Source organism: Sphaerospermopsis sp. LEGE 08334, assembly GCF_015207205.1.
GTDB lineage: Bacteria > Cyanobacteriota > Cyanobacteriia > Cyanobacteriales > Nostocaceae > Sphaerospermopsis.
The window spans coordinates 57,672-115,342 of sequence record NZ_JADEXH010000011.1 but is presented as its reverse complement, the minus strand read 5'-3'; the positions used below and the strand labels follow the sequence as shown (position 1 = coordinate 115,342).

54 protein-coding genes and 2 pseudogenes (2 of these 56 cut by a window edge) are annotated in these 57,671 nt (G+C 37.1%); 36 read left to right on the top strand and 20 right to left on the bottom strand.

All coding sequences use genetic code 11. The annotated features are described in order from the left end of the window. The 4 genes from IQ237_RS08565 to hisF all read right to left on the bottom strand — a co-directional run. Positions 1-625: the 5' portion of a phosphate ABC transporter permease gene (locus tag IQ237_RS08565; RefSeq protein ID WP_194054114.1), read on the bottom strand. The gene continues 80 nt to the left of window position 1, outside the view; 625 of the gene's 705 nt are visible here — the first part of the coding sequence; its start codon is at positions 623-625; the stop codon falls past the left edge of the window. A 221-nt stretch (positions 626-846) separates the two neighbouring features. Next, on the bottom strand, positions 847-1,683 hold the full coding sequence (gene dapB / locus IQ237_RS08560; RefSeq protein ID WP_194054112.1) for a 4-hydroxy-tetrahydrodipicolinate reductase: 837 nt from the start codon (positions 1,681-1,683) through the stop codon (positions 847-849). A gap of 197 nt (positions 1,684-1,880) precedes the next feature. Continuing rightward, positions 1,881-2,072 (bottom strand): hypothetical protein, encoded by a 192-nt coding sequence (locus tag IQ237_RS08555; RefSeq protein WP_194054110.1) that lies wholly within the window; start codon positions 2,070-2,072, stop codon positions 1,881-1,883. Positions 2,073-2,172: 100 nt separating this feature from the next. After that, positions 2,173-2,946: an imidazole glycerol phosphate synthase subunit HisF gene (gene hisF, locus IQ237_RS08550; RefSeq protein ID WP_194054108.1), complete on the bottom strand. Its 774-nt coding sequence runs from the start codon at positions 2,944-2,946 to the stop codon at positions 2,173-2,175. A 223-nt stretch (positions 2,947-3,169) separates the two neighbouring features. Here hisF and ruvB point away from each other — a divergent pair, with 223 nt between their 5' ends. The 4 genes from ruvB to IQ237_RS08530 all read left to right on the top strand — a co-directional run bounded on the left by ruvB (position 3,170) and on the right by IQ237_RS08530 (position 6,765). Next, entirely contained in the window at positions 3,170-4,288 is a 1,119-nt protein-coding gene (ruvB, locus tag IQ237_RS08545) for a Holliday junction branch migration DNA helicase RuvB (protein ID WP_194054106.1), read from the top strand. Positions 4,289-4,479: 191 nt separating this feature from the next. Continuing rightward, positions 4,480-5,133 (top strand): MotA/TolQ/ExbB proton channel family protein, encoded by a 654-nt coding sequence (locus IQ237_RS08540; RefSeq protein WP_194054104.1) that lies wholly within the window; start codon positions 4,480-4,482, stop codon positions 5,131-5,133. Beyond that, positions 5,117-5,515, top strand: a complete 399-nt coding sequence (locus IQ237_RS08535; RefSeq protein ID WP_194054102.1) for a biopolymer transporter ExbD — start codon at positions 5,117-5,119, stop codon at positions 5,513-5,515. The genes IQ237_RS08540 and IQ237_RS08535 overlap by 17 nt, the downstream gene beginning before the upstream one ends. Positions 5,516-5,964: 449 nt before the next feature. Continuing rightward, positions 5,965-6,765, top strand: coding sequence for a tetratricopeptide repeat protein (locus IQ237_RS08530; protein ID WP_194054100.1), 801 nt, complete (start codon positions 5,965-5,967; stop codon positions 6,763-6,765). Positions 6,766-6,818: 53 nt separating this feature from the next. Here IQ237_RS08530 and IQ237_RS08525 read toward each other — a convergent pair whose 3' ends face one another. Next, positions 6,819-7,319: a dihydrofolate reductase gene (locus IQ237_RS08525; RefSeq protein WP_194054098.1), complete on the bottom strand. Its 501-nt coding sequence runs from the start codon at positions 7,317-7,319 to the stop codon at positions 6,819-6,821. Positions 7,320-7,508: 189 nt separating this feature from the next. On the opposite strand from IQ237_RS08525, the gene IQ237_RS08520 reads away from it, so the two are divergent. From IQ237_RS08520 to IQ237_RS08510, 3 genes are all read left to right on the top strand, one after another. Further along, positions 7,509-8,780, top strand: a complete 1,272-nt coding sequence (locus tag IQ237_RS08520) for a glycosyltransferase (RefSeq protein ID WP_194054096.1) — start codon at positions 7,509-7,511, stop codon at positions 8,778-8,780. 57 nt (positions 8,781-8,837) lie between these two features. Beyond that, a complete protein-coding gene (locus tag IQ237_RS08515) occupies positions 8,838-10,148 on the top strand; it encodes a condensation domain-containing protein (RefSeq protein ID WP_194054094.1) in 1,311 nt (436 codons plus the stop codon). A gap of 121 nt (positions 10,149-10,269) precedes the next feature. Further along, positions 10,270-11,367 (top strand): glycosyltransferase family 4 protein, encoded by a 1,098-nt coding sequence (locus IQ237_RS08510; protein WP_194054093.1) that lies wholly within the window; start codon positions 10,270-10,272, stop codon positions 11,365-11,367. 258 nt (positions 11,368-11,625) lie between these two features. On the opposite strand, the gene IQ237_RS08505 is transcribed toward IQ237_RS08510, so the two are convergent. Next, a complete protein-coding gene (locus tag IQ237_RS08505; RefSeq protein WP_194054092.1) occupies positions 11,626-12,423 on the bottom strand; it encodes a TIGR01548 family HAD-type hydrolase in 798 nt (265 codons plus the stop codon). Positions 12,424-12,795: 372 nt separating this feature from the next. On the opposite strand from IQ237_RS08505, the gene IQ237_RS08500 reads away from it, so the two are divergent. Beyond that, a complete protein-coding gene (locus IQ237_RS08500; protein ID WP_228019890.1) occupies positions 12,796-13,407 on the top strand; it encodes a hypothetical protein in 612 nt (203 codons plus the stop codon). Positions 13,408-13,975: 568 nt separating this feature from the next. Here the strand turns inward: IQ237_RS08500 and IQ237_RS08495 are convergent. After that, positions 13,976-14,788 carry a nuclear transport factor 2 family protein gene (locus IQ237_RS08495; RefSeq protein ID WP_194054091.1) on the bottom strand — a complete coding sequence of 271 codons (813 nt, stop codon included), beginning with the start codon at positions 14,786-14,788 and terminating at the stop codon, positions 13,976-13,978. Between the two features lie 492 nt (positions 14,789-15,280). Here IQ237_RS08495 and murG point away from each other — a divergent pair, with 492 nt between their 5' ends. Beyond that, positions 15,281-16,357, top strand: a complete 1,077-nt coding sequence (gene murG / locus IQ237_RS08490) for an undecaprenyldiphospho-muramoylpentapeptide beta-N-acetylglucosaminyltransferase (RefSeq protein WP_194054090.1) — start codon at positions 15,281-15,283, stop codon at positions 16,355-16,357. A gap of 190 nt (positions 16,358-16,547) precedes the next feature. On the opposite strand, the pseudogene IQ237_RS08485 reads toward murG, so the two are convergent. Further along, positions 16,548-16,922, bottom strand: a pseudogene (locus IQ237_RS08485) (phytoene/squalene synthase family protein); the annotation flags it as partial. A gap of 259 nt (positions 16,923-17,181) precedes the next feature. On the opposite strand from IQ237_RS08485, the gene modA reads away from it, so the two are divergent. Continuing rightward, positions 17,182-17,787, top strand: coding sequence for a molybdate ABC transporter substrate-binding protein (modA, locus tag IQ237_RS08480; RefSeq protein WP_194054152.1), 606 nt, complete (start codon positions 17,182-17,184; stop codon positions 17,785-17,787). Positions 17,788-18,044: 257 nt separating this feature from the next. Here modA and IQ237_RS08475 read toward each other — a convergent pair whose 3' ends face one another. Further along, positions 18,045-18,494, bottom strand: coding sequence for a phosphate-starvation-inducible PsiE family protein (locus IQ237_RS08475; protein WP_194054089.1), 450 nt, complete (start codon positions 18,492-18,494; stop codon positions 18,045-18,047). A gap of 274 nt (positions 18,495-18,768) precedes the next feature. On the opposite strand from IQ237_RS08475, the gene IQ237_RS26805 reads away from it, so the two are divergent. Next, positions 18,769-18,885, top strand: coding sequence for a DUF2283 domain-containing protein (locus tag IQ237_RS26805; RefSeq protein WP_309225742.1), 117 nt, complete (start codon positions 18,769-18,771; stop codon positions 18,883-18,885). A 35-nt stretch (positions 18,886-18,920) separates the two neighbouring features. Further along, positions 18,921-20,411, top strand: a complete 1,491-nt coding sequence (locus IQ237_RS08465; protein ID WP_194054088.1) for an RDD family protein — start codon at positions 18,921-18,923, stop codon at positions 20,409-20,411. Between the two features lie 86 nt (positions 20,412-20,497). Here IQ237_RS08465 and IQ237_RS08460 read toward each other — a convergent pair whose 3' ends face one another. The 4 genes from IQ237_RS08460 to IQ237_RS08445 form a co-directional block, all read right to left on the bottom strand. Beyond that, entirely contained in the window at positions 20,498-21,022 is a 525-nt protein-coding gene (locus tag IQ237_RS08460; RefSeq protein ID WP_194054087.1) for a GNAT family N-acetyltransferase, read from the bottom strand. Between the two features lie 265 nt (positions 21,023-21,287). Beyond that, on the bottom strand, positions 21,288-21,701 hold the full coding sequence (gene aroH, locus IQ237_RS08455; protein ID WP_096567822.1) for a chorismate mutase: 414 nt from the start codon (positions 21,699-21,701) through the stop codon (positions 21,288-21,290). 94 nt (positions 21,702-21,795) lie between these two features. Next, positions 21,796-22,617: a signal peptide peptidase SppA gene (gene sppA / locus IQ237_RS08450; protein WP_194054085.1), complete on the bottom strand. Its 822-nt coding sequence runs from the start codon at positions 22,615-22,617 to the stop codon at positions 21,796-21,798. A 576-nt stretch (positions 22,618-23,193) separates the two neighbouring features. Next, positions 23,194-23,490: a hypothetical protein gene (locus tag IQ237_RS08445; RefSeq protein WP_194054083.1), complete on the bottom strand. Its 297-nt coding sequence runs from the start codon at positions 23,488-23,490 to the stop codon at positions 23,194-23,196. 485 nt (positions 23,491-23,975) lie between these two features. On the opposite strand from IQ237_RS08445, the gene IQ237_RS08440 reads away from it, so the two are divergent. The 10 genes from IQ237_RS08440 to IQ237_RS08395 all read left to right on the top strand — a co-directional run bounded on the left by IQ237_RS08440 (position 23,976) and on the right by IQ237_RS08395 (position 33,534). Next, positions 23,976-24,773, top strand: a complete 798-nt coding sequence (locus IQ237_RS08440) for an MlaE family lipid ABC transporter permease subunit (RefSeq protein ID WP_194054081.1) — start codon at positions 23,976-23,978, stop codon at positions 24,771-24,773. A gap of 117 nt (positions 24,774-24,890) precedes the next feature. Then, positions 24,891-25,277, top strand: a complete 387-nt coding sequence (locus tag IQ237_RS08435; protein WP_194054079.1) for a DUF3119 family protein — start codon at positions 24,891-24,893, stop codon at positions 25,275-25,277. A gap of 208 nt (positions 25,278-25,485) precedes the next feature. Then, on the top strand, positions 25,486-26,772 hold the full coding sequence (locus IQ237_RS08430; RefSeq protein WP_194054077.1) for a DUF3086 domain-containing protein: 1,287 nt from the start codon (positions 25,486-25,488) through the stop codon (positions 26,770-26,772). Between the two features lie 186 nt (positions 26,773-26,958). Beyond that, the gene (plsY, locus tag IQ237_RS08425) at positions 26,959-27,639 is read left to right on the top strand and encodes a glycerol-3-phosphate 1-O-acyltransferase PlsY (protein ID WP_194054075.1); all 681 of its coding nucleotides are present in this window, start codon (positions 26,959-26,961) and stop codon (positions 27,637-27,639) included. Between the two features lie 625 nt (positions 27,640-28,264). Continuing rightward, a complete protein-coding gene (locus IQ237_RS08420) occupies positions 28,265-28,453 on the top strand; it encodes a hypothetical protein (RefSeq protein ID WP_096567837.1) in 189 nt (62 codons plus the stop codon). After that, a complete protein-coding gene (locus IQ237_RS08415; protein WP_194054073.1) occupies positions 28,450-30,516 on the top strand; it encodes an AAA family ATPase in 2,067 nt (688 codons plus the stop codon). Before IQ237_RS08420 ends, IQ237_RS08415 begins: the two co-directional genes overlap by 4 nt. Positions 30,517-30,638: 122 nt before the next feature. Continuing rightward, entirely contained in the window at positions 30,639-31,277 is a 639-nt protein-coding gene (locus IQ237_RS08410) for a Uma2 family endonuclease (RefSeq protein ID WP_194054071.1), read from the top strand. 78 nt (positions 31,278-31,355) lie between these two features. Next, a complete protein-coding gene (locus IQ237_RS08405; RefSeq protein ID WP_194054069.1) occupies positions 31,356-31,922 on the top strand; it encodes a Uma2 family endonuclease in 567 nt (188 codons plus the stop codon). A gap of 173 nt (positions 31,923-32,095) precedes the next feature. Beyond that, complete coding sequence (locus IQ237_RS08400) at positions 32,096-32,569, top strand: DNA phosphorothioation-associated protein 4 (RefSeq protein WP_194054067.1); 474 nt, start codon at positions 32,096-32,098, stop codon at positions 32,567-32,569. 41 nt (positions 32,570-32,610) lie between these two features. Further along, a complete protein-coding gene (locus IQ237_RS08395; RefSeq protein WP_194054065.1) occupies positions 32,611-33,534 on the top strand; it encodes an HNH endonuclease in 924 nt (307 codons plus the stop codon). A 337-nt stretch (positions 33,535-33,871) separates the two neighbouring features. Here the strand turns inward: IQ237_RS08395 and IQ237_RS08390 are convergent, their stop codons facing one another. Further along, positions 33,872-35,467, bottom strand: coding sequence for a DGQHR domain-containing protein (locus IQ237_RS08390; protein ID WP_194054063.1), 1,596 nt, complete (start codon positions 35,465-35,467; stop codon positions 33,872-33,874). 192 nt (positions 35,468-35,659) lie between these two features. Between IQ237_RS08390 and dndC the strand changes: the two genes are divergently transcribed. The 11 genes and pseudogenes from dndC (at position 35,660) to IQ237_RS08335 (ending at position 45,530) form a co-directional block, all read left to right on the top strand. Then, positions 35,660-37,282: a DNA phosphorothioation system sulfurtransferase DndC gene (gene dndC, locus IQ237_RS08385; protein ID WP_194054061.1), complete on the top strand. Its 1,623-nt coding sequence runs from the start codon at positions 35,660-35,662 to the stop codon at positions 37,280-37,282. A 56-nt stretch (positions 37,283-37,338) separates the two neighbouring features. Continuing rightward, positions 37,339-38,376, top strand: a complete 1,038-nt coding sequence (locus tag IQ237_RS08380) for a hypothetical protein (RefSeq protein ID WP_194054059.1) — start codon at positions 37,339-37,341, stop codon at positions 38,374-38,376. 157 nt (positions 38,377-38,533) lie between these two features. Then, positions 38,534-40,519, top strand: coding sequence for a DNA sulfur modification protein DndD (gene dndD, locus IQ237_RS08375; RefSeq protein WP_194054057.1), 1,986 nt, complete (start codon positions 38,534-38,536; stop codon positions 40,517-40,519). Between the two features lie 42 nt (positions 40,520-40,561). After that, positions 40,562-40,834 (top strand): hypothetical protein, encoded by a 273-nt coding sequence (locus IQ237_RS08370; protein ID WP_194054055.1) that lies wholly within the window; start codon positions 40,562-40,564, stop codon positions 40,832-40,834. A gap of 13 nt (positions 40,835-40,847) precedes the next feature. Next, positions 40,848-41,295: pseudogene (locus IQ237_RS08365) on the top strand (HNH endonuclease). Between the two features lie 86 nt (positions 41,296-41,381). Further along, on the top strand, positions 41,382-41,780 hold the full coding sequence (gene dndE / locus IQ237_RS08360; RefSeq protein WP_194054053.1) for a DNA sulfur modification protein DndE: 399 nt from the start codon (positions 41,382-41,384) through the stop codon (positions 41,778-41,780). 92 nt (positions 41,781-41,872) lie between these two features. After that, the gene (locus IQ237_RS08355; RefSeq protein ID WP_194054051.1) at positions 41,873-43,387 is read left to right on the top strand and encodes an MFS transporter; all 1,515 of its coding nucleotides are present in this window, start codon (positions 41,873-41,875) and stop codon (positions 43,385-43,387) included. Beyond that, positions 43,372-43,773 (top strand): ABC transporter permease, encoded by a 402-nt coding sequence (locus IQ237_RS08350; RefSeq protein ID WP_194054049.1) that lies wholly within the window; start codon positions 43,372-43,374, stop codon positions 43,771-43,773. The genes IQ237_RS08355 and IQ237_RS08350 overlap by 16 nt, the downstream gene beginning before the upstream one ends. Positions 43,774-43,873: 100 nt before the next feature. After that, complete coding sequence (locus IQ237_RS08345; protein WP_187041732.1) at positions 43,874-44,017, top strand: hypothetical protein; 144 nt, start codon at positions 43,874-43,876, stop codon at positions 44,015-44,017. A gap of 134 nt (positions 44,018-44,151) precedes the next feature. Then, positions 44,152-44,673, top strand: a complete 522-nt coding sequence (locus tag IQ237_RS08340; RefSeq protein ID WP_194054047.1) for an N-acetyltransferase — start codon at positions 44,152-44,154, stop codon at positions 44,671-44,673. A 98-nt stretch (positions 44,674-44,771) separates the two neighbouring features. Then, complete coding sequence (locus IQ237_RS08335; RefSeq protein WP_194054045.1) at positions 44,772-45,530, top strand: HEAT repeat domain-containing protein; 759 nt, start codon at positions 44,772-44,774, stop codon at positions 45,528-45,530. 80 nt (positions 45,531-45,610) lie between these two features. Here IQ237_RS08335 and IQ237_RS08330 read toward each other — a convergent pair whose 3' ends face one another. The 4 genes from IQ237_RS08330 to IQ237_RS08315 all read right to left on the bottom strand — a co-directional run bounded on the left by IQ237_RS08330 (position 45,611) and on the right by IQ237_RS08315 (position 51,695). After that, positions 45,611-46,324, bottom strand: a complete 714-nt coding sequence (locus IQ237_RS08330; RefSeq protein ID WP_194054043.1) for a uracil-DNA glycosylase — start codon at positions 46,322-46,324, stop codon at positions 45,611-45,613. Between the two features lie 99 nt (positions 46,325-46,423). Next, positions 46,424-49,312: a family 10 glycosylhydrolase gene (locus tag IQ237_RS08325; RefSeq protein WP_228019884.1), complete on the bottom strand. Its 2,889-nt coding sequence runs from the start codon at positions 49,310-49,312 to the stop codon at positions 46,424-46,426. A 62-nt stretch (positions 49,313-49,374) separates the two neighbouring features. Beyond that, positions 49,375-50,700, bottom strand: coding sequence for a TIGR03279 family radical SAM protein (locus IQ237_RS08320; RefSeq protein WP_194054041.1), 1,326 nt, complete (start codon positions 50,698-50,700; stop codon positions 49,375-49,377). Positions 50,701-50,774: 74 nt separating this feature from the next. Continuing rightward, positions 50,775-51,695: an undecaprenyl-diphosphate phosphatase gene (locus IQ237_RS08315; protein ID WP_194054039.1), complete on the bottom strand. Its 921-nt coding sequence runs from the start codon at positions 51,693-51,695 to the stop codon at positions 50,775-50,777. Positions 51,696-52,013: 318 nt separating this feature from the next. Between IQ237_RS08315 and IQ237_RS08310 the strand changes: the two genes are divergently transcribed. From IQ237_RS08310 to nadB, 3 genes are all read left to right on the top strand, one after another. After that, positions 52,014-52,793: a DUF3120 domain-containing protein gene (locus IQ237_RS08310; protein ID WP_194054037.1), complete on the top strand. Its 780-nt coding sequence runs from the start codon at positions 52,014-52,016 to the stop codon at positions 52,791-52,793. A 365-nt stretch (positions 52,794-53,158) separates the two neighbouring features. Beyond that, on the top strand, positions 53,159-53,587 hold the full coding sequence (gene psbU, locus IQ237_RS08305; protein WP_194054035.1) for a photosystem II complex extrinsic protein PsbU: 429 nt from the start codon (positions 53,159-53,161) through the stop codon (positions 53,585-53,587). A gap of 124 nt (positions 53,588-53,711) precedes the next feature. Further along, complete coding sequence (gene nadB / locus IQ237_RS08300; RefSeq protein WP_194054150.1) at positions 53,712-55,415, top strand: L-aspartate oxidase; 1,704 nt, start codon at positions 53,712-53,714, stop codon at positions 55,413-55,415. A gap of 253 nt (positions 55,416-55,668) precedes the next feature. Here the strand turns inward: nadB and IQ237_RS08295 are convergent, their stop codons facing one another. Both IQ237_RS08295 and btpA read right to left on the bottom strand, forming a co-directional pair. After that, complete coding sequence (locus tag IQ237_RS08295) at positions 55,669-56,661, bottom strand: vitamin K epoxide reductase family protein (protein ID WP_194054149.1); 993 nt, start codon at positions 56,659-56,661, stop codon at positions 55,669-55,671. 267 nt (positions 56,662-56,928) lie between these two features. Next, positions 56,929-57,671, bottom strand: partial view of a photosystem I biogenesis protein BtpA gene (btpA, locus tag IQ237_RS08290; RefSeq protein WP_194054033.1) — the 3' portion only. Its footprint extends 106 nt past the window's final position; only the last 743 of its 849 coding nucleotides appear in the window; its start codon lies beyond the right edge, outside the window — the gene reads right to left on this strand; the stop codon is at positions 56,929-56,931.

Here is a 57,671-nt window from a genome sequence, read left to right as displayed (position 1 = left end):
GAACACTAACTTCATTAAAAAAATCTTCTCGCACGTAGGGATAGTCACTCACCCATAAATTACGACTGGGAATGTAGATATTACTAAATTCCTCGATTATGCTTAAATCTGGGCTATTTGACATGACTACCATTTCTGCGATTTGACCACGAGCGATCGCTTTGTGTGCAGGACGTAATGGGGCATCAAATTCGATACTAAATCCTGTATCATCGCCCACTTCTAAGTTTATTCTTTTTTCGCGGTTTTCAATAATTACTAACTCACCTTTATTATTGACCGTTTCTTGTTTGCCAATTAATTTTTCTGTAATCCACCAATCTATTACCCGCCCTCGGAAAAAGCCGCTATACTTGTAACGTCGGCATTTTGCATTGCGAATACTGGCTTGAAATACGGGATACCATAACCAAAAAAATGCCCCAAATACTCCAAAGACAAAAATCAAACCAAAATCTAGTTTCAAAAAGATCCTCACCAGGAAAATCACAACTACTGTAACTACAGAAATTAATAGCCGTTGTAAAAAGTTGTTGAATTTTCCCCAGTAGTATTTGTACTGTGAACCACTGGCAATAAGAGGAATAATTTGTTCAAATTTTTGGCGAGTCAGTGGAACAAGCATATTAATTAATTGATAATTGACAATTGACAATTGATAATTGTTTGATTCCAGTTCTAAAACATCCCCTTTTAGATTTTGGATTTTAGATTTTAGATTTTAGATTTTGGCTTTTCACAAAAATAGGACTACACAGGGTGATCAGGATATCAATATATTTCTGGAAATGAGACTAAACAGTAATTTCACTCCTGACTCCTGACTCCTGACTCCTGACTCCTTTTTTACAGAATCTTTTCTAATCCATATACTAATGATTTTAACTGGTTAATTTTGCGAATTGCTAATAAAACTCCAGGCATATAACAGGAGCGATCGCTTGTATCATGGCGGAGGGTGTAAATTTGCCCTGCTGCACCGAAAATTACTTCTTGATGGGCAATGAGTCCAGGTAGGCGTACACTATGAATTCTAATCCCTTCATCAACTAAAGATCCTCTTGCTCCTGGTATTTTTTCTGTTTCCTCTACTTGAGGAGGGTTAAAAGCTTTACCCATTTCTGCTAATAACTGGGCTGTTTGAATGGCTGTACCGCTTGGTGCGTCGGCTTTTTGGTTGTGATGTAGTTCGATAATTTCTACATGATCAAAGTATTGGGATGCGGTGACTGCGGCTTGTTGTAGCAGTACCATACCGATGGAAAAGTTAGGAATAATTAAACAACCTGTACTGGCTTTTTCGGCAAAGTCGGCTAAGTCTTTCAGTTGTTCGGGACTTAAACCAGTTGTACCGACTACAGGACGAATACCATAGGCGATCGCACTACGAACGTTATCATAAACTGCATCAGGATGGGTAAAGTCTACCATCACCCCTGGTTGTAGCTGTCTTTCTCCTGCTACATAGCCTAACATTGGCTCTAATTGATTGGTTATTGGCACTTCTAAGGGTTCGCTTAAACCTGCCAATTCTCCTGCGTCTTTTCCCTGATGTTCTGGTGAGGTATCGAGAGCGCCCATTAATATCATATCCTGTGCTTGGGCTACTGCTTTGATTACTTCACGTCCCATTTTGCCAGCAGCACCGTTGACAATGACTGGGATAGTAGATTGATTGGTCATGTTTCTAGAATTGCGTTTTTAGTTATTTTACCTATAGAGCAGGGAACAGGGAACAGGGAACAGGGAACAGGGAACAGGGAACAGGGAACAGGGAACAGGGAAAAGAAGGCAAAAGGCAGAGGGCAAGAGGCAAAAGTTAATATTTTACCACTGCTTCCCTGCTTTCCTCACTATCACCTGTCACCTGCTTTCTGCCTTTAGGAAACTTTTAATAAATAGCTCATACAGTGTCCCATTAAAAAGTAGACTACTAACATTGCGGCCGCTGCGATAGCAACCAATGCACCCGCCAACATGAGGGAAAATTCTTTGTTTTCGTAGGCTTTCTCCATCAGGTGCAGCGACCAGGCTACCAGCGCCACATCAAAAAGTAAAATAGGAATCAACATATTTCTTAATATTTCTTAATACTAGTAAACTAATATTAACACTGTTTCGGGTAACTGTGTCTAGCCTGAGAGAGATGTACAAAGGTTGCTGGATTTGGGATCAACAAGGGAAACGGACGGGAACAGAGCGTTCCTGCAAATAATTTTTAATTTGGGCTACGCTTAATTGTCCATAATGTAACAAAGATGCTAATAAAGCGGCTTCTGCTTGACCTGCTGTTAAAGCGTCATGGATATGTTGACAATTTCCAGCACCACCAGAGGCGATAACGGGAATTTGCACAGATTCGGCGATCGCTCGCGTTAAATCTAAGTCATATCCGGCTTGAGTGCCATCTGCATCCATACTTGTCACCAACAATTCACCAGCCCCCCTTTTTTCCACTTCCTGCGCCCACAGTAAGGCATCTATTCCAGTATTTTCCCTACCACCACGCACGTAAACATCCCAACCAGGGTTATTGGGGTCTACTCTTTTGCGAGCATCAATAGCCACAACTATGCACTGATTACCAAAGCGATCGCTCGCTTCATTGATCAAATTTGGGTTGCGGACGGCCGCAGAATTAATACTAACCTTATCAGCCCCGGCTCGTAACAAACCTTTAACATTTTCTAAGGTTTGAATTCCACCCCCCACAGTCAGCGGAATAAAGACCTGTTCAGCAGTCCGGTAAACCACATCAATAATCGTGTCCCGGTCTTCATGAGTAGCTGTAATATCCAGAAACACTAACTCATCAGCACCGGCTTCGTTATAAACTTTGGCTAGTTCTACTGGATCACCCGCGTCCTTGAGGTCTACAAAGTTAACTCCTTTAACAACTCGTCCCGCCTTGACATCTAAACAAGGTAAAATTCTTTTAGATAACATAGTGATTTCTCTATCTTTAGTAATTGTTCGGAATTTAAATTGTAAAGGTAATTGGGGAATTAGGTGACAGTGAAGAGGTGACAGGTGACAGAAGGCAAAAGGCAAGAGGCAAGAGTTAATATTCTCCCCCTGCTTCCCCTGCTTCCCCTGCTTCCCCTGCTTTCTTCCCAGTCACCAATCCCCAATCCCCAATCCCCAGTCCCTAAGTTAAGATAGCTGAATTATGGCCATAATCTCCTCAAAAAAACAGCCTCCAGAACCCAACGGACAGCCACAACAGCGCCGAGAGTCGCCTAAAGCTTCTACCCAAAAAGCGCCTCCCCAGGAAAATATACTGCAACCGGAAGCGACGATTGAAGAAGAAGGTAAACAGGAAGAGAGTATTCGCCCCCAACGTTTTGCAGATTACATCGGGCAGAAAGATTTAAAGGATGTATTAGATATTGCCATTAAAGCAGCTAAATCTAGGGGTGAAGTGATGGATCACCTGTTGCTGTATGGTCCGCCCGGTTTGGGTAAAACCACAATGGCGATGATTTTAGCTGCGGAAATGGGGGTAAATTATAAAATTACTAGCGCCCCTGCTTTGGAAAGACCAAGGGATATAGTCGGTATATTGGTAAATCTCAAACCGGGTGATGTGCTGTTTATTGATGAAATCCATCGGCTTTCCCGGATGACGGAAGAAATTTTGTATCCAGCAATGGAAGATTATCGTTTAGATATTACTGTGGGTAAAGGTTCGAGTGCCAGAATCAGAAGTATACCCTTATCTAAATTTACCTTGGTGGGAGCGACAACCCGCGTCGGTGCGTTAACTTCACCTTTGCGCGATCGCTTTGGTTTAATCCAAAAATTGCGATTTTACGAAGTTGACGAACTCAGTAAAATTGTCCTTCGCAGTGCAGAATTATTACAAACTCCTGTTAACGCTGAAGGCGCTACAGAAATCGCTAAACGTTCACGGGGAACACCAAGAATTGCCAATAGATTACTAAAACGAGTCCGTGATTACGCGGAAGTAAAATCATTTACAGAAATTGACCAACCGATTGCCGCAGAAGCATTACAACTATTCCAAGTTGATCCTTGTGGGTTAGATTGGACAGATAGAAAAATGTTAAGTGTGATAATTGAAAACTTTAATGGTGGTCCAGTGGGAATAGAGACTTTAGCCGCAGCGACAGGAGAAGACACCCAAACCATAGAAGAAGTTTATGAACCCTATTTAATGCAAATTGGTTATTTAAGCCGGACTCCTCGCGGTAGAGTAGCCACAAAAGCTGCATATCAACACATGGGTTTTAAACCACCTAACAATGAGCAGTTATCTTTGCTTTGAAATCGGTTAATGATTAGACATCTCCAAAAATGAATGTAGGAACAATTCATGAATTGTCCCTACAAGGGTTTCAGGTTATGCACATTTAATTACAGGAGAGGTCTATTAACGGCACTCCCCTGGGAGAACATCGATCAGGTATACTGGCTGAACTAGTCAGTAAATTTCACCCCAAGGCTTGAAAATCGGACATGGATATCAAAAATCTGTTTATAGCAGGTGGTGTGGTGATGTGGCCACTACTACTTTCTTCAGTTGTAGCTGTAGGGCTAATTATTGAAAGAGTCAGGTTTTGGATCAAAATTAGCAACCGTCAGCACCGAGTAGTCAGAGAAGTATTGAGTCTGTATCGTCAAAACAATGTGGTTAGTACCATTGATACATTGAGGAAGAATGTAGATTTACCGATTTCCCGGATCTTTTTGACAGCTTTGGAACTAGAAGAACCTAATCCAGAAGAGTTTCGTTTAGCTTTAGAAAGCGAAGCTCAAGCAGAAATTCCTTTACTGAAAAGATTTAACACAGTTTTTGATACTATTATTACCCTTGCACCCCTGTTGGGATTACTGGGAACTGTATTAGGCTTAATTGGTTCTTTTGCTTCCTTGGATATTGGTAATGTAGGGGGATCACAAACTTCCAATGTGACTGGTGGTATTAGTGAAGCCTTAGTTTCTACTGCTACGGGCTTAGTTGTAGCAATTTTTACGCTTTTGTTTTCTAACACATTCCGGGGACTGTATCAACGGCAAATTGCTTTGATTCAAGAATATGGAGGAGAATTAGAACTGCTGTACCGTCGTCGCTACGAACGAGGAGAAAAAACCTATGCGCCTACAAGATGATCCAGATATCCCTGCACAGATTAATATTGTGCCAATGATTGATGTGATATTTGCGATTTTGACATTTTTTATCATGTCAACTTTGTATCTTACTCGCTCCGAAGGTTTACCAGTAAATTTACCACAAGCAACAACAGCAAAGAATGATCGCCCTGCTCAGGTGACAGTGACAATCAATAAAACTGGAGAGATTTTTTTGAATAAAGAAGCTGTTAGTTTAGAGCAGTTAGCAAACCAAGTGAGAGCAAAAGCAGAACCATCACAACCTTTGATGGTAATACTTAATGCAGATGAAGCTGTGAATCACGGACAAGTAGTAGCAGTAATGGATCAAGTGCGACAGGTAGAAGGTGTGAAATTAGGTATTGCGACACGCAAATAATCAATTTTAGATTTTAGATTTTGGATTTTGGATTGCTTTAAGCCAAAAAGTGAAAATTTAGTTGATTAAAAACTAAAACAATCTTAAAACACCAGTCTAAAACCTCAAATTTCTGTGGTAAAGGTGAATCAATTAATATTTTCATCAACCCTAACAAATGTTGTTTGAGGAATAAATCATCTAGCCACATTATCCACAGGAGAAATATTGAATCGAGTAAAAAGTTATCAAAAGTATGAATCTAAATTAGCAAGAATGTAATATTTGAACAGTCATAAACAAAGAGGTTCAAATATCTACGGAAAAGCACAAATCTCAATAGCCAGATTACACCAATGCGCCCTTTGCGGTTCAACCATATCAAGCCCTTCCTTAACAGGATTTTTGTGAATTGATATTAGTTGTTATCTGCTATATCATTAATTTTGTTGCACACAACAGAGAGTTAAATGATTAAATTAATCTGCATTTTTCTGAGTTTATTACTGACCTTTGGTTTTTGTACACCAGCGATCGCACAAACCCAAACTATTACCGCAGAAGAGCTACAATTAGGGGATGAGTTAGCAAATAAAGCCTTTGCAGCTACAAATCAAGGTGATTTTGCGACAGCGGAAAAATATTGGACAGAAATTCTGGAAAAATTCCCTACTAATCCTGCAATATGGAGTAATCGCGGTAATTCGCGGGTAAGTCAGAATAAATTACAGGCTGCATTAGAAGATTATAACAAAGCCATTGAATTAGCACCTAATGTCACAGATCCTTATTTAAATCGCGGTGCAGCATTAGAAGGTTTGGGTAGATGGGAAGAAGCGATCGCCGACTATAATCACGTTTTAGAATTAGATCCAAACGATGCAATGGCCTATAATAACCGTGGTAATGCCACAGCAGGTTTAGGACAATGGGAAGAGGCGATCGCTGACTATCAAAAAGCCACAGAAATAGCTCCCAATTTTGCTTTTGCTCGTGCTAATTATGCCCTAGCTTTGTATGAAACAGGTGAAATAAATACAGCTATCCGAGAAATGCGGAATATAGTCCGTAAATATCCTAAATTTGCAGATATGCGTGCTGCTTTAACCGCTGCTTATTGGGTAGGTGGTAACAAAGGAGAAGCAGAAAGCAACTGGGTAGCAGCTTATGGACTAGATACACGGTATAAAGATATTAATTGGGTAACAAATATTCGCCGTTGGCCTCCTAGTTTAATAGCAGCATTAGATAAGTTTTTGCACTTACAGTAATCATCATGGCGATAGCTGAAGATGAAAGCGATCGCCCCAAAAATTACCTAAAATTAACATCTTTCAATTTCCACAAATTTAAACCTAAAACCATTTTCCTGTAATTTTTCTTCTTTGGTTAATTTGCCAAAGTTGCTAAATTCAGGAAAATATATATCACCCTCAAAACTACCTTCCACAATTGTCAAATATAGCTTATTAGCAAATTCCATAGCCTGAGTATAAATTTGTTCTCCACCAGCAATAAATATCTCTTCTGTTTCACTCATTTTACTCCATTGAATTGCCTCATATAGAGAATGGAAAACCAAACATCCAGGAGCTTGATAATCAATATTTCTAGTCACAATAATATTAGTACGATTTGGCAATGGGTGATTAAAAGTCGCATAGGTTTTACGACCCATAATTACAGGATGTCGCCAGGTAATTTCTTTAAAAGAACGTATATCACTAGGAATATCCCAAGGAATACCCCCACGAATGTGTTCTTTTTTGGAATCAGCTAAAATACGATCTTCGGAAATAGCAGCTATGAGACTAATAATAGCCATAATTGATAATATCCTTATTCTTGAACAGCCAATAATTATTTTTAATATAGTCATGTTTTTGCTCATTAAACATAAGTTTTATAAAGTTTTCAAATTAGTAACAGGATTTCTTATAGAAAATAGCTATATTTTTGACTTGTGGTGCTGTTTTCTGGTATAAAACATTGTAATTTACCAAAAGACTATAACATGACTCATTACGGCTTAATTTGCCCGGCATCCACTGGCCATTGGAACACCATGTTACCATTAGGCAAAGAATTACAACAACGTGGCCACCGTGTTACCCTGATAGGTGTTCCTGATGCACAACCCAAAGCACAAGCAGCAGGTTTAGAATTTCAAGTCATGGGTGAAACAGAATGTCCCCCAGGTTCAACAGCAGAAGCTTTGGCTAAATTAGGTGAATTAAGTGGACAGGAAGCCTTAAAATACACAATCAAACTCTTTACAGAACAAATCAACATCAAACTCAGAGACATCCCCAAAATTGTCAAAGATGCAGGTATAGAAGCACTATTAATAGATCAGACTTTTGCAGAAGGTGGTACTATTTCTGAAATTTGTGGGATGCCTTTTATTACTATTTGTAGTGCAGTAGTTTTAAATCGAGAACCCGGTGTTCCACCATTTATGACAAATTGGAATTATAACCCAACATGGTGGGGAATACTTCGTAATAAATTAGGTTATAAATTATTAAATAAAGCAACTCAACCGATTACAGAATTAATAGATAGCTATCGTCAAGAAAACAATTTACCTGCATATTCTCAAGTTAATAATCGTTATTCTCCATTAGCGCAAATTAGTCAACAACCAGCAGAATTAGAATTTCCCAGAAAAGAGTTACCCCAATGGTTTCATTTTACAGGACCATATCATAATTCTACAGGTCGAGAAGTTGTTGATTTTCCCTTTGATAAATTAACCGGACAACCATTAATTTATGCCTCATTGGGAACTTTGCAAAATCGTTTATTACCAGTTTTTCAAACTATTGCCGAAGCTTGCAAGGATTTAGATGCACAATTAGTTATTTCTTTAGGTGGTTCAGCCGATCCTCAAGTTCTCCAAGGACTACCAGGAAATCCTTTAGTAGTGCGTTATGCACCCCAGTTACAACTATTAGAAAAAGCCAATCTCACCATTACTCATGCAGGACTAAATACTACATTGGAATGTTTAACAAATGGTGTGCCAATGGTAGCAATTCCCATTGCTAATGATCAACCAGGAGTAGCTTCCCGGATAGTTTGGTCAGGATGTGGGGAAGCTATTCCTGTGAAGAAAGTGAATGTGAATAATTTGCGGAAAGCAATTACAAAAGTTCTCACGGAAGAATCATATAAAAAGAATGCTTTGAGGTTGCAAGCTGCAATTCAAAAAGCGGGAGGAGTAAAGCGAGCGGTTGATATTGTAGAACAGGCTATTTCTACAGGGAAGCCTGTTTTGAAATAGAAAATTTAATTTATCATAGTGCTTGTTGAACAACAAAAAAATCAAGTCAAATAATTTATGAAATCAATCTCTAGAAAACTGGGTTTAGTTGAAAAGTGGATGGAACTAGGCCACGAGTTAGGGAGTGGACTAATTGTAAATATTGCGGAAATAGAAGGAGATGTAAAGCCTGAGATTGTTCAACAAGCACTTAAATTAGTTCAAAAACGTCATCCCATGCTGCAAGTTTATATTGTGGAAACTGAAGATGGGATGTATTTTCAATCTGAGGGAATAACAGAAATTCCCCTACAAGTGATTTATCAAAAACATGAAAACGAAGGATGGAAAATAGCAGAGAAAGAACTACATACAAAATTTCCTCCAGGTAAAATTCCTCTTTGTCGTCTAACTCTGTTGTATTCTCCAGAAAATCAAACTACCTGTCAAATGATTATCACATTCCATCATGGTATTGTTGATGGGATATCCTGTATGCAGTTTATTAATGACTTACTGCTTTATTGTCAAAAAATTGTAGCTGGTGAAAATATACCACAGGTAGAATCACTGGAATTAATGCCAGCTATAGAAAACCTAGTTAATTATGACCTTATCCCAGAAGCAGAAATTACAAAAACTTCAGTTAATGAACAAATTAACCTCGAACCACAATTAATTATTGAAGGTAAAGCATCTGCAAATGAACGGTTTAGTAAAATCTTGCCACGAAACCTGAGTCAAGATATGACTAAGATGCTAATTACCAAATGTAAACAAGAGGAAACCACTGTTCATGGTGCTATTTGTGCAGCAATGTTATTTGCTTTTAGAAAATTACTCAATGCAAAAGAACATATCAATTTATCTTACGGGTTGCCTGTAAATTTAAGAAAATCTTGTCAACCTGAGATTAATACCCAAAATTTAGGTTGTTTTATCTCTGTGCTTGGCTTTAATCAGCTAGTTGGTAAAAATACATCTTTTTGGGATTTAGCCAGAGAATGTAAATCAAAAATACATAATTCTTTGATTAGTGGTATACCATTAAATTTGCTAAAACAGAACAGATTTCGCAGTCCTGATAGAGAGTTGATGGCTAAATCTGTAATTAGCAAAGAGGACAAAATGGGAAGAAACAATGCTTTTGCAATTTCCAATAGAGGTAAATTCCAATTTGAATATAAACAAGAGCAAATAAAAATCAAAGACTTATATTTTGCTACAGGTCAACATCTTGGTGGTGATTGTTTTTGGTTGGGAGTTGTTACATTAAATGATCAGATATTTTTCAGCTTTGTTTATGTAGATCCTGTCATAAGTGATCAAACAGCAAATAAATTTGCTGATTATGTTATTCATATCTTACATAATTCATGCACCAAATAATTTTTAACTTTTGAAAATTCAAATAAGTAATTTGAATTAATTAAATGTACGAGAATCTAAATCAGATTTTAGGTTTTAATATACAATCATATTAATGTCATTTGAGCAACAGATAAACAATATGGATTGGGACAATAACTCAATAGTAATTTATTCCAATTTTCCCTTTCATCTAGAAAATTGGTCTCCTATTTCAATTAATCAAGGTATAGGAGGAAGTGAAGAAGCGATAATTTATTTAAGTCAAGAATTAACAAAGTTAGGCTATCAAGTCACAGTATTTAACAGATGCGGTGACATGGAAGGAGAATATAACGGAGTAGTTTATAATTCTGTTGATAAATTCAACCCAGAAGATAATTTTAATGTCTTCATTTGTCATCGTGCATGGACTCAACCGATGCAAATGAAAATCAAGGCTAAAAAAACTGCAATTTGGATGCACGATAACCCGAAATTATTTCCAGAGATTGCAGAATCCCAACGTGCAGAATTTCTCAGAAGTTTTGATAAGCTGTTTATGCTATCCAACTTCCATAAAGCGATGTTACCAGATTGGATACCAGAAGATAAGATATTTTTAACAACCAATGGTATTAATTTAGATGATTTTAACTTAACAGGAATTAAGAGAAATCCTAAAAGATTAATTTATATCAGTGATTATACAAGGGGTATTGAACATTTACTCAATCAATGGGATCTAGTATTAACAGAAGTTCTTGATGCTGAACTTCATCTTTTCTATGGTTGGCAAGTTGTTGATGCTTTAATTAATTCACTATTAATTCATAAGCTTCCAAATTTACCTGCACAAAAGCAAAAATTATTGTCACTTTTCCAGAAAAAAAATGTTTATGAACATGGCAGAATTGGACATAAACAACTAATCAAGGAATTATTTCAATCGGGTATTTGGGTTTATCCTTGTCATACACCGGAAACCTTTTGTATAAGTGCTTGGAAAGCGCAAGCTGCCGGTTGTGTTCCTGTAGTGACAACTTTTGCTGGTTTAAATGAAACTGTGAAATCAGGAATTAGAATACCTGGATTTACGGGAGATGAGGAAACTAATAATACTTTTGTGGCAGCAGTCATAGACTTATTAAAAAATCCCGAAAAACAGGAAACTCTCAGACAAGAAGCGTTATCTTTGAGAGATTCCTTTGGTTGGGATAAAGTCGCTAAACAATGGGATGAAGATTTTATCTTAGCTTAAAAAATTGGTTCTTCAGTACATAGTATGCAAAATCAATCTCAAAAAACTGCGGAAGGCTTAATATACATAAGACATAAGCTACAGATATTGGATATTTTTACAAAAATTGCCTCTTTACCCTGTTCCCTGTTCCCTGTTAAGAGTTCCCTCTTTCAGACTGGTAATTTAGCATAACAAGTACGGTAGAACCAAAAAATTTAGCCTAAAAAAAGTGTGTGCGTAAGCTATGCTAACGCACCTAAAAACCCTATTTCACAACTACTTTGCAAATATTTCCCACCCCAAAATTTCCTCCGGTGTCAATTCCTGCACATTACTAAATACTACCTTTGCACCTGCATTAATCAAAGTCTCAGTATAAGCATCCCGACGTTCACCAGTAGTTTGAACATGAGGTGGTAAAACTCCCACACCCACCCAAGTACGAGAATTATCTAAACTTCTAGCTTTTTCTACCGTGTGCATATCTGCAACCGTATCACCCACATAAATCACAGTTTGTTTTTTCTCAGCACCATTTTCTAATAAATCAATCGTTGCAAATAATCCTGTCGGATCTGGTTTACCCGGTGCATCTTCCATCGCAATTAAAACCGGAGATTTTAAACCCAAACGTCGTTCTAAAATATAACTTGCAGAACCGCGAGTAGCACCACTAAAAAATCCCCAACCAATACCCACTTGTGTTAGTGTTTCTAAATAACTAGCTTGTAATAATAAAGGTTCATTACAAATATAACCATTCCAATTTACCGGATCTGTTCCGCGATAACGAGATTGAAAATAGACAACTATATCTTCATAATTTAATGCTAATTCTTCTCTATTTTTTCCCTGACTAACAAAGTAACGGTAAATTAATTCTTGAGAACCTTCCCAATCATTATTCCAAATTCCCTCAGATTTGAGATGATCAATATCTACATCTGTGGGACGATAAGCTTGATGAGTAAAATGCTCTACAGTATCTGCTAAAGCGCGACGATAAGAACCGCTAACATCACGAATTACACCATCAATATCGAAAACGATCATTATATTGGTTTGTTTAGTCATAGTCACAGGTAATAGGTGTTTTTTAGAGTTTAGACCCAATTCACCATAGATTTTAATAGATTCAGAGGTATGAGACAAAAAAAATTTTGCCTTTGAAGTCTGCAACTGGAGAAGATATCAGTGGGGAGCATTGCTGTCTGTATCAGGACTTTCACCCACAAATTTCAGATTAGCTATAGGATGGTATGAGTGGGGATCACCAAGGTTTATCCTCCTGTAGCTAGAGAAAAGGTTAAAACTTTATGCCGTAAATTCCAGCAGTCTAAGTACAACAAAATCTGTATTCTTGTCAGGACTAGACATAGGGGGTACAACCCCTGGTATCATAGTTAAACAGGAATAAAAATTACACAATTACGGAGGTGCATCTCTATGCTTAGAGGTAACACGAAAAAACAATTAACCTATTCTCCTCAAAGTCAATTAGCCTATTTTCATAGGAAAAAATTTAGCTATTACCCTGACAAACAATACACCTATTACCCTCAAAAAAAAGTCAGCTATTACCCGGACAAAAAATACACCTATTACCAGTTAATTGCTGTATTTATAACCGGGTTGATAGGAGGATTGACAATCAATAATCTTTATCACAATTATCATGACCAAAGTGTACTTGATTCACCATCTGTAGAGTCAGCAAAAGCAAAAAAAACAGCCGTTGTCAAAGTTACTGCTCACATTATCACAATAGACAAACAAACAGCCTTCAATTCTGTCTGGAATCTGCCACAAGTACAACGCAAAGCCAAAGAGATTGAAAGTCTTTCTAAAGGCAGTATTCGTTTGTCCGCACTTGTTGAAAGTTCTCCTACTACCGATAGACCTTTTTATATAGTGAGAGTGTTTGAAAATCATCCAGATAAAACTACCAGTCCGGTTTATTGGTTTAAAGTTTCCAGTTCTACTGGTGTCATCCAACCTTTAGATTTGGTGCAGAACGAATACATAGCTCTGGAAAAATGGAATCCTGATGGACGGTAATAGTTTAAGCTTGGTCATGTCTTAAATAACGAATCGGTAATCCTTTTGATTTTTCTCTAGTCTCTACTCCTTGCATTTTGTTTTTTTTTAACTACTTTAATCAAACAAATTTTGACCAGAAAAATATCTTACAGCAGCTTTCAGCTATCAGCAGTCAGCTATCAGCTTGGAAATCCTTTTTGTCTCAGGCTTTGTGATGTAAATTTGTACCTCATTTACGTCGAAACTGCTGTAAATAGGGGTTGCTGAGAAAGTCTTGTCGTGATGACAGGTGACAGTTTCAAGAGTTGGATAGGAACGATTTTTCCTTTGAGTAGGAATCAAATGCAAGGTTTTTAAGTTTCCACCCCGTAAAAGCTGGCACTTTTTTTACCTGAAAACGGCTTAAACCCTTTACCTGTAATCTTTTCATGTTTATTCAGCAACCCCTAAATAGGACTTTGGACTTGTTGCTGGCTGAGGTTATTGGAGAAAGGTGAAGGGCAAAATTGTCTTAACGAAGGCAGAAGGCAAGAAGCAGTATCTTATTCTCCCCAATCACCAATCACCTCTTCCCCAATCACCAATCCTATTTTTTCACAACTTTGAGACGCTGAGTAATCATTGTCATGCCATCATTACGCAGGATGACCGCAGAAATCCATTGTTGTCCAGGGGTAGATGGTGCAGTTCCGGTTTTAAATAGTCCTCCAGCAGAGAGTAACTCTAAATTTACTGGTGTGGGGTTGAGATATTTGCTGGGTTGGATGGTTTCTTCCATAGCACTTCCCAATAGGAAATCATTACCTAATGGTTCTTGGACAATAGCATCAAAGCTATATTTCTGACCAACTTTTACCTGTTGTGGTAATTTAATTTCTACTTGGGGTGGTTTGTTGCCGGAGGTAAGCTGGGTGCGTTCGGATAAAATCTCTTGGTGCAGAATTTTTGTACCTGCAATGCGCTGACGGGATGTAATGGTAGCATTGAGAGCTAGATTATTACTGTTAGAAGATGGTAAACCTGTGATTGTGGTGACTGTTTCTGCAATGATGGTGTTACCTTCTTTTTTCCAAGATTGTAGCCTTGTACTGTATCGTAGTTGAGGATATCGCTGCCAGAAAGATTTTAAAGCTTGTTCCATTGTTTGGCGGTTTAATCCATCGCCATGAGTGAATTTGGGGCTGTAAAATTGCATTACGCCTTTAATATCACCCCGACTAGAGGCTGTGTCAATTTGTGTGAGGAGGTTTTTTAGTGCTGGGGGTACATTTTCCGGTTGAGCAGCTTGAGCAATTTGCCCATTACTGGTTAAATTCAGTGTCAGTAGGCAGGACAACAGGGAAATACTGCCAGTTAATGTTTTGTTGTGGTTCATTAATAAAGCAATAATATTAGTCATTGATTATAGTTTACTGATTTACTCACAAAATTCAGGAATTTACAGCAGGAGTCAGGAGTCAGGAGTCAGGAGTTTTTTTTGATTTTGAAATTCTGCAAACACTTACAAAGTGCAAGCTTTTTTAAGCTCACAGTACCTAAAACCATGCGAAATTTTAATTTTAATCGTCCTCAATCCCTTGATTTATCTAGGTTTTACATTTATTCAGCATCCCCTATTTATGTCTAAGTTTCAAATGATATTCTGTACCTCATTGATATGTAATCTGCTGTATTTATCAACAACCGCATGAAGTAGAATGTTTGGCGCTACCTTGATTGTAATGGATATGTTAAAAGGAAGGCGGTTTCATTGTTAAATGGTTGTCAGTAGTGGTGACAGCTATCACTATGCTAATCAAGGTTTTTGCAGTTTTGTTAATTCGGATGACTCCGGGTAAATTAATTGCATAACTATGATATATTTCGATGGTTTTAGGAAATATAGGTTTCAATGCCAAACGCACGGTTAAAATTACTCATAGCTGCTAGTGGGACTGGTGGACATTTGTTTCCGGCGATCGCATTAGCTGATAAATTACAAGAATATGAAATTGAATGGCTTGGTGTCCCCAATAGACTGGAAACTCAGCTTGTACCTAGCCAATATCCTTTGCATACTATCGCTGTGGAAGGGTTTCAACAGGGTTTAAGTCTTGCCTCTGTGGGTATCTTGTTTAAACTCATTGGTGGAATTTTACAGGTGAGACGCATTCTTAAACAAGGAAATTTCCACGGATTATTTACTACTGGCGGTTATATTGCTGGTCCTGCGGTGATTGCTGCTCGTTCTTTGGGTTTACCTGTGGTTTTTCATGAATCTAATGCTTTACCTGGTAAGGTGACACGATTTTTTGGACCTTGGTGCAGTGCGGTGGCTGTGGGTTTTGATGTGGCTGCTAAGTATTCGCCTGGTGTTAAAACTGTCTGTGTGGGTACTCCTGTGCGATCGCAATTTTTGGCTCAGGAAATTGCAGAAAGTTTAGATTTACCTATCCCTGATGGTGCGCCTTTAATTGTGGTTTTTGGCGGTAGTCAAGGTGCGGTAGCGGTGAATCAGTTGGTGCGCCAGTCTGCTCCGGCTTGGTTTGAAGTTGGTGCTTATATTGTACATTTAACAGGCGATCGAGATCCAGAGGCGGATAGTCTGCAACATTCCCAGTATATATCATTACCATTTTACGATAATATGGCGGCTTTGTTACGACGAGCTAATTTAGCTATTAGTCGTTCTGGTGCGGGGAGTTTAGCTGAGTTGGCGGTGTGTGGTACTCCAGCAATTTTAATTCCCTATCCTTTTGCAGCGGAAAATCATCAATCTTTTAATGCAGCGGTGTTTACTGAAGTTGGTGCGGCGTTGAGTTTTCAGCAGTCTGAGTTGACAGCGGAAATTTTGCAAAAGCAGGTTTTAGATTTGTTGCAATCTCCAGCAGATTTAACAAAGATGGGAGAGAAAGCAAAAGCGATCGCAACTCCCGATAGTGCTGATAAGTTGGCTGCTTTGGTGCGGGAAATGCTTTTCAATAATTGATAATTGACAATTGACAATTGTCAATTATCAATTGATAAAAAGTTGATTAAATTTAACGGGAGCATCCCAAATGTGTAAGTTTATTTTTTTGATTGAACCGCAAAGGACACAAAGTACACAAAGGTAAGAGGGTTTCAGAGAGTTTTTGGTGTAGTGGCGGTTATTTTTTCAAAATTGGGATGCTGCCAATTTAACCAGCTATGACATTGACATCCAGGAAATTTTCAATTAAAGCATAAACATCACTACGGCTGAGTTTTTCTTTACCATTGGCTAACGCCTCCAGTGTACCGTGAGCTAATGCCAAAGGAATTTGACAGAATTGCAAAGCAGGTCCTGGCGGTAGAGAGTTAGTATAAATATCAGCCAAAGCCAGATTACGACGTGCGTATTTTTGCAAATGCTCATGATGCCAACCCTGGGGAAAAAAGTCTACACCACGGGTTAAATCTTCAGCGTTATTACGTAAAATATTTACAGCTTGTAAACCTCTACCAAAAGCGATCGCCTGAGTGCGGTTAGTTTCTGTGCCATCGTACCATGACCATAAATCTGAGAGTAACAACTAATAAAAAACTCTAGGATTTACGCACAAGTCACAAAAGAATTAACCACTCCAGCCACAAAGAACACAGAGGAATAGAAGTTTGGGAGAGTTTTTGCTAAGTCCTATTTCTAACTCATTGAACTCATTGAACTCCTGATAACTGATAACAGTTATGTAAATATTTACCAACTTACATGGTAAACATTTGGTAAAATCGTCAATACCCTACTGAGTATCAATTATTATGAATGTCAATTTTGTAAAAACCCTTGTCTCCCTGAAAAGAAGACGATTAATGATATTAATTACTACAGCATTAACCACAATGCTGATAGCAATTGGCTTACGAAGCCTCACTTCCACCCCTGTAGTAGCACAGTCTAATACCAACTTACTGGTATCTGCGGCTGCAAGCATGAAAGATGTATTGGCAGAAATTAAACCTCTATACCAACAAAGTCAGCCAAACGTTAGCATTACTTATAACTTTGGTGCTTCTGGTGCTTTGCAACGACAAATAGAACAAGGTGCGCCAGTGGATGTTTTTATATCTGCGGCCAAAAAACAAGTAGATGCTTTAGAACAGAAAAATCTTTTAGTTCCTGGTAGTCGTACCGTCATTGCTAATAACGTGCGTCAAGTTTTAGCATCTGTAGAAAGCGGAAATACTGATGCGGGTTTAGTTTATGTAACTGATGCGAGAATTTCCAATAAAGTCAAAGTTGTAGTTGCGGCTGACGAAAAATATCATTCTCCAATTATTTATCCTTTAGCCATACTCAAACGCAGTAAAAATGTTGATACAGCTAAGAATTTTTCTCAGTTTTTAGCTAGTGATAAAGCTAAAGCTGTATTCAAAAAATATGGGTTTATTCTGCCTTAACTATTGTTGTAAGCATTCAGCTATCAGCAGTCAGCTAAAACTCCTTTTTAGGCTAATTTTTCAGGATTTTGAGGGGGCTTATAAATCCCAGATAATAGCTGATTACTCACGGCTGAATACTCAGGGGTTGCTGAAATTAAATTCCTGTATTTCTCAATCAAATCTTGTGGGGTGGGCATCTTGCCCGCCCTAATTATTTAAAGTAAATGACATCCTTGATCTTCACTTTTAAAGTCAATAAAATCCTTAATCTTCACTCATTTTTCACTAATGTTGACGTTTCCAAATAACTTATTTATCCAAGGACTAGCAATGAAAATTCCCGCTAGTACCAACAAAAATACAGAAATTCCAAAAATTTGGTCACGGGGAATTTCTAAAACACCACGTAAAATAATTTCTCTTAATGCTGAAACAATAGTAATTTCTACGGCAGCACCTACAGAAATACTATGTTCTTGCAGATAATCAACCAAAAGCCTAAATAATTCCACAAGTATCAAGATAAACAAAATATCAGATGTTACTTCCCGCAAATCTAATGGATGCAAAAAGGAGATAAACATATCTCCTAATCGAATTAGCATCACACAAAATAAACCTACGCAAAGAGAAATAACAATAATATCTTGGAAAAGTTCTAAATTACGGACAATTCTATCACGTTTAAACCAACTATTTACTTCTACAAGTATGCGTTTTGGCATAGTCGCTACAGTATATTTATTTTTATGGGTGGTAAAAAGTAATCTTAAATTAAAATCCAAATTTACAATGTTTATCGAGAGCATTAATAAACTTTTATGAATTATTTCCGCCCAACTCAATAGACACTAACAGAAAATAGCTACGAAAGAGATTAATGATAGCTTAGAAGCTTTTTACAGAACTAGCAAAATTGAGAAATACTGGAGCGAATCATGAAAATTACTTATGACTCAGAAGTTGACGTTTTAAGAATTATCTTTAAGTAATGCAGAAATTGAAGAAAGTGATGAAGAAAAACCAGGAATCATTTTAGACTATGACGAAGTTGGAAATATTATAGGAATTGAAATCATAGTTTACACATCAGATAGGATTACTATATGCTTATAATTGGTAAGTATCAAAAACCTATCCTGTAGCAGTGCATGAGTTACTGTATCAATCCTAACTGTCCCAAACCGCAAAACCCCAAACAACCCTTATTTTGTCACGCTTGTGGTTCTGAGTTACTTTTAGAGGGGTGTTATCGAGTCATTCGTCCTTTGGGTGGTGGTGGTTTCGGTAAAACCTATGAAGTGGAAGACTCTGGTACAAAGAAAGTTCTCAAGGTTCTGTTTAATACAGTTCCTAAAGCAGTGGAACTATTTCAGCAAGAAGCGGAAGTTTTAAAACGACTCAACCATCCCGGTATTCCGAAAGTTGAATCAGATGGTTACTTTATTTATTCTCCTAGAGATAGTAAAGAACCCCTGCATTGTTTGGTGATGGAAAAAATTGAGGGAATGAACTTAGAAGAATACATGATTCAACGTAACCATCAACCCATCGGTGAACGTGCTGCTGTAAGATGGTTGAAACAGATAGTTGAAATTTTACAACAAGTCCATCAACAAAATTATTTTCATCGAGATATTAAGCCACCTAATATTATGTTACGCCCAGATGGGCAGTTAGTATTAATTGATTTTGGGACAGCGCGGGAAGTTACACAAACTTTCATGCAAAAAGTAGCAGGACAGCAAGTTACAGGAATTATTTCTGCGGGTTATACACCATCGGAACAAGTAAATGGTAAAGCTGTTCCGCAATCAGATTTTTTTGCTTTGGGGCGAACTTTTGTTTATTTGTTAACAGGTAAGTCTCTTGATAAATTTAATGAAGATGCACGAAATGGAAAGTTAAATTGGCGAAATTATGCTGTTGGTATTTCTCCAGGTTTAGGAGATTTTATTGATTATTTAATGTCGCCATTTCCGGGAAATCGTCCGAAAGATACACAGGAAATCTTAACTTGTATTAGTGTAATTGATGGTTCTTTTAAATTGGAAAATTCAGGGAATGAAGTTCCCAGTAGTAACCATAAAACAAGTAATTTGAACTATGGAAGTTTCTGGTTGCGTTTATTAGCTTACTGTACAGACATTTTTATTTTAACTATTACTATATCCCTATGGTGGAAAATATTTTTTAACCTTTTTCCTTTGTTACCAGATTATACTATTAATTATGTTGGAGCTTTTGGATATTCTTTAATATTTACATCACTAACTACATTAGGAGGAGTTTTCGGAGAAATATTTGCTACTATATTATTTATTAACTCTTTCAATGATCCGACAGAACCTTTATTTGCTTTTATCATACCTACCTTTGGTTTTATTAGCAAATGGCTATATTTTACTTGGTTTGAAAGTTCTCATATGCAAGCAACTTTGGGTAAAATTATTTTCGGTCTTAATGTTAAGAATATCTCTCAGAAGCGTTTAACATTTGGTGAAGCTAATGTAAGATTTTGGAGTAAAAGTCTTTCTGGTTTAATTCTACTGATAGGTTTCATTATGGCTGGGTTTACGGAGAAAAGGCAAGGTTTACATGATAAAATAGCTAAAACTTTGGTTATTAAAAAACCATTATAGATGATTTGGTGCATGAGGATAGACAATGCAACCAATAGTTGTATTTTATAAAAACATCCTCTGAATTATTGTTTATTTCCTATCTCTTAAATTTCATAACCCATAATATAATCATCCATCACAAACCCACCACCAAAATCTATTACCTTACTCTCAATAATCTTAAACCCAAATCGAGTATAAGCTGTAATTCCTTTTTCATTTCTTTTATTAACATTGAGTATGATTTTCTGCAAATTCATTTCTTTGGCTTTTTGACAAACATGAGATAAGATTATTTGTCCATAACCAAACCCATGCAGTGCAGGTAATAAATAACATTTATGTAATTTCAAATAATTAATATTATTAATATTATCCTTGACTTCCGCACCATAAGATAAATAACCAACTATTTGATTATCTTTAACGACTTTATCGTAAAATATTCCTAGCTGATAAATTTCTTTTTCAATTATTTCAAGAGCATACATTTTATCTAACATATATTCTATTTGTTCAATACTGATAACTCCAGGATAGTGAGTACACCAAATTTCTCGACTAACTTTGATCAGTTCTTCAAAATCAGTATCTAATAATTTCTCAATTTTGATTGTTAAATTATTCATATATGGAAAGTTACAGGAAACAGGTGACAGGTGAGAGAATTTTGGATTTTGGATTTTGGATTTTGGATTGTTTTGTCATCTCCAATCGTCAGGATTCAGGATACAGAATACAGGATTGAGAACGAATTAGGGTTTTTGAGTCATTGGTTGTTGATGAAAAAACTTCCTTCTGTGGATTCCTGCTACACACAATTATTCTGACTCCTGAAGTCTTACCTCCAATCTAAAATTCTTCTGACTCCTGACTCCTAAATTCTGCTATATTTTAAACTTTAGTTTCTAGCGGGTGCTGAGAAGTTTGTAAAGTTTGCGGTAAACCCCAGTCAGGGCGCAACTTAGCCGCTTGACGCAAATAAATGTGGTGAACGGGAGCAGAAGTTGGCAAATAGGCGTGAATTAAAAAGCGAATACAACGCTGTAAACTGCCTTCGACGTGCATTTGTTGGACATCCAACATAGCTACACTATCCCATAAAGGACGACGGCGGGCGATCGCTGCTGGAAAAATAGCATCTAAGTCACGGGTGACAGAAAAAGTAACACTCAAAATCTCTGTTGGTTCTAGTTTATTCCGTCGTTCCAGTTCATTAATTAATTCTGTCACCGCTTCTGTAATTGCTTCTACGCTATTTTCGGCAACGGTTGTTGCACCACGAATTGCCCGCATTTGCCATTCCACTTCCAAAGTCCTCCTGAATTAGTCATGAGTTATTAGTCACTAGTCATTAGTCATCAGTACACAGACTGGTAACTAGTGACTATTGACAATTAATCTACGGTCTATATAACCACAAGGGTAAACCACTTGTAGACATTTCAAATTCCAGCCAATCAATGCCAGCCGCAATTTGTGATTTCGACTGACTACTACCTGGTAGAACTCGACTCAATAATGGTTTACGTTCTTCTAGCGTATAACAAGGAGTTTTTTCTGGATCAAGTCCGACTAATTCCGCTGTCCACCGTCGTGCATCTTCTTCTGTTCCTAAACGGTCTACAACCCCTAATTCTAAGGCTTGTTCTCCGGTGAAAATGCGCCCATCAGCGAAATTTTTAACTGTTTCTACCTCCAAGGAACGAGCTTCAGCTACTGTTTTGACAAACTGGTGATAGCTGACATCTATCAATTCTTGCAGGATGTTTTCTTCTGGTTCTGTCAGTTCCCTGTCAAAAGATAAAATATCTTTATAAGGTCCAGACTTGATCACCTTAAAGGAAACACCTACTTTTTCTAACAGACGTTCTAAGTTATTTCCCCGCAAAATCACGCCAATACTACCTGTAATTGTGCCTGGGTTAGCCATAATGTGTTCCGCTCCCATGCCAATATAAACGCCTCCAGAAGCCGATATATTGCCAAAACTAGCCACAATTTTGGTTTTTTTGCTCAATTGCTTCAGGGCGCTGTATATTTCTTGGGAATCTCCTACAGTACCTCCAGGGCTATCAATCCGCAGCAGTAAAGCGGGAAATTTCTTTTCTTCTACTGTTTTGAGGGCTTCTAATACCCGTTTGCGGGTAGCACTGGCGATCGCACCAGTTATTTCAATCCGAGCAATTTGTTTACGAAACTTGGGTTTAAACGGCCAGATCATGAGTAATCTAATCAGTTATTAATAAATTTAATATATAGCAGTCGTTAGGGTAATTATGACAATCTTAAATTCTGGGATCTTTGCAAGACAAGAGTTTTCAAAAGCTGACTGCTAACTACCTCCTACTAACTCCTATGTCAAGAACTTCCATCTAGCAAGTATGAAGCTCTTTAAATTTTAAGGAAATTTTTAGATTTGGTTTATAGTGTTGTTTGCTATATTTCTTAATAAAGCAATATTTCTTTAAATGTCCAATTCTCAACCACATTCTGTACTGGTTTGTTGAGTGATTGTCAAAAATCACCATTTCCAAAACAAAATCTAAGTGGGTAAAGGTACACCAATTATACAGTCGTTAATATATACATATTTTTTAACAGCACAAACCAGAGTCATTAATCAACTGTTAGTTAATGACCAGCACAGACTTACTTCCAAAAAATCACAGCAATAATTGAGCTATGCCAAAAATATAGTTAAAGTCAGGGATAGCAGTAGATTTCTTGATAAGAAAGTTAATTTAGTCGTAAATTGTCATTAAATGAAACAGATGCGTTATTAATGTTTATGACTTAATTATGAATCAATACGCAGTATTTGATACCGATAATAAGCATAGATATCAAAAAGCCCACCTACAAAACCGAAAGTAAGACTGATAACAAATAAGCCATTGATAGGACTACCAGTACCAAAAGTAGCCAGAAAATGCAAAATCTGAGTGGGAATGTTTTCAGTTAGCCCTTGTAAACCAGGAACAAATCCAAAAATTCCTAAGCAGATTAATATACCACCCACTAGGAACATAGGAGCGATGAAACTGAAAACAGTAGTAAGCAAGAAAGATCGGAGAAAGTTGGTAAAAAGACTCATGATTAGGCAATCTCCAAGAGTAAGGTGAATGATAGCCAAGAAGCAGTACGTTAATTTCTACAATACGTGCGATCGCTCCTGAAAAGTTAATTTGTCAAAAATCTTAAGTTTTCATTAAAAGAAAAGTTAATATAACCCTCAAGTGATGAGGCTATTTTGATGGCTTCCAAAGGGTAAAATACCTGATATATCAAGACTTTTGGCGTTTAATAACGTCGTAATATATTAAATCAAGCAAAAGAAGCAGCTTAATTTTCTGAGAGAATCTTTAAACTAAGTTAATGTTTGGGGATTGGGGACTGGGAAGAAAATTTTAGATTTTAGATTTTAGATTGGAGTTCATGAAATACAATCCAAAATCCAAAATTATATCACCAATTACCTATTCCCTATTCCCTATTCCCTATTCCCTATTCCCTATTCCCTCACAAAAAACCAATAACTTTCGCTATTCTTAAAGCATTCACTGAGTTAGATAGAAAACATTGAGCCAGACTATATCCAAATCCGGTTTAGGTGCATGGACCCAGCGATTACTAGCAGCGATTTTTTTAGGTGGACAAGTGATAGTTCACCTGATGAAAGGCAAAATCCATCGCCGTAATACCTTAGAACAACTAGCCGCAGTTGGTCCAGATTCCTTGTTTATTGCCTTATTGACAGCCGTTTTTGTGGGTGCAGTATTTACAATCCAGGTAGCACGGGAGTTTATCAACTTTGGTGCAGGAAACTTAGTTGGGGGAGTATTAGCAGTAGCCTTAACCAGAGAACTGACACCAGTGCTAACAGCAGTGATTTTAGCTGGGCGAGTTGGTTCTGCATTTGCCGCTGAAATTGGCACAATGCGGGTTACAGAACAAATAGATGCCCTGTTAATGTTAAAAACAGACCCCATTGATTATTTAGTTATTCCTCGTATCCTGGCTTGTTTATTAATGCTGCCTATCTTAACCTTGTTATCCTTAGTTACCGGCATGGGTGGGGGACTAATAGTTGCCATCAATATTTATAACCTCTCAGATACAGTATTTTTAGACTCAGCCCGTAACTTCTTGGATATTTGGGACATCGTTAGCGCCATGATTAAAGCAGGCTGCTTTGGCATTTTAATCGCCATCATTGGTTGCAGTTGGGGTTTAACCACCACAGGAGGAGCAAAAGGTGTGGGACAATCAACTACAACAGCTGTTGTTACTGCCCTGCTGATTATCTTTATTAGCAACTTTTTTCTATCATGGTTAATGTTTCAAGGAACAGGTGGAGGATTCAATCCTGGACTGTGATTCAATTTTGGATTTTGGATTTTGGATTTTGGATTGTTTTTTCAGATCCAATCTAAAATCTAAAATCTAAAATCTAAAATTTTCTCCCCTATTCCCTATTCCCTATTCCCTAAAATTATGACTACTTCATCCGCGCCTAATACCATATCTACAGTGGAACTCAAGCCAAGTTACAATATCCCTATTGTGTTGGTGCTGGGTTCTATTCCTCTACTGCTGTTGCAACCTTGGATTGGAGGAGCGATCGCGCTGCTAGGATTATTTTTAATGTTGCAAGCTGTAACCTTGCGGTTTCAATTTACTGCTACTGATTTTGATCTTTACCGGGGTGAAAAGTTAATTCGGCGTTTTCCTTACCGAGAATGGCAAAACTGGCGGATTTTCTGGAATAGAGTTCCCATTTTGTTTTACTTTAAAGAAATCAACAGCATTCACTTTTTACCGATTTTATTTGACCCCAAGACCTTAAAATCTTGCTTAGAAGAACGCTGTCCCAGGATTTAGTTTTACATCTGTCAGTTGTCAGTTGTTTTGGGCTGACGATCAAACTCACTATTTGATAATCTATTGATTTATCAGACATTCTGACTCCTGACTCCTGACTTCGGTTGGTGAGCGAAGTCGAACCACTGACTCCTGGCTCCTGACTCCTGACTCCTGAATTTTTGGAGTGCTTTTGATTTATTCGCGTTATAGAATTACAATATTGTTTATGAACCCAGAGGAATCCCAAACTCCAAAACCGATAGATGACTGGTGGGAAGAAACGCCGAATGAAATTTCCACAGATGAAAAACCGACGGAAATATCAGGAAATTTATCGGATGATTCACCATTAGAGACAGAAACATCAACTCCAGCACAACCATCAGCAGCGGAAGTTAATGTAGAGTCTACAATGATGAATAAAGAAACAGAAACAGCACAAACAGCACAAACAGTAGAAAAAATAGATAACAAATTCCTGGAATCAAAATCAGAAATTAACTCACTATATGCAGTAGCAGCGCAACGAGTAGCCGAGTTACAGGAAACTGAAGCAGCACTGAAAGCAGAAATATCTCAACTGCAAATTACTTACAAAACCCTTCAGGGACAAGTGAGCGAAACTCAAACAGCACTCTCGAAAATGGTGCAAGAGTCCCTTTCTTTGTTAGAACAACGTAAACAGGCATTGCAAATTTCTGTAGAACAACTGGAAAGAAGACAAGAACGCATTAGAAATGAAATGCGAACGACTTTTGCAGGTACTTCTCAAGATTTGGCAATTCGAGTACAGGGTTTTAAAGATTATCTCACAGGTAGTTTACAAGATTTGGCAGCCGCAGCGGAACAATTGCAACTTGTGCCGGCTGTGAGGGAACGAGAAAGAGAAAAACCAGCCGTAAAAGAAGCGAAAAAAGAAGCCAAACCTGTTGAAGAACAGTCTCAGACTTTGCAATTTGCCCAACAACAATTTCAAGATACAACAAAACAAATTCGCCGTTTAATTGACCAATATCGCAACCAGCCTGATTATTATGGTCCTGCATGGCAGTTAAGGCGCACTTTTGAACCTGTTCACGCTGAAAGAGTCTCTAACTGGTTTTTCACCTTAGGAGGACGGGGTGCGCTGCGGACGATGGGTAGCCGTTTGCAAAATATTTTGATTGCTTCGGCGGCGATTTCGATTTTACATAAATTATATGGCGATCGCCTACGTACTCTGATTTTAGCTAATAGTCCCGAACGTTTGGGCGAATGGCGACGGGGTTTACAAGATTGTTTAGGTATTGGTCGTCCTGATTTTGGACCAGACAGAGGTGTGGTATTATTTGAATCACCTAACGCTTTAGCCCAAAAAGCAGACAGATTAGTGAAATCTAATCAAATGCCGTTAATTATCATTGATGATTCTGAGGAGCAAATTAGTTTAGGCTTATTACAATTTCCTTTGTGGTTAGCTTTTGCACCAGATCCGAAAATGATGCGCGATCGAGATTTTGATGATGATTTTTAATTATAGGGAATGGTGATTGGTGATTGGTGATTGGTGACTGGGGAAAAAAATTTTAGATTTTAGATTTTAGATTGGAGTTAACAAAAACAATCCAAAATCCAAAATCCAAAATAAATAACTCCTGACTCCTGATAGCGAAGCGTGGCGTTAGCCATACTTCTGAACTTCTGAACTTCTAATAAAATTATGGCTATTTGGTTAACTTTGTGTGGGGTAGTGGTTTTATTAGCTTACCTTTTGGGTTCTTTTCCCACTGGATATCTTGCAGGTAAGTTATTAAAAGGTATTGATATTCGTGAAGTTGGTTCTGGTTCAACTGGTGCCACCAATGTCCTGAGAACTTTGGGTAAAGGTCCGGGGGCTTTTGTGTTATTTGTTGATTGTTTGAAGGGAGTATTAGCCATAAATCTGGTTTATGCTTTATTCAATTTTGCTCCTGGTTATAATGTCATACCTACAAATTTAAATGTGCAATTATGGCAACCTTGGTTAGTAACTTTGGTTGGGTTAGGGGCAATTTTAGGACATAGTAAATCAATCTTTTTAGGTTTTACTGGTGGTAAGTCTGTGGCTACCAGTTTGGGTATTTTATTAGCCATGAATTGGCAGGTTGGTTTGGCTACTTTGGGGGTTTTTGGTGTAGTTATTGCTATATCTAAAATCGTTTCTTTAAGTTCTATTTCTGGTGCTGTTGCTGTTTCTATTTTGATGGTGGTTTTCCAGCAACCTTTAGCTTATGTTTTGTTTAGTATTGCTGGGGGTTTATATGTAATTATTCGTCATCGCAGTAATATTGAAAGGTTGCTGACAGGTACAGAACCCAAAATTGGACAGAAGGTAGAAACTGAATCTCAACAAACAGCGTAAATAAAGCCTGATAATTAATTCCCAGTTTCATGAAATTTGGCTATCTAATACTTGGTTTATTTACGCCGTACTGTACTACCATCTTTTTGTGTGGGCATCGCATCTATAGCGACGCTCATTTATTTACTGTTACCAATTCCCTAAGATAAAAAACTCTGTACCTCACTAACTTGGTAAATGCTATATCTATAGATTTATTCATTTATTTTTCTTTCATGGGGGGGCGAAAATTGATAGTTGAGGGGTTGACTCGGCGCTGGGGGCGCGGTATTATTCTAATATAATGGAGTGTTGCTGAAATTTTTAGAGCAAACTACATCCCATTATTAGAGCTTGTAAATATAATCCTACCAGGAATAAATAAAAAAAGCAACCCTTTCCAGCCCCAAAATCATAAATTTTTTCTCGATATTTTGCAAACATGAAGGATAAAATTCAATATGATTGAACCGCAAAGGACACAAAGGTAAGAAAAGGTAAGAAAAGGTAAGATATTTTTTGCTATTGTTGCGGTTATGAAGATAGATCCCCGACTTCTATAAAACAGTCGGGGATCTGGAGTGGTTGTAATGATGCTGACAAAAGTGGTTAAAATAGATGGAAAAGTCTATTTTTACAACCCGTTATGTCTACAGAATCAAATATTGAAGATGTACAAGCACCAATTAATACTGCACCACCGGAAGTTAAACAGATAATTGAGAGAGTTTGTAGGTTAGAAAAATCAAGACTTGCGAGAAAAAGCAAAGGTGCAATTAATGATGATATTTTAGGAATAATCAAAGAAGCAGTGAAAGAAGTGGTGCAGGAATGAAACTAACCTCGATTAAACTTTGTAATTTTCGTTCTTTTTATGGACAGACTCCAGAAATTACCATTGCGACGGGAGATATTAAAAATACTACAATAATTCATGGGAATAATGGAGCAGGTAAAACCAGTTTATTAAATGCGTTTACCTGGGTGTTATATGAAAAATTTACTGCTGCGTTTGCTGCGACAGAACAGTTAGTTAATAAAAGAGCGATCGCAGAAGTAGAAAATGAACAACCTGTAGAATGTTGGGTAGAAGTTGGTTGGGAACATGAAGGAAACCGATACCGAGCAAAACGCACCTGTCGAGTATATAAAAATCCTACCAACATGGAAGCAACAAAAACAAAATTAATTATTCAAACCGTAGGAGATGACGGTAAATGGTATTTTCCCATTGAACAAGCAGAAGAGATTATCAATAATATTCTACCAGCAAGTTTACATCAATATTTCTTTTTTGATGGAGAAAGAATAGAAGAAATAGTCCGTTCTGACAAAAAAGCAGAAATAGCAGAAGCAACGGAAACATTTTTAGGAGTCAAAGTCATTGACTTAGCAATTAGACATTTAAAAGAAGCAAAGAAAACCTTAGATAATGAACTTGCTACTATTGGTGATGCAGAAACTAAACAATTATTAAAAGAGCAAAGTAAACTAGAACAAGAAATGGAAAGAATTAATAAAAGACAAACAGAAATTAAAAAAGAGTTAGAAAATCAACAGACATTTAAAAAAGATATCAGCAGTCGGTTGATAGAACTAAGTGCAGTGCGAGAATTACAAGAAAGACGGGAAAGTTTAGAAACTCAAAAACGTAGTAGTTATGAAGAACTGAAAAAAACTAAAGAAGCACTGAAAAAGATTATTTCCAAACAAGCATATACCGTATTATTAGGTGAAACAACTGCAAACTTTCGGGGAATTATCAGCGAATTAAAACAAAGGGGAGAATTAAAATCAGGAATTTCTAAAGAATTTGTTGCGGAATTAATTCAAACAGGAAGATGTATTTGTGGAGCAGAATTAAAAGAAGGTGGAAATGGACATTTTCACGTTAAATCACTTTTGAAAAAAACCGGATCTTCCTCTGTAGAAGAAACAGCAATTAGAATGGGAGCGCAAGTTGATGACATTGATAGACAAGCGGATAATTTTTGGGACAATGTTAACAGAGAACAAACAAGAATTAGTCAGATCAAAACCTCACTTTCCCAAATAGAAGGGGAGTTAGATAATATTGAAGAAATTTTGCGAAAAGATCCCAATGAAGATATTAGCGGTTTACAAAAAAGGTTAGATGGAATAGAAGCGAAAATAGATGAATTAAACAGAGAACAAGGTGCAAACCAACAGGAAATTTCTCACATTAAAACAGAAGTTGATGTATTAGTAAAACAAATTGCTAAACAAAAACAAAATGAAGGAAGACAGATTTTAGCACAGCGTCGAATTATTGCAACTCAAGACGCAATTGAAAGATTAACAGAGGTGAAAAATAGACAGGAGAAACAATTTAGATTGCAGTTAGAAAAGCGAGTACAGGAAATATTTTCGGAAATTTCTGTAACTCCTTATATTCCCAAAATTACCGAAAAATATGAACTAAAATTAGTTGAAAATACCACAGGAATAGAAGCACTGGTAGCAGCATCTACGGGAGAAAATCAAATTCTCAGTTTGTCATTTATTGCAAGTATTATTGATAAAGTGCGGGAGTGGAGTGAAAAGAGAAAAATCATGATGGTTCCTGATAGTAGCACTTTTCCTATTGTCATGGATTCACCTTTTGGAAGTTTAGACGCTAACTCTCGTCGTCACATTGCACAAACTATTCCTAAATTAGCAAATCAGTTGGTAGTTTTAGTGACAAAAACTCAATGGAGGGTAGAAGTTGAGGAGGAAATTATTGATAGAATTGGTAAGGAATATGTGTTAACTTATTATTCTTCTAAACCTGACTGTGAACAGGATTTTATGGAGGTGAATGGGGAGAAATATTATCTGATTCGTCAAAGTCCTAATGGTTTTGAGTATACTGAAATTGTGGAGGTGGAAAGGTAGGAAGAGGAACGAACCACAGAGACACAGAGAACACAGAGAAATAAGAGAAATTCATCTGCGTTTATCTGTGTTCATCTGCGTTTGCTATCTCACATCAAGATTTAAAGACAAGAGGTGATATCATGGTTATTGTTAATTTGCCTAAAATTGATACAGATACCTGGGTTAAAGTTAGTTGGAATGAGTTTCTAGAATTTGCTGAAGGTGCTGATTTTCAGGAAGGAAGATTTTATTTTTATCAAAATTATATGAGGGTGGAAATGTTACCAGTTGGTTTTCGTCATGGTCGTTATAATGCTGTGATTTCTAAAGTAGTGAGTTTATTTGCTACTCTCAAAAATATTAAAATTCAGGAATTAACTAATACCAGTTTTAGAAAAGTTGGTGAAAGTGAATGTCAACCTGATTTAGCTTTTTATATTAGTGATGCAGTCAGATTTCCAGCTTTGAATAATTCTCCTATTGATATTAATGAATCATCTCCACCCACCTTAGTAGTAGAAATTGCTGCTTCTTCTGTTAATGATGATTTGGGTTTTAAAAGATTACTTTATGAAAGATTGGGTGTAAAAGAATATTGGGTAATGGATGCTAATAATAATGATATAATTGCTTTTGAAATTATTGATGGAGGAAGTCGCAGAATTACATCATCTCAGGTTTTACCAGGTTTGGAAATCTCAACTGTAAAACAAGCGGTTGAACGTAGTCAAACACAAGATGATGGAGAAATTAACCGTTGGTTGTTGTCAATTTTTTAGATAACTCTAGTAATTTGTAGGTTGGGTTGACGGGAGGAAACCCAACATTATTATTTATCTCAAGCAAAGGAGAAAAAAATGGTTGCTGTTTCTGATAGATTTTATATGACTCCCCAAGAGTTTTTACAATGGGAAGCATCACAAGAAATTAAACATGAATATCTGGATGGTGAAGTTATTGCAATGATAGGAGGTACTATTCCTCATGCTGCTATTACTTTAAATTTAGCTTCAGCTTTGAAAAATCATTTGCGGGGAAGTAAGTGTACTGCTTTGATGTCAGATGCAAAAGTAGGTGTTTCTGAAAATGGACCTTTTTTCTATCCTGATGTGGTGGTGAGTTGTCATCCTCAAGATAAACAAGCGATTAAATTTTTGCAATTTCCTTGTTTAATTATTGAGGTGCTTTCTCCGGGTACGGAAGCTTATGATAGGGGTAAAAAGTTTCAGCAATATCGCAATTTTTCTAGTTTACAGGAATATGTTTTGATTGATTCTCAAAGAGTTGCTTTAGACTGTTTTCGTGTAAATGATCGGGGTTTTTGGGAATTACATCCTTTTGTTGAAGGTGATGAGGTAGTTTTCACAAGTGTTGATTTTAGTTTTCCTTTTTCTTTGGTTTATGAAAATGTGGTTTTGGTGTGAGAAAATGAGGAGTTTAAGGATCAAGCAGGTTAATTTTTGATGCCGAATATTATCTGTGTTTATCTGCGTTTTATTTTTTCTCACGCAGAGTCGCAGAGTCGCAGAGAGAGGAAGGCTAAGGTTTATTTTCGTGCAATTTGTTGTAAGATATTGGGAGTTGATATTTTAAGATTATGGCGGAATCTGGTAGAATTAGGGTGGCTAAGGATAAGGCTGATTTGGTTAAGTCTTTAATTTCTTCTGATGGGGGAAATGGTCCTTTTCAAACTTTCGCTGATGTGATTGTTTTTGCTGCTGCTTTGGGTGTTAAGTATAAGAAGCGTGTTCCTTTTGAGGAGGTTTCTAAACGTGAACCTGTACCCATTAGGATAGAAACTTTCATGTCAATGGGATATGATGCAGTTATTAAATTACTGGGAATAACAGAAACTCAGAATATTCAAATCTTATCCCCTAATGATGAGGAATTTGAAAAACAGCGTAATGAAATTTTTGAAGAATACGCTAACGGTGGTTTAGAAGTTTTACAAGAACACCTCAGAGGTGCTATTGATTATACAGACCAAATTTCATTATTTTTAATATCTGATAAAGACAAGAAAAACGAAGATGATGGAGAATTTGATTTAAGAAAATTCCTAAGTTAGAAACTTACAATATTAATTACAATTAACAGGTTTTTAAAAACATGAACACTTTATCATTATACTGCCAAAAGTTATCTAATCTCAATGTAAACAATAATAAAAAACGTGGTATTGCTTTACATAAACCAATCTTAATTTTATCAGTTATAGATTTAATTAGCAGAGATATTATTGCAAAAAATGAAATTACAGTTTCAGATGAATTAATTGAAACCTTTGAAAAATATTGGCAGATAATAGGATCACATTCTTACACAGGAGGTTTACATTATCCTTTTTTTCATTTACAAAGTGAAGGTTTTTGGCATTTAGAACTTAAACCTGATTTTAATGGACTGCAACCAAAGACAACCAAGAGATTAAAACAAGCTGTAGAATATGCTTATTTGGATAATGAATTATTTGAGTTTTTACAAAATGATATTAATAGAAAAGAATTACTAGATGCACTAATAGCAGCATTTTTTCCTGATCAAGATAACCAAATAGATAGCATTTTACAAATTAATCAAAATTTTGAAGATGAAATAATAATACCTGAATCTGCTGAAAAAAGTCCTAAATATAGATTACAAAAAACAATTATTAGAAATGCCTTTTTCAGAAAAGCGGTAGTTTCTGTATATAGTTGTCAATGTGCTTTTTGTGGTTTAATGGTTAATAAAAATCTCAGCCAAAATATAGTAGATGGCGCACACATAAAACCATTTTCTCAATTTTACGACAGTAGAATACATAACGGTATCGCCCTATGTAAAAATCATCATTGGGCATTTGATAGAGGTTGGTTTGGTGTTGATGAACAATACAAAATTATCGTTAGTCAAAACTTAGAAGAAATATCTCCCCATGCTAAACCAATAAAAGATTTTCATGGTGAAAAACTAATATTACCTAAAATAGAGAAATACTTTCCAGATATTGAAGCTTTACAATGGCATCGTCACAATATTTTTCAATCATAAATATTACATTATACAGCAGTTTCCGTTATTATGAGGTACAGATATTAATGATAAAACTCTTGTGGTGCGGGCATCTTGCCCGCGAAATGTGTACCTCATATCTTCGGAAACTGCTGTAAATATTACATTAAAGCCAGGGAATAAATTCCCTGTCTTAAAGCTAAAGTCGGTTAAAACCGACTATTTAAACCTTTATATATTTTGTTTTATCCATAAAATTTAATTGTATTTTGAGTTAATTATATATCAAAATATAGTACGTTTTAACGTACTTTTGCTATTAGCCCGGAAATTGATTTCCGGGCGGGTATGTCAACAAACGAATAACTGTTTTTAACTATAAAACTGCTGGTAAACCTACATCTTGCTGATCAACCAACTTCCCATCAAAACCAATAGAATGATCTTCCATCGTTCTAGCATCAGCTAAAGCTTTACGCAGTTGTGCAACCTCCATCTGATCTTTCATTCCCCCCAAAATATAAACTAACAACTTCACCGCTAACTCCTTTCCTGCAACCTGAACCCGCTTTTTATTTGGATCATATAAAACCCCATACCATACAGAATGGGGAAACTCCATTTCACTAAAACCACCTTGACGATCAAACTTTCTTAACTTCTTAAAAATAGAATCTAAACTAAGACCTTTTTTAAAAACCAAAATTCCCAAAGCTTGCGCTAAAGCAACTTGAGAAACGGGACGAAATAAAATATTAGCCTCACCACCACCTTTTTCAAAACTAAACCGCCGCAAAACAGGTGTATCTTCATGATCTAAAATTTTATAACTGGGAAGACTAGCTAAATAATCAAATAATTCTGTAAAATCTGCAATTCCTTCTTGTAATTCTTCATCATCTGGACGTTGAGGAATTAACCCTTTTTCTAAAGGTTTCCAATGGGGGAATTTTTGCCCTAAATATGTAGTAGACATATCTTGTAAAGCTTGCAGCGTAGTCAATACAGTAGAATTTTTTGCTACTGTAGCACTATTCCAATTGATACGCGGTTTGCGGTTTTCTTTCTCGGCTAAAAGTGGATGTGTAACCGCAATTTTTCGGGCTACAATCGCAAAACCATCATCTTCATTTAACTGGGTTAATTGACCTTTTGTTAAAGGTGCAGCCATTAAATTTACATGAACAAAAATAGACCTAACTCGCTGTTTTGCTTCTGTATAAGTTTCTCCAGCATTCACCGCACAAATAAACTCAATTCCGATTTTTTCTTGTGGTAAATTTTGCAAATCATTAGCATCAATTTGAGAATCATCTATCAATTCTGAGAGAGTAATATAACTATCATTATGAGTTTTATCTTTTTTATATCTTCTCAATTTACCAGTTTTCAGTAATTCTAATAAACCCTGAACTCCCATTAATCTATGCTGACCATCTAAAGCATAAATACTAACATTTTCTTCTGCTACATTCAAAAAACCAACAGTACCATTTTTATCTAAAGGAATAAAATCAGTAGTAGCTTTTTTAGCACATCCTTCACTATCCCATTCATCCGCTTTTGCATTATCAACCCAAGGTTGATTAATTACAACCAACACCGGGGGGAACTTATGGTTTTTTCGTGATGCTAAATATTGTACTAATGGTGCTTGACGTGACCAGTCTAAAGGTCGTTGTTGAACTTCATCAATACTATCAGCATCAATTTCAATATTTTCGGTTTCGGGATTATACTTATTTTGCAATATTGGTAATGTAGAAGCAAATTTAACTCGATTGGCGAACCATTCTAATGTCACAGAACCTACATAAGCTGCAACATTACCCATTTTAGTTTGTTGTACTAGAATTTGGTCTTTTTTACCAAGCAACTGATCTAGTAATACAGATAACACCTGATGATTTTCAGTTACGCTTTCTGGATACTGTTGAGAAATATTACGGTTGTTTTCTGGTATGCTGTTCATGAAGTCAATTTTTAAAAACAAAAGTTAAGGTTACTAGCTTATTTTGTCAAAATAGTAGATACTATAATTGTAGTTTTTAAAAACTAAATTTAAAAACAAATGTAACTAATCTTAGTATAAATAATTGCTTTGTTCGCATCTACTTCAACATATAAAATCAAGTTGCATCTATATATTTACGGGTAAAAAGTCATGACTATCGCACAAACACCAGACAGTAAAACTCCGCAAAATCGTACTGTAGCGGAATTAGTGGAATATATCCAAATTCTCACCACAGAAATTCAGGAATTATATTGTTTGGATGCGATACCTTGGGTTGTGGGTTATTCCGGGGGAAAAGACAGTACAGCAACTTTACAACTGATATGGAATGCTATTTCTGGACTTCCACCAGAAAAAAGAACTAAAACTATTCATGTTATTACCACAGATACGGGTGTAGAAAATCCTTATGTTTCTGCTTGGGTACGTAATTCATTAATACAAATGGAAATTTCTGCCCAAGAACAAAAAATGCCAATGACACCACATTTATTACAACCAGAAACCAAACAAACATACTGGGCAGGTTTAATTGGTAAAGGATATCCCGCACCTCGTCATACATTTCGCTGGTGTACTGGAAGATTAAAAATTGATCCTTCTAACCGTTTTATTCGTGATGTTGTTAGAGCTAGTGGTGAAACAATTGTTGTATTAGGAACTCGCAAAACTGAAAGTACAAATCGTGCTTTAATTATGACAAAGAGAGAAGAAGGAAGAGTCAGAGATAGGCTTTGTCTTCATCCTAGTCTCATTAATTCTTTGTTATATACACCTATAGAAGATTGGCGTAATGATGAAGTTTGGCTATATTTAATGCAGTGGGAAAATCCTTGGGGATATAGCAATAAAGATTTATTTAATATGTATAGAGAATCAACAGCAGATAATGAATGTCCTTTAGTTATTGATACTTCTACCCCTAGCTGTGGAAATTCGCGTTTTGGTTGCTGGGTTTGTACATTAGTTAGCAGTGACAAATCTTTAAACGCGATGATTCAAAACGATCATGAAAAAGAATGGATGCAACCAATAGTTGATTTTCGTAGAGAATTAGATATTGAAAACGATAGAGAAAAAAGAGATTTTCGCCGGATATGGGGAGAAGTGCAATTATTTGAACGTAATAATAAAGATGGTGAAACATCAGTTGAACCCATACCCGGACCATATACAAAATACTGGCGAGAATATTGGTTAAGAAAACTATTAACCGCCCAAACTGAAATGAGAAAAAACGCCCCCGAAAATATGCGGGATATCACCTTAATATCTATGGAAGAACTCAGCGAAATTCGCCGCATCTGGTTAGAAGAAAAACACGAATTTGATGATTGTTTACCCCGAATCTATCAAGAAGTGACAGGAGAAAAATTTACAGATCCTCGTCCTGGTGCTGATTATAGTCTATTGGGTAGCGACGAATGGGAAGTATTAGAAGAAATATGTGATGGTGACGCGATGCAATTAGAACTCATGGCGAAATTGTTAGATACAGAAAGACAATTTAAGAAAAAAACGCGTCGTGTAGGAATTTTTGATAGTTTAGAAAAATGCTTTGAAACTAGTTCCCGTTCTCAAGAAGAAGCAATTAAAAATGCCCATTTAAAGCGTGATTTAAGAGAAGCTGCACTTAAAGGAGATGTGGCAACAATTAGAGAAACATTTAAACAATTAAACATTGGTGAAACAGCAGCAGAAAAAGAAGATAAAGAACAACCTAGTAAACCAGCAAATTTTGCAAGTATGAAATTTAAGAAAGATAAATAACGAAAATAATGCAATCAATTTAAATCCAAAATCCAAAATCTAAAATCTAAAATTCAATGACTCGTTTTATCCATGATCAATTTGCTAAACAATATCTCACAGAACTATTTACACCCTATGGTAAAGTAGAGACAAGTAAAGATATTACCTCAGAAGTCAGACAAATTGACATATTATTTACACCATCATCACCATCCCCAGAAAATATAGAAACCTTGGGAATATTAGGGAGAATGGGAACTTATGCAAACTCAGTAGTAATTGAACCATTCCGTAATGCAGTAAGTGAAAGTGAAATTCGTAGTTGTATGGGTAAATTATTTGATATCCATGCAGAAATCGAAAGACAAGGAGAAAGGAATAATACAAAAACAAACAACCAGGAATTACCTTTTTTATGGATATTAACACCCACCGCATCAGAAGAACTCTTATCAGGTTGTAATGCAACTCTCGATCTAGAAAACTGGGGTCCAGGGGTTTATTTTACAGGAAAAGTATTCAAAACTGGAATCATTGTCATTCATCAATTACCCAGTACACCAGAAACCTTGTTTTTAAGACTATTAGGTAGGGGAAAAGTCCAAAGACAAGCAGTGGAAGAGTTAGAAGCACTAGCTAATAACAATCCATTCTTAGAAAATGTTATAAAATTAGTAAATGACCTAATTGCTATTTTATCAGCCCGTCAACAAAAAGAGAAAGATATTGATCAAGATGATCAGGAGTTGATTATGAAATTATCAGAAATGTATGAACAACTATTAGAAGAATTGAAAGAACAAAAACGACAAGAAGGTATTGAAGAAGGTTTAAAACAAGGTCGAGAACAAGGTTTAAAACAAGGTCGAGAACAAGGTTTAGAACAAGGTTTAGAACAAGGTCGAGAACAAGGTTTAGAACAAGGTTTAGAACAAGGTGAAAAAAGAGAAAGACGTGCAATGGTAGAAAGTATTTTACAAGTACGTTTTGGAGAAATTGACTCTGAATTGGAGAAAATTGTGGATAATGTAATTAATATTTCCAGAGAAGAATTTACTCCTGTACTGTTACAGTTGTCTCGTGAGGATTTATTAGCTAGGTTTAGAAACTAGCATTGGTGTCAACTTGACGTAAAACCGATAACCCGACTGGGAATTAATTCCCAGTCTAATAGCAAAAATCATCTAAAGATGACTAAAAACATCCACCAATAATCTAAAATCCTCAGTTTTCCAAATCATCAAATTAATCAAAAAAGTAAACATAAAAATGATCTTCCTAGAACTCGTTCTGCAAAATTTTGGTCCTTACGCTGGTAGACAAATCATCAACCTTGACCCTAGAATTGATCAAGAAAATATTCGCCCCATCATCCTTTTAGGTGGTATGAATGGAGGAGGAAAAACCACATTAATGGATGCTATTCGCCTCGCATTGTATGGATCACGCGCTCAATGTTCCACTAGAGGAAATTTGAGTTATAATGATTTTTTAACTCAATGCGTTAATAGTCAAGCTGACCCCATTAATAAAACTCGAATTGAATTAGTTTTTGAACATATTGAAGACGATAAACCTGTTAAATATCGGATAGTCAGAACTTGGGAAAAAAATCCTAAAGATGGTAAAGATTCATTAGGAATTTTAGGTGATGATGAAACTTGGCCGCAATCTTTAGCTAATATTTGGGATGAATATATAGAAAATATTTTACCTTTAGGTATTTCTAATTTATTTTTATTTGATGGGGAACAAGTTAAAGAACTAGCAGAACAAGAAACACCACCTTCTGTAGTTGTGGATGCTATTAATGGACTTTTAGGTTTAGAATTAGCGGATAAATTAGCAGTCGATTTAGAAATATTAGTGAATCGTAAAAAAAAGGAAACTGCTGATAAACAAGATTTAGCTAAATTGGAAGAATTAGAAAATCGTTTAGCAGAACAATTACAAAAAGAAAATAATAAACAAAAAGAATTAGAAAATTTAGAAACAGAATTAAAAGATTTAAAAATACAATATGATGAAGCATTAAATAAATATATCGTTGAAGGTGGAAAACTCGCTGCGGAACGTAGTCAACTAGACACCCAAAAAGAAACGCAAATTAAAAATACCGAAAATGTCCGTCAAGAGTTATGTGAATTAGCGGCAGATGTGCTACCATTGGCATTAATTCCTAATTTATTATCCCAAATTCAAACCCAAGGGGAAAAAGAGTTAAAATTTCAACAAATGCAATTAGCTAAAGATGTGTTAATTGCTAGAGATCAACGTTTACTAAATTTGCTAAATCAGCTAAATTTAGAATTAGAGAAAATTAACAGTATTCAAAATTTCTTAGTTGAAGATATTGATAAATTATATGCTGTTAATTCATCTACAGAAACCACTTGGTTAAATGCTGATGAAGAAAGTTTAACTTTGTTAGATAATGTGGTTTATCGTTTACAAATTGCCCAAAATACAGCTAATGCTAAAATATTAGAACTGCAAAATTACGAAGAACAAATATTAACTATAGACAGACAAATTCAAACAGCAGCAGCACCAGAAGCTTATGCAGAATTACAACAAGCTAGGGAAAAAGCCGAAACAGAATGGAATAAAGCAAATAGTAATGTAGAATTTTTAAAACGTCATTTATTAGAATTACAAGCAACAATTGAAAAAACCAAAAAAGAACTAACTAACTACACTAGCGATAGCTTGAAATATCAAAGTACAGAACATTTAATTAATGCAGCAACTAAAGTACAAGCTACCTTAAAGATATTTAGAGAAAAATTAACATTAAGGAAATTAAATAAATTAGAAGAAGAAGTAAAAAACTGTTTTTTGTATTTATTACATAAATCAGATTTAGTTCATAGAATTGCTATTGATGCCCAAACATTTAGTATATCATTATATGATTTAAAAGGAAAACCAGTACCTAAAAATCGCCTATCAGCAGGAGAAAAACAACTATTAGCGATCGCCTTTTTATGGGGTTTAGCAAAAGTATCAGGAAAACGTTTACCCGTTGCTATTGACACCCCACTAGGAAGACTTGACTCATCCCACAGAAACAACCTAGTAGAAAGATACTTTCCCGCAGCAAGTCATCAAGTAATCTTACTTTCCACCGACACCGAAATAGCCAAAAAAGAAGTCGAACTACTAAGAGAAAACGAAGCGATCGCCCGTGAATACCTCTTACAATATAACTCCGGCAAAAGAGAAACCACAATAAAAGACGGTTATTTTTGGTAAATAGTTTGGTAAAATCATCAATATCATCCTCGAAAAATCATCATGATCTCACTACCAGCCTTAGAGAAAATACCTAAAAACTTACGCATAGAAGGTGCTATCACCATAGAAATACAAGAAGGAACACCAATATTTCGTGCCTCCAACAGCGTACAAAATCATATTGAAAATTTACTAACAAAGCAACAAAATACAGAACTCACACCAGAAGAAGAACAAGAACTAGATAGTTACGAAGAAATAGATGATTATTTAAGTCTTTTAAATCGTTTAGTGCGTAACATTGCTCAAAACAAAAATACTATACATATGTAACAAATATCTAAAAATAGTGAATAAAAAAATTAGTGATGCAATTCAGCAAAAAGTACGTCAAAGAGCATTAGAACTATGTGAATATTGCCACGCATCAGAAAAATGGCAGTATGTATTATTCACAGTAGATCACGTAATTCCCTTGAGTAAAAATGGTCAAGATACAATAGATAACTTAGCCTTAGCCTGTTTTCATTGTAACCGCAAAAAATCCAAGAATACAACAGCAATAGACCCAGAAACTGGTAACGAAGTTGAATTATTCAATCCTAGAAAAAACAAATGGAGTGAACATTTTATTTGGTCGAAAGATGGACTAAAAATAATTAATAGGGATAACACCCACAGGAAAAGCAACAATAGCAAAACTAGACCTAAACAGAGACAGAATCATCAATATTCGTGCTGCCGATAAAACAATTAACCGCCATCCACCCCCAGAAGATCCCATTTCTTCATAAAAATTTAGCCAGCCAAATTTTACCCTCTTTCTTCCTTCTTACCTTCGTGTCCTTTGCGCCCTTCGTGGTTTATTAATAAAAAAAATATGGAATCCCCAATAGAACGTATTAGACTATCCCAAACAGCCAAAGATCAACTACTAAAACTCAAACGTAACACCAAAATAGAACAATGGAACATCCTATGTAGATGGGCGTTTTGTCGTTCCCTAGCAGAAACAGCCACCCCATCACCCGTACCCATACCCCAAGATAGCAACGTAGAACTAACCTGGAAAGTATTTGGGGGAGAAATGGCCGATATATTGCTATTAGCATTAAAACAACGTTGTCACAACGACGGTTTAGACACCGACAAAGAAACCCTCATCACCCAATTTCGTTTACACCTACATCGGGGTATAGGATACTTAGCAGGAGATCCAAATATTAAGAGAATTGAAGATTTAATAGAAATGGCAACAAAGAAAGTAAAATCCTCCTGAGTTACCCCAAGACAGAAGTTAATTAATTTTAACTTCTAAAGTATTATCTTTTCCCTTTATTCTGTCACCTGTCACCTGTCACCTAAAAAATAATGAAAGAAATTCAAGCACTAAAACAGGCAATTCAAAGCCGAAAAATGGCAGGTTTGCTATTATTAGGCTTTGCTTCTGGTTTACCATTATTCCTAACAACTCGCACCTTGCAACTATGGATGAAAGATGCCGAAGTTGACGTTGCTAAAATCACATTATTTGGATTAGTTAGTTTACCATACTCCTTAAAATTTATCTGGTCGCCTCTAATTGATAGATTTTCTCCCCCATTTTTAGGAGGAAGAAGAGGTTGGTTATTTTTAACGCAAATTGGGTTAGTCATAGCTATCTTAGCAATGGCATTACAACAACCAACCCAGAATACCCAAATATTAATGACATTAGCAATTACATCATTTATAATTGCTTTTTTAAGTGCCACTCAAGATATTGCTGGTGACGCTTATCGCACAGAAATTTTAAACCCCTTAGAATTTGAAACCGGCGCATCATTGTGGGTTTTAGGTTATCGTATAGCCCTATTTATAGCCTTTTCCCTAGCCGCATGGTTAGCCGGATTTCTGTCATGGAACATAGTTTATTTACTCATGGCAGGATTTATGGGCATAGGTTTAATTACCACATTTTTTGTAGCATCAGAACCGCAAATAGAAAATAGTGAACTATCTAGAAATAACACCTCTTTAAAAATCAAAGATATTATATTTCTCTTAGTAATTATTACTATTATTACGAGCTTGGTCGGTGGTGTAATATCAGAAACTATCCCATTAAAAGTATTCTATTGGATATTAGGCGGACTACTTATAACTTGGATTAGTGCATCAATTATATTGCCTAAACCTCAACTAAATGAACAACAAGAAAATATCACACCCCATACATTACAAGAAGCAGTAATTTTACCATTACAAATCTTCTTAGAAAAATTCGGCATCACCAAAGCACTGATAATTCTGATATTTATCATTCTCTATAAACTTGGTGACTCCTTAGTGGGAATTACAGCCAACTTATTCGCCAAAGAAATTAAATTTGATAACCAAGAACTAGCAACAGTTTATATTATTGGTTTAGTGGCCACTACCGTAGGAGTCATCTTAGGTGGGATAATAATGTCCAGAATCGGCATCAATCGCGCCCTTTGGATATTCGGTGTACTGCAATTACTCAGCAACTTGGGTTATTATGCACTAGCTATCACCGGCAAAGACTACTCTATGTTAGCGATCGCCATCATGATAGAAAACACCACCGCCGGATTAGTTACAGTGGCCACCGTAGCCTATTTAATGAGTCTATGTAGCCACAACTTCACCACCACACAATTTGCTCTCTTTTCTAGCCTCATGGCACTAAGTCGAGACGTACTTTCAGCACCCGCAGGAGATTGGGCAAAAGCCACCGGCTGGCCTTCATTCTTCCTCCTATCAATGGTAGCTGCCCTCCCTGGATTGCTACTACTCCCCCTAGTTGCCCCCTGGAACTCACAAGCAGTACCATTAAGCAGACCAGGACTTGAAGAAGAAGAGGATTTATGGGAAACCAAGTAGTAATTCTTGTCGGTACATTTGTCCTCGTTATTACAGGTTTATTACTGGGCTACGTACTCTCACAATTAGTTTTAGGATATCTGGCCTTTAGCCTCCTCACCCTCCTGGGAACAATCAGCCTAGTCTTAATTTTTGGTACACTGTACTACGTTTTATTCTGGCAACTAAAAAGAGAACAGTTACAGCCCTCCACTCCCAGCCTACCTAATCAAGTAGACGAAGAAATCACAGGTAACTACCTCAAAAACCGACTCATTGCCAGATTATCCGGTGACGTAGCCGCAGCCGAAAGATTAATTGAGCAAGCCAAACAAAATTATCCCGGAATGCCAGAAAATTGGTATTGTGAACGAGTTCTGGATGATTTGGATCGGGATGAACGTTAACCTTTTGCTTTTCCTGCCTCTAAATTCGCTAAAATAAATTAAGAAAAATTTACATTAACTGGTTTTGCCACCAGTTACCCAATTATTTACAACCCCGAATATGGCTTTTTTTCGTCAATACATCGCCCCCCTACTCGTAGTTCTAGTATTTTTGATTGCCCTAGTCGCAGTCAGCGCCCGGATTTTTCTACCCTCCGACATGGCCGCACCCGCACCCATTGGAGTGATAGTTAGTAATTTGTAAAGAAGGGAACAGGTGACAGGTGACAGGTGACAGTGAAGAAAACTTGAGATTTTAGATTTTAGATTAGATTGGAGATGCTCAAAACAATCCAAAATCCAAAATCCAAAATCCAAAATCCAAAATTGAATCGCCCCATGCCCAATTTTGACTTTCCCGTGGACGGCTATTCTATTCGCCGGGGTTCTACCGTAGATAAAGCACTCTTGGTTAAGTTTATCCAGCGCACTTACCAAGAACTCTTTTCTAATCAAGATTTTTCTCATCTCGCCCGTACAGTGGAACAATATTTCTCTACTGATACACCTTTATGGTGGGTATATGAAACTCAGGGAACAGGGAATAGTGAAGAAATTACCCAGTCACCAGTCACCAGTCCCCAGTCACCAATCCCCACAGCCTGTCTTTGGGCTGGTAACGCCATAGATCAAGTTACAGGCGATCGCCATGCTCACATATTCTTGCTTTATGTTGTCCCTTCCCATCGTCGTCGGGGGATAGCTAAGGCATTAATGCAGCATATAGAAAACTGGGCAAAACAAAGGGGCGATCGCCAAATCGGACTCCAAGTATTTACCTCCAACACCCCCGCCCTCAACCTTTATCAAAATCTTGGTTATCAAACCCAATCCCTCTGGATGATAAAATTCATTAGGTGACTGGTGATTGGTAATTGGTGACTGGTGACTGGGAAGAAATATTTACCTCCTGCCTTCTGCCTCCTGCCTCCTATATAATTACTTTTTAAAAAAATATTATGTACGACGAAGACGATATAAACCTACTTGATAACGAAGCTGATTTAGAAAGCCCCCTAGACAAAATAGAACCCATTACCCCTGAATCGGAAATAGTCAAACCTGATCCAGAGGCAATGTTGGCACTCTTGGAAGATCCTCAATCCCAGCAACGAATGTTAGCCGCCCGTGCATTTTGTGATATTCAGGATGAACGAGCCATACCCCATTTAATTCGCTCCTTAACCGATTCTTGTCCTTTAGTTAGAGTTAGTGCCTCTTATGCTTTGGGACGTAACCCCAGCCCTGATGCTGTTGAACCCTTAATTAATCAACTTAACCGCGACTTTAACGGTTACGTGCGAAAAGGTGTGGTTTGGGCTTTAGGTAACTGCCGCGATCGCCGTTCCTTAAACCCCCTCATAGATGCCCTCAGAACCGACATTTCCGCGGTCCGTCTCTGGTCTGCCAGCGCCCTCGCCCAAATGGCAACCCTTGGTTATGAAGTAGTTATTGGCGCAATACCCCCCTTAATTGAAGCCCTTGTTCAAGACCCCATACCCGCAGTCCGTAGTAATTCCGCTTGGGCAATCGGTCAACTGTGTAAAGAATTACCTTCTAATGTGGTCTACGCCACAGCTATAGACGCATTAATTCAAGCCTTTGCTGAAGATAAAGATTTGGGTGTCAGAGAAGATGCTAAAGCCTCACTTCTAGGAGTCGGTGATCCCCGTGGTTTGCAATTAATCGAAACCCTAGAACAAGAAGGATGGTTTTAGGTAATTGATAATTGACAATTGACAATTGACAATTGACAATTGACAATTTTAGATTGGAGTTCAGAAAAACAATCCAAAATCTAAAATCCAAAATCCAAAATCGGCAACTCCCAATCAATCTCAGGTTTACCCCAACCCCTTAAAGCTGAATTAATAGCTGAAAAAGGTTTACTACCAAAAAAGCCATTATGTGCGGAAAGGGGTGAAGGATGAGTAGATTTAATTACTAAATGTCGACTGGTATCAATTAATTTCAGCTTTTTTTGTGCATAGCCACCCCACAACACAAACACCACTGGATCGGATTTTTCATTAACTTTTTCAATCACCGCATCAGTGAAAATTTCCCACCCTTGATTTTTATGAGAATTTGGTGTGTGCGCCCTCACTGTTAACACTGCATTTAACATCAAAATACCTTGTTTAGCCCAATTCACCAAATAACCATGATTGGGAATATCACAACCCACATCTGCTTTTAATTCTTTGAAAATATTTACCAGTGATGGTGGTGGTTTAATTCCTGGTTTCACAGAAAAGCATAACCCATGTGCTTGGTTTTCATCGTGGTAGGGATCTTGTCCCAATAACAAAACATTTACCTCTGCATAAGACGTTAATTCAAAAGCTGAAAAAACATCTTCTTCCCTGGGATAAATATTATAAGATTGTCTTTCTGCAATTAAAAACTCTTGCAGTTTATTAAAATAAGGTTTCTCTAATTCCTCTGCTAAAATTGATTGCCAAGAATTAGGCAATTTAACATTTTTATCTATCAATTCTCCGCACCTCATAATTTGTAATTCTTAATTGTTTCTTTTTTATCTGATTGTATTGGCTGGGAGAGTCGTAAGTAATTTAAAGAAGATATCCGCAGGATTAACATAAATAACCTAACGAGCAGTTAACCCTGAGTTGGCATTGATTACTTTCCTCTCACCATATCGCAATAACCTTTCTATAGTTAACAACTTATTTTCCCATACTTTAACTAGATAGGGATTTTCCTTTGCTGTTGCACCCATCCAAATTTTAAATTGAGTTTGAAAACGAACGAGTTCTCCTCTAGCACTGATCAAATTACTAGCAGAAGGAAAAGCTGCCAGTTGATTGAGAGCATTTTGTAAACTTTTGGAATGTTGCTGAAAATTAGCCATTGTCGTGACTGACTTAGACAATTTTTCATCGTTTTTTCCTACAAACTGCCATTCTTGTTGTAAAGCAGCAAAGCGAAAAGCCGCAGTCCGAAATGGTTGACGCTGAGGAATAGGTTCAGTATATGAAAGTTTCATCTTACCTTGAGTATTACTCAATAATTGATCTAACTCATTGTTAAAATTCTCCGCTGCAAACAAAGCATAACCACTAACAGGTAAATCCCTCAAGAGTTGGATTTGATCAAACGCTCCCACCGTTGGCAAAGAAAGCAAACGAATACCCGGAACTAATAAAGTAGAACCTAATTTCTGAGAACTAATCCAAGGTTGGGCTAGTCGTTGAAAACGAGGAGTATCTAAAGCATAAGTCATCGGTACAATTAAATCTATATCGCCTCTTCTCGCCCAAACTTCCCAATGTTGTTGAATTTTTTGAACTCGTTCATATTCTGCCAAAGGAAACACAGCGACTGACAAAATTAAACTCGAACGTTTTTGTCGCAACATCTGAGAAACTTCAGTTACAAAACTATTAACTTGTTCAGTACGGAATGCTGTCCACTTTTGCCACAGATCCCGCTGTCGAGGACTAATATTTACAGGATCTACACCAGTTTGTTGTTTAAATTTCTCCCTGGCGGCTTTACCATAACCATAAGTTCTCCCAGAAAAAGGATCTTGAAATGGATAGCGAATATAATCTAATTGTATGCCATCTACTTGATATTTAGTCACAATTTCTGCGTACAACTTTAATAAATATTCTCTCACTTCAGGATTAGCTGGATCTAAAAAAGGCTTTGTTTGACCTATGGGAATCATTTGACCACGTTGATCATAATTTGCCCAATCAGGATTAGTTGCTAAAACAGGACCTGGATAACCAGAACTAACACCAATAATTTGATTATGACGACTATTTCCAGCGGCAAAAGTCCACACCCAAGCGTGTAATTCCATTCCTCTGGCATGGGCTAATTTGACGGCTGATGCCAGTGGGTCCCAATTTTTAATTAGGGGATTTTGTTGTGGTGCAACTTCACTCGGATAAATAGTATAACTAGCGTTGACGGTTTCAAAAAATACGGTGTTAATTCCTGCTTTTGCCAAGCGATCAAAAATCTTTTTTAGTCCTTCTTCATTCCCTGCATTAACAATAGTTCCTCTATCTAACCAAACTGCGCGAACTTCTGGTTGAGCTAAATATTGATTAATCGGAAACTGCTGCCATAAATTTCTCTTAGCATTTAACCACTGCTGACGTGCTACGGCATAGTTTTTTTGGGAAATTAACACGGGGATATTTTTGGCAATTTCCCTTGCTTGGGCTAAGGTTTCTTCTAAACTAGAGTTTGTTGTTTCTCTCGATGCTTTTGTATTTTCTCCCTTCAAAGCTGGGGAATTTCTTGTATTACCACTCCGAGCTAAAACAGCTAAATTGGCGCTTTCTACTCTACCAATTAAATTTTCTAACTCTTGTCGGAGTGCGATCGCATCTTTACTACCAATTGGCTGATTAGAATTAGGTATTATATCCCAGCGCACCGCTTCTTGCAATTGATCAATCTCTTCTCGAAAATTTTGGGGTGTAACCCTGAGAATAGGTTTGCTTTGGGGTTTGCTCTGCTGTACTGTTAACGATCTTGGTTGCTTTGTTGGTTTCTTTTGATTGGGTTTTTGAGTAGGTTTTTGAGCAGGTTTTTTATTAGCATTTACCGAACTTGGTTGCTTTATTGGTTTCTTTTGAGTGGGTTTTTGATTGGGTTTTATGCTAACTCTGCTAACATTTATTTGTCTTGGTTTATTTTCAGTTTGGCTGATATTTGTGCTACTGGTTTCCAGGGTTTTTCTAGTGGTTGTATTGACTGAAGATTGCGGACAATTTGCAGCAGGATTGACACCTTTTTGAGTAGATAATTTTAAATAACTATTGACTAAAGTTTTTAACCAAGCAGTATCTAACTGTGCGTGAGAATCTTGATCTTTTCCCCATCGCCAACCTAAAAAAGTCGAATTTTCAGTTGTTAATACTGCTGCTGGCTGATTTTGATAATTCCAAACCGCAGCAATTTGAGTTTGTGAATTTTCAGGAATCATCACCGCACCCCACACTTGACTAAAGAGTTCTTTTTGGTTTTTCCATTCCTGAATATTGTCTTTTGCTGGTTGCAATTCTTGAGCATCATTGAGGTTAAATCCCCAATAACCACCTAGCATATTTCTTAATGCTTGGCGCACTCCTGGAGTTGATAAATTACCCACGGGACCACTAGCAATTAAACGCCCTCCTTGGTTCATCCATTTCTTTAAAACCATCGCTTGTACTGGCGTTAATTTCTCTACATTTGGCAAAAACAAAACCTGTTGTTTACCTACATCTTCTAGATTGTTAATATTAGCTAGAGGAATTACACAATATTTTATACCTACAGCCTGTAAGCGTTTATTAATCCCTGTCCATTCTTCGACATTTTCCTCGCTTTGGATTATGTTGAATACCCCTGTTTGTGTGGAAGCATTTACAGGTAAAATACCCCCAATGCTAAACATTAAAAAATTCAACTTTAAACAAAATAATCCCATGATGGGAAATGGGAATTTAAGATTTTTATGGCTTTTATTCATTGCTAATAATTGGTGATGTAATACTGACAACTAACCACTAATAACTGATAACTGATAACTGTCTACTGACAACAAGTATTAATTAAATCCTCAACTCCCGCAACTGGGAATATGCTGATATTCAACTGATGCGATACTTCTTCTACTGTCATATCATCTAAAAATATTAACTCACCATGTTTGAGCATGACACTGGGTAATAAAATACCATCTCCTAAATCTTGTCCTTTTAAGTGGTACAGTAAATCATGTCCGGTTAATAATCCGGTAACACTGATATTTTGCCCCCAATAATCACTATATAAAGCACGCATTTTTACATCCAAACCTTCTACATTATTTAACTGTTTAACCAGTGGTTTAAATGCCGTTTCTACTGCGTTACCTACCACCCAAGTTAATTTTTTTTCAGGAAAGATTTTTGCTGGTAATAATTCGTTAGCTGCATGGGTAAATTGTTTAATAAATAAGCGAATAGAACCCACACCATTATCTAGTTGTGGATATTCTTCATATTCCGCTTCACTTGGTAATTCTTCACCAGCAATTAAAAACCATTCATCCGCTAACCAAGCTACATTAGAACCATATTTTTGTTTAAATTCTTGGCACAGTAATTTCACTTGAGATATCACTTCTTTGGCTTTTTCTCTTGTTACAGGTACTAGTTCATCTTCTTGAGGACGAAATCGGGTTAAACCAACGGGAACAACTGCTACTGATGCTACTGCTGGTATTTCTCCTGTATGAAATGATGTCAAATCTCTTAATGTTTTTTCTAGATGTTCACCATCATTGATTCCTGGACAAACTACTACTTGAGCATGAATTTGTAAACGTCTTTCTTGAAACCATTTGAGTTGTTGTAAAATCTGTCCTGCACGGGGATTTTTTAATAGTCTAGTTCTCACTTCTGGTTCTGTCGCATGAACAGAAACATATAAGGGAGATAATCGCATTTGTTCAATTCGTTGCCATTCTTTTTCTGGTAAATTCGTTAAGGTTAAATAAGAACCATACAAGAAACTCAACCGATAATCGTCATCTTTTAAATATAAGCTGGAACGTTTACCAGGTGGTTGTTGATCAATAAAGCAAAATGGACAACGGTTATTACATTGAATTAAATTATCAAATAATGCCGTTTCAAATTCTAATCCTAAATCATCATCATAATCTTTTTCAATTTCAATTTGATGAGTTTTACCGCGAGCATCTAATACTTCTAGTTCTAAAAATTCATCTGCACACAAAAATTGATAATCAATTAAATCACGGGGTTTTATCCCATTAATAGCCACAATCGCATCACCAGCTTCAAAGCCAATTTCAGCAGCGATGGATTGGGGTAGCACCTTGGTAATTTTTGCAGGTTGAATGGTAGACATAATATTAGGTGATTGGTAATTGGTAATTGGTAAAAATCTTTCTTCCCCTGCCTCCCCTGCCTCCCCTGCTTAATTTATCCTTGCCAACCGTTGGCGATCGCTAATAAAATAGCACAACCAAAGGCTAATCTATACCAAACAAACACAAATGTATTTTTTGTCTGTAAGTACCTAATCAAAAATGCAATTGATAAATAAGAAAAAATAAAGGTGGAAACAATCCCTATAACTAATAGTAAAACTATATTATCTGGTAATTGCCCTTCCTGAAACAACTTAAAAATTTTCAAACTTTTATATAAGGTAGCTATCGTCAAAGTAGGAAACCCTAACAAAAATGAAAACTTCGCTGCTGTATCACGTTCTAATCCTAAAAATAAGGATGTAGTTAAGGTTGAACCAGAACGAGAAACCCCAGGGATTAAAGCTAGAGTTTGTCCTAATCCTACCAAAATACCATCCCGAATTTGTAAGGAATCAAAACCACGCTTGCGAGTGCCAATTTTTTCTGCTAACCCCAATAAAATCGCCATGATGACTGACATTATAGCAATGATTAATGCACTTTCAGGTAAAATATCTTTTAACAGAAAACCAAAAATTAATGCCGGCATTGTTCCTACAGCAATACCCACCAATATTTTCCATTCTTCTCGTTGCCAATCTTGATCTTGAAATGCGGCAATTGCACCTGTAACAATACTAGAAATTTGTGACCAAAAATATAATAATATCGCTATCACACTACCAAATTGAATCGCATCCACAAAATCTTTAGCACCTAGTTCTTTCCAAGCAAATACTTTGGTGACTATTAACAAATGTGCTGTACTACTAATCGGTAAAAACTCTGTAATACCTTGCACAATACCTAAAATAAAAGCTTGCAACCATTCCGGGGTAACTTGTTTTGTATTTTCTGCTACGGCCAGCAAATGGGATGATAGTTGGGATGATAGTAAATATATACTACTTGCTTCTAAAATTGTTGTCATTAACCAGACTCCCAAAATGGATGCGTAATTTTAACAAATTATCCAACCTGATCCGCTATTGTCATCAGTTTTTCCGGGCAAGATTTTTTGGGGACTGGTGACAGGTGACAGGTTACTGGGAAGAAAATTTTAGATTTTAGATTTTAGATTTTAGATTGGAATTGACAAAAACAATCCAAAATCCAAAATTGTATCGCCAATTACCAATTACCAATTACCCATGCCCTGAAATTTATTGTATAATCAATATGCCCCTGGGGGGGATTTTAGAGTGTGATATTGTAGAAAAGTAAAGTTTAGTAACAAATATTAAAAACTTTGATTAATAATACGTTGTCATCCTACACTACTGCGAATTCTTCGATTGAGACTGATTTGTATACCGCTGACACCAAGCCCAGAGGTATCCAAGAATTAGAGTCTACTCTTTCCTTGTCGCCTTCTCTACCAACGGCGATCGCAATTAACCAAATTTGGTTAGTATTTGCAGCGGCGGTGTTTTTGGTATCTGTACCAGTATTTATAGAAGCGCCCTTAGTGCGATCGCTACCTAGTCTGAGTTTAGTCATCACAGGATTTTGGATTTGGCTGAGTTTAAAATTAATGTCCCGACAGCAAACCTATCTGTGGGGCGATTTACTCTTAGGATTTAGCCTCAGTTGGTTAACAGGAGCGATTTACTGGGGTTGGTTACGTTGGGAACCCCTGTGGCACTTACCCATAGAATCAATCGGCCTACCCTTTGCTATTTGGTGTTTGCGGAAAAACTGGGGTAAAGTCGGTAACTGGTTTTATCTTGGTTCTCTATTTGGAACTGTATTAACAGATATATATTTCTACTTGGTAGACTTAATGCCTTTTTGGCGGCAGATTATGAGAACAGATGCCACGGGAGCTTCACAAATCTTAAAAAATGCTCTAGCACAAGTACAAACACCTTGGGGAGAAGGCTGGGCAATTATGTTAGCCTTAGCATTGTTAACAGTGGGGCTAGTATCTTTGGGTAACAAGCAACGGCATTGGTACGCCTTTGGTGGAGCAGTTTTGAGTACAATTTTAGTAGACAGTCTGTTTTTACTAGCTGCGATTCTGGCCTGAAATTCTTAACCACCTAAGAGCAAAAATTAGTAACAAGTTGGTAATAAGTTTGTAACAAATTTTTACAAAGTCAAATCCCAGAAAAAACACTAATGTGGTAATAGCGAGTAATACCCAAATTTTCAACTTCAATTACAGCTAAGTTGGGTAGTTCACTAAGCTGTATATTAGTTTTTGATGACTGCTGTGTGTTAATTCAGCTATTAGCTATTAACCAGAGCATGAAGTCAGAGGCAATCGGTAATCCATCAGCCTGAACTTCAGCAGGGTGAAATAATTACCTCATAACTCTCACTTATGCCCCTAGTTAACAGCTTGTAGTTGAAAGCTTTTATTTCTGTTGGATGGAAAGAGGTAGAAAAATCGTGAAAGGATTAGTACGTTTATTAACAGTTTTTAGTTTGTTGCTAGGTGCTTGGGGATGGTTAGGAACTAATCAAACAGCCCAAGCTGCTGGTTTTCAAAGCTTTAGTTGGCCACAAGTTCCTGTGATGGCAATTGCTCGTCAAAACAAGGCAGATCAGAAGTTAGCAACAGAATTTGGTAAAAAAATAGATTTGAATAATACCAATATTGCTGCTTTTCAACAGTATCCAGGGCTTTATCCCACCTTGGCTAAAAAAATCATCAAGAATGCGCCTTACAAGAGTGTAGAGGATGTATTGAATCTGGCAGGATTGAGCGATCGACAAAAACAGACCCTACAAGCTAACTTAGGCAACTTTACCGTGACAGAATACGAGCCTGAGTTTAACGAAGGTGATGATCGTATTAACAACGGTATCTACAGATAAACCTGATTGGTGATTGGTGATTGGTGATTGGTGATTGGTGATTGGTAAAAAGTTCATTACCCATTACCCATTACCCATTACCTATTACCCATTACCCATTACCCATTACCCACCTTCCCTAACCTTGTCTCAAATAGATATACCTAACCAATTTGATGTATTAGTAGTCGGCGCTGGTGCTGCTGGACTATATACAGCACTTTGTCTACCAGAATCCTTAAAAGTAGGCTTAATTACTAAAGAAACTGTTACCTTATCCGCCAGTGATTGGGCGCAAGGTGGTATTGCTGCTGCCGTATCCCCAGAAGATTCACCAAAACTGCATATTCAAGACACCTTAAAAGCTGGTGCAGGTTTGTGTGATATCGAAGCCGTAGAATTTTTAGCCCAAAAAGCTCCTAGTTGTATTCAATCCTTAGTTAACTTGGGTGTAGCTTTTGATCGTCATGGAAACACCCTAGCTTTAACCTTAGAAGCTGCCCACTCCCGTCATCGGGTTCTCCACGCCGCCGACACCACAGGTAGGGAAGTAACAACTACCCTCACGGACCAAGTATTGCGTCGTCCAAATATCCAAGTGATTCAGCAAGCTTTGGCTTTGTCCTTGTGGATAGAACCAGAAACAGGTCACTGTCAAGGAATCAGCTTATTTTATCAAGGTCAAGTTACATGGATCAAAGCTGGTGCTGTAGTTTTAGCCACCGGAGGCGGTGGTCAAGTATTTGCCCAAACTACTAACCCTGCGGTGAGTACAGGTGATGGAGTGGCCATAGCATGGCGGGCGGGTGCTATTGTTCGTGATTTAGAATTTGTCCAATTTCATCCTACAGCCTTAACAAAACCAGGACGTTTTCTCATTAGTGAAGCGGTACGGGGTGAAGGAGCGCACCTAGTGGATAACGAAGGACGACGTTTTGCTTTTGACTATGATCCAGCAGGTGAACTTGCTCCGCGAGATGTGGTAAGTAGAGCTATTTTTAGTCATCTCCAACGTACCGCAGGTGATCTTGCTACTGCCCATGTTTGGTTAGATATGCGCCCTATTCCTGCTGATAAAATTCGGCAACGGTTTCCTAATATTATTAAAGTTTGTCAGCATTGGGGGATTGATGTTTTTCATCAACCGATTCCTGTAGCTCCTGCTGCTCATTACTGGATGGGTGGTATTGTCGCCGATTTACAAAATCGCACTAATATTCCCGGTTTATATGCTGTGGGAGAAACTGCTAGTACGGGAGTTCATGGTGCTAATCGTCTAGCTAGTAATTCTCTGTTGGAATGTATTGTATTTGGAGCGCAGATGGCTGATTTAAAGCTAGAAGTACCGCCAGCAGAGGTTACAGCCCAGGTTAAAGATTTGGACCCTAGTCCGTTGTTTTGTAATTTATCTGTCAGTGCGTGGGAAAATCAAAAAGCACAGTTAGAAAGTATTAGGGAAAAATTGCCGCGTTTAGTCTGGCAAAATGCTGGTATTTGTCGAGAACAATCAAGTTTAGAAAATGCGATCGCTACCATTGAATCTTGGGAGCAGGATTTTACGAGTTTGCCTTTAAGTCAATTCTTGGAAAGTTTACATCCTACAGCAACAGCCAGTTTTAACCTACCAAATATTGACCAACAATTGCGGCTTTGGGCAGAAACTCGTAATTTATTAGATGTAGCTTATTTAATTCTTAAAAGTGCCGCTTTTAGAACCGAAAGCCGGGGCGGACACTACCGCTTAGATTATCCCCAACCAGACTCTGATTGGCAAGTACACACGATGATCCAAAATCATCACTGGTGGAAATCTCAATCCATATTACCAGCTTATCCAAAATCTAATTAGGGTTTGCTGAATAAATCTGAAAACTTTACAGGTAAAGGGTTTTAGCTATTTTGACTTTCAAAAAGTGCAAGCTTTTCTGAGGTGGCAACTGAAAAACCTTGCACTTAATTCCTACTTAAAGAAAAAATCGTTCCTATCCAACTCTTGAAACTGTCACCTGTCACTGGTCCCTCACAGATAACTTTTTCAGCAAACCCTAACTAAGCTTAACGCTAGAGTTAGGGAAAAATTTCAGACGAATTATTGCGCTAGTTTACCGAAAATACTTAAAGTTTTGCGGTCCTGTATAACCAGTAATTTTGGCTAGTTCGTTTAAATTCTGCACACCACCATAGATTTGACCATTAATCACCCAAGAAGGGAAACCTTGAATTTTGGCAGCTTGACACAATGCTGGCTTACCTTTAGGACTGTCTGCTGCACACTCTACAGCTATATTATCGTTGATAATTTTATAAGCTTCTTTACCAAAGAGCAGCTTTTGTTCGTGGCAATGAGGACACCAATAAGCTACATATTCCTTAGCGCCAACTTTAACTAAATGTTCTGCTAAAGCAATTTCTGACTCTCCAGAAGTAGTGGTGATTTCCCAGCCAAATGCAGGGTTAGGGTTTTCCTTGGGAACAAAAGCGGAAATTCGCTGAGGACCATCCGCCGATCCTACAGTGCCATCGGCATTAATACCAGAATAAACTCCCAAGGTGGCAATTAGAGTCACCATACCGACAATAATAGCGGTAAAGAAGATTTGCCCAATATCTTCCCAGTCACGACCCAAGATGGTGAGGGTAAGCATACTCAAAGCAAACAAAGCCGAAGCGATGCAGTACCAACATAGAGCTTTGAGTTCAAATGCCAGGACATACATTAAATATGCACTAAATACAGTCATGGCGATCGCTCCCATCAAGAGCAACCACCAAGTCAAAAATTCTATTTGTTTAACATTTTTGATCTTGTCTTTTTCTCCTGATTTTAATGTTAAGGGAGCTAAAGCTAATACGAACATACCCACATATCCCAGCAAACCAAACAAAGCTAAAGGCTGTCCAAAAACTGTCCCCCAAGGGCTAGAAAGGACATCAGCACAACCTTTAACGTTTTCTGGAGTAGTACAAAGAGGGCTACCTCCGGTCAGCTTTTCATAGGTGAGATAACCTGTGTTCAGGATACCAAGTCCAGCGATCGCCCCAATGATAGGACGCGACCATTTATGAATCCAAGGAGTAGAACGACGACGAATCATAATTGGTGATTGGTGATTGGTAATTGGTGATTGGTAATTGGTGATTGGTAATTGGTGATTGGTGATTGGTGATTGGTGATTGGTAATTGGTGATTGGTAATTGGTGATTGGTGATTGGTAATTGGTAATTGGTGATTGGTAATTGGTGATTGGTGATTGGTGATTGGTAATTGGTAATTGGTGATTGGTGATTGGTAATTGGTGATTGGAAAACTCTTGTCCCATTACCCATTACCCATTACCCATTACCCATTACCCATTACCCATTTACGAATGTAACTTTACTGAGGAATTTGATTTAGGTTCACTTTTAGTATTCCAACTGCGATGAGCAGCTTCTACAAATTGACTGACGCGAATTGGATCAATGGGTTGCGAAATTTGCCCGTGACGTTTTAAAGAACTGGAAACAATCACACCATCAGCAGCTTGCATTAGCGTACCCACATTTTCCCAATCAGCGCCGCTACCGATAAAAACTGGTGTACCAGCAGCCGCACCACTAGCTAATTCTAGATCCTCTAGGTTGGGAGGGCTGCCAGTTGCCCAACCGGATAAAATTACACCATCTGCTAAACCTCTTTCTATTGTGTCTTTTACAGCCACAGTCAGGTTAGGAGAACTTAAAGGACGGGCGTGTTTAACCAGCACATCAGCCAAAATTTTGACATCAGAACCTAATTCTCTACGATAGCGTAGTAATTCATGTGCCTCCCCTTCAATTAATCCTTGATCAGTGGCCATTACCCCTGTGAGGACATTAACCCGGATAAATTGGGCTTTTACACAACTGGCGATCGCCATTGCACTTTTCCCATCATTTCTTAAAACATTTAAACCCACAGGTAAAGTTACTAAATTCTGTATCCGCTGTACTACCACCGTCATAGCACTGACAACAGCGGGATCAACTTGATTTTTAGTAAAAGGAGCATCAAAAAAATTTTCTACAATTAAGCCGTCTACCCCTCCACTGGCAAGGGCTGTAGCTTCTTGTTCAGCACGGTCAA

Excerpts from the sequence above, each read along its gene's own strand:
- IQ237_RS08295 (WP_194054149.1), bottom strand. The coding sequence starts at position 56,661 with ATGATTCGTCGTCGTTCTACTCCTTGGATTCATAAATGGTCGCGTCCT.
- IQ237_RS08355 (WP_194054051.1), top strand. The coding sequence starts at position 41,873 with ATGAAAGAAATTCAAGCACTAAAACAGGCAATTCAAAGCCGAAAAATG.
- murG (WP_194054090.1), top strand. The coding sequence starts at position 15,281 with ATGCCAAACGCACGGTTAAAATTACTCATAGCTGCTAGTGGGACTGGT.
- IQ237_RS08460 (WP_194054087.1), bottom strand. The coding sequence starts at position 21,022 with ATGAATAATTTAACAATCAAAATTGAGAAATTATTAGATACTGATTTT.
- IQ237_RS08465 (WP_194054088.1), top strand. The coding sequence starts at position 18,921 with ATGAGTTACTGTATCAATCCTAACTGTCCCAAACCGCAAAACCCCAAA.
- dndD (WP_194054057.1), top strand. The coding sequence starts at position 38,534 with ATGATCTTCCTAGAACTCGTTCTGCAAAATTTTGGTCCTTACGCTGGT.
- IQ237_RS08345 (WP_187041732.1), top strand. The coding sequence starts at position 43,874 with ATGGCTTTTTTTCGTCAATACATCGCCCCCCTACTCGTAGTTCTAGTA.
- IQ237_RS08430 (WP_194054077.1), top strand. The coding sequence starts at position 25,486 with ATGAACCCAGAGGAATCCCAAACTCCAAAACCGATAGATGACTGGTGG.
- IQ237_RS08405 (WP_194054069.1), top strand. The coding sequence starts at position 31,356 with ATGGTTGCTGTTTCTGATAGATTTTATATGACTCCCCAAGAGTTTTTA.
- IQ237_RS08420 (WP_096567837.1), top strand. The coding sequence starts at position 28,265 with ATGTCTACAGAATCAAATATTGAAGATGTACAAGCACCAATTAATACT.
- ruvB (WP_194054106.1), top strand. The coding sequence starts at position 3,170 with ATGGCCATAATCTCCTCAAAAAAACAGCCTCCAGAACCCAACGGACAG.
- IQ237_RS08320 (WP_194054041.1), bottom strand. The coding sequence starts at position 50,700 with ATGTCTACCATTCAACCTGCAAAAATTACCAAGGTGCTACCCCAATCC.
- IQ237_RS08475 (WP_194054089.1), bottom strand. The coding sequence starts at position 18,494 with ATGCCAAAACGCATACTTGTAGAAGTAAATAGTTGGTTTAAACGTGAT.
- IQ237_RS08380 (WP_194054059.1), top strand. The coding sequence starts at position 37,339 with ATGACTCGTTTTATCCATGATCAATTTGCTAAACAATATCTCACAGAA.
- hisF (WP_194054108.1), bottom strand. The coding sequence starts at position 2,946 with ATGTTATCTAAAAGAATTTTACCTTGTTTAGATGTCAAGGCGGGACGA.
- IQ237_RS08500 (WP_228019890.1), top strand. The coding sequence starts at position 12,796 with ATGCTTAGAGGTAACACGAAAAAACAATTAACCTATTCTCCTCAAAGT.
- IQ237_RS08515 (WP_194054094.1), top strand. The coding sequence starts at position 8,838 with ATGAAATCAATCTCTAGAAAACTGGGTTTAGTTGAAAAGTGGATGGAA.
- IQ237_RS08330 (WP_194054043.1), bottom strand. The coding sequence starts at position 46,324 with ATGAGGTGCGGAGAATTGATAGATAAAAATGTTAAATTGCCTAATTCT.
- IQ237_RS08435 (WP_194054079.1), top strand. The coding sequence starts at position 24,891 with ATGACTACTTCATCCGCGCCTAATACCATATCTACAGTGGAACTCAAG.
- IQ237_RS08540 (WP_194054104.1), top strand. The coding sequence starts at position 4,480 with ATGGATATCAAAAATCTGTTTATAGCAGGTGGTGTGGTGATGTGGCCA.
- IQ237_RS08335 (WP_194054045.1), top strand. The coding sequence starts at position 44,772 with ATGTACGACGAAGACGATATAAACCTACTTGATAACGAAGCTGATTTA.
- IQ237_RS08525 (WP_194054098.1), bottom strand. The coding sequence starts at position 7,319 with ATGGCTATTATTAGTCTCATAGCTGCTATTTCCGAAGATCGTATTTTA.
- IQ237_RS08370 (WP_194054055.1), top strand. The coding sequence starts at position 40,562 with ATGATCTCACTACCAGCCTTAGAGAAAATACCTAAAAACTTACGCATA.
- sppA (WP_194054085.1), bottom strand. The coding sequence starts at position 22,617 with ATGATCTGGCCGTTTAAACCCAAGTTTCGTAAACAAATTGCTCGGATT.
- IQ237_RS08510 (WP_194054093.1), top strand. The coding sequence starts at position 10,270 with ATGGATTGGGACAATAACTCAATAGTAATTTATTCCAATTTTCCCTTT.
- IQ237_RS08350 (WP_194054049.1), top strand. The coding sequence starts at position 43,372 with ATGGGAAACCAAGTAGTAATTCTTGTCGGTACATTTGTCCTCGTTATT.
- dapB (WP_194054112.1), bottom strand. The coding sequence starts at position 1,683 with ATGACCAATCAATCTACTATCCCAGTCATTGTCAACGGTGCTGCTGGC.
- IQ237_RS08325 (WP_228019884.1), bottom strand. The coding sequence starts at position 49,312 with ATGAATAAAAGCCATAAAAATCTTAAATTCCCATTTCCCATCATGGGA.
- IQ237_RS08535 (WP_194054102.1), top strand. The coding sequence starts at position 5,117 with ATGCGCCTACAAGATGATCCAGATATCCCTGCACAGATTAATATTGTG.
- IQ237_RS08520 (WP_194054096.1), top strand. The coding sequence starts at position 7,509 with ATGACTCATTACGGCTTAATTTGCCCGGCATCCACTGGCCATTGGAAC.
- plsY (WP_194054075.1), top strand. The coding sequence starts at position 26,959 with ATGGCTATTTGGTTAACTTTGTGTGGGGTAGTGGTTTTATTAGCTTAC.
- dndC (WP_194054061.1), top strand. The coding sequence starts at position 35,660 with ATGACTATCGCACAAACACCAGACAGTAAAACTCCGCAAAATCGTACT.
- IQ237_RS08555 (WP_194054110.1), bottom strand. The coding sequence starts at position 2,072 with ATGTTGATTCCTATTTTACTTTTTGATGTGGCGCTGGTAGCCTGGTCG.
- IQ237_RS08395 (WP_194054065.1), top strand. The coding sequence starts at position 32,611 with ATGAACACTTTATCATTATACTGCCAAAAGTTATCTAATCTCAATGTA.
- dndE (WP_194054053.1), top strand. The coding sequence starts at position 41,382 with ATGGAATCCCCAATAGAACGTATTAGACTATCCCAAACAGCCAAAGAT.
- IQ237_RS08415 (WP_194054073.1), top strand. The coding sequence starts at position 28,450 with ATGAAACTAACCTCGATTAAACTTTGTAATTTTCGTTCTTTTTATGGA.
- IQ237_RS08410 (WP_194054071.1), top strand. The coding sequence starts at position 30,639 with ATGGTTATTGTTAATTTGCCTAAAATTGATACAGATACCTGGGTTAAA.
- IQ237_RS08445 (WP_194054083.1), bottom strand. The coding sequence starts at position 23,490 with ATGAGTCTTTTTACCAACTTTCTCCGATCTTTCTTGCTTACTACTGTT.
- IQ237_RS08340 (WP_194054047.1), top strand. The coding sequence starts at position 44,152 with ATGCCCAATTTTGACTTTCCCGTGGACGGCTATTCTATTCGCCGGGGT.
- IQ237_RS08315 (WP_194054039.1), bottom strand. The coding sequence starts at position 51,695 with ATGACAACAATTTTAGAAGCAAGTAGTATATATTTACTATCATCCCAA.
- IQ237_RS08505 (WP_194054092.1), bottom strand. The coding sequence starts at position 12,423 with ATGACTAAACAAACCAATATAATGATCGTTTTCGATATTGATGGTGTA.
- IQ237_RS08400 (WP_194054067.1), top strand. The coding sequence starts at position 32,096 with ATGGCGGAATCTGGTAGAATTAGGGTGGCTAAGGATAAGGCTGATTTG.
- IQ237_RS08390 (WP_194054063.1), bottom strand. The coding sequence starts at position 35,467 with ATGAACAGCATACCAGAAAACAACCGTAATATTTCTCAACAGTATCCA.
- IQ237_RS08495 (WP_194054091.1), bottom strand. The coding sequence starts at position 14,788 with ATGACTAATATTATTGCTTTATTAATGAACCACAACAAAACATTAACT.
- IQ237_RS08530 (WP_194054100.1), top strand. The coding sequence starts at position 5,965 with ATGATTAAATTAATCTGCATTTTTCTGAGTTTATTACTGACCTTTGGT.